Raw genomic sequence first — 55147 nt, forward strand, 5'->3', positions numbered from 1 at the left:
AGGAAGAGTATGCCAGACGAAGCCCATCAACTCAGCGAAACGTTGCTCTTTACGGCCGCTGTGATCGTTCAAGCATCACCAAACGAAAAAGTCACAATTTCCTCGGCATATAATAAGGGAAAGCAGCTAATAGCCGCGCTCGCCTCTGAGGGAACTTCTCAGCGGCCTGGTATCGAGGCCTGCATCCTGCAGCATCGTAAAACGAAACAGGCGGAAGACATCGCCTGCGCTGGTTGGATGCTCGCTGCCATCTCAGCCCGTGTTGACGAGCAGGACCTGCAGAGTTGGGAAGAGCTTAAGACGGCGATCGATGGCGTGGTCGACTTACTTACTCGCGATCGAGCGTCCCGTATTCACTGACTTGGTTCTTGGAGCCGAACTGAGATCGTCACGCTAGGCCACCAACAAACCCACTCAATTCGTCTAGGCGGACCATAGACAGCCGCACGGGACCACGGCAGCCACGTGCCCGACACACGGTCTCATTCTCGAGCTCGTCGACGTATAGAAACTCCCGTTCCGGCGAAACGCAGACTATCGCTCGCGTCAGATAATGGACGTGGCCGCACTTCCTGCAGCGCGCCTCGAGTTTCTGGTTCTCAGCCAGGTCCCCAATACGGATATTCTGCTTCCAGCTTTTCATCACCAAAAATCCTCTGCAGAGGGAATCCGCGTGTAGGAGATCTTCCCACCTACATGTCCGCCGGCCGGCGGCCGCCATGGCCCGAGGTTCACAACGGTTGCCGCGTAGCGAGCGTTGAGTGCATCAATCGCGTTGCTGGCGCTCTCCCAGCGCCGGCGCTTGCGATCGTCATTCAGCAGCAGATCAAGCTGACGCTCATTGGCCGGTGACAGATCGTACAGTGTCACACCAACACGAAAGATCGTCACGCCCCGCGGGTGGTCGCGGCGAACCTGGTTCCAAAGTCCATCGAGCTCCGCAAGGATTGCCTGGTCGTCATTCACGACAGGCAATTGTCGTTTCCCCATCCACGAGCCATCGCGGATCGACAACCACAGCCATATGCCGCTCGCATAGAAACTCTCCCGCCGAAGACGGCGAGATGCCTTAATCAGCAACAGCCTTGAAATCTCGCTTGCCCCGTCGATCGACCTGGATTCGGGCGGAAGGACTCGCCCATGACCGAACATCCCCCGGCTCGAAGCTGGCGCTTGAATGTCATAGCCATGCAGCGCGTACCAAAGCCGCTCGCCTGTGACGTTGCCCCAAAGCTTGCGCATATGCTTCGGCTGAAGATTATAGAGCTGTTCGGTGGAATAGATCGCTGCCCGGTAGAGCCGCTTTGCCATGTTACCGCCGACGCCTGGAATGTCCTCCATTGCGACAGCCAGTAGCGGCGCCGGCAGATCCTCCGGCCGCCAGATCATTAGTCCGTCACCATATCGATCCTTGCCGCGCTTGCCCTCCTTGCAGGCGATTTTAGCAAGCTGTCGATTAGCAGCGAAACCAATGCTGCAGGTGATCGATGAGCCGATGTTATCGGCGATCGCCGCTTTAATGCGAGCTGAGAGCGTATGAGGATCTAAACGGCCGACTTCATCAAGGCGGCATGTCAGTTCATCAATCGACTTCGCGGTGTCGATCGGGATCACGGTTTCGATTTCCGACAAGAGCGCATTATGTGCCCGGCGGTACAGGTCCGGTGCTTGCGGGACCAGGACCAGATCAGGGCAAAGCCGCTTCGCTTCGTTGATCGGCATCACATTTTTGACGCCGTAGGCTTTTGCCTCGCGGCTACATGCGATTACGGACGTTCTGTCAGTTCCCTCAAAGGGGACGACGCCGATCGGCCGGCCGCGCAAGCGGCGATCACACTGCTGATGAACCGACGCAAAGAAACCGTCGAAATCGAGATAGAGCCGTTCGATGGTCTCCGGCTTGCGCATAGCTGCTCCTGTTCTGAGAACAAAAACAGAACACCCGTTGACATGTTTCCGTCAAGAGGAATTTTTTCTTATGCGTATTTATGCGAGAGCGGCGTCAGAAACGAGGATTCCACGTCCCGGCGCTCCGGCTATTCCATTATGACTAGGTTGCAAAATTAACCACTGCAATTCATAGATAATTTCTGCCTGTGGAGACGCGGGCCGGGGCGTGGAATCCTCGCGAGGTTAGGGATAGGAACGGAGTTGACGGCGACCGGGTGACGGGCGCGTATGTCCAGGCTCCGGCTAAAGGCGTCTGTGCCTGACTAACCTCAGGATTTCCAACACCCGGTTTTCGTCAAGACGCTGCCGTGGGGGCGCGTTTTTCTTTTCGTGGATCCACCGGCGGAAACGAACGCATTGGGGTGGATTGATGGGAGATTGGCGATCTTGCAACGGTGGCGGTGTACCGTTGAGCTTGCAGGTGAGGGCAGCGTTGGCGCTTCGCGCCTATAGTCGGGCAGAGCAACGATTCCGGGAGATTCAGCGGCGCAAAGACGCGCTGGACGCCGAAGAACGGGTTATTTTGCATATATGGGCAATGAAGCTATCGAAGGCTTCCATCGGTCTGCATGATCAAGAAGGATTCCAAGCCTCATATCTGTCGCTCGGTGAGCGACGCGCAAAGCTATTCGAGCCTTGGCAGACCGCAAACGCGGACCTGGTATCGGCCTACGAACGGGCGCAGCGCGTGTTGCAGGAGATTGGTTTCGAAACGCCTGATGTGCCGCGATCCGTATCCTCAGGCGATATGGTTACGGAGAAGCCACAGTAATTTACGTGTCCACGCGCGGCGCATTCCATTGGCCGCGCATACAATTTGAGGTCATTATGCTCCATAAACCGCAGACCAAGTCACCGAATGCAATCGACATTCATGTCGGCAGCCGTATCCGCTTGCAGCGCGCGCTCAAGGGTATGAGCCAGACGACGCTGGCCGAAGGGCTCGGCGTCACCTTCCAGCAGGTCCAGAAATACGAGAAGGGCACAAATCGCGTCGGCTCAAGCCGGCTGCAGGCCATCGCCAACATTCTCGGCGTCCCGGTTGCCTGGTTTTTCGAGGAGGGGCCTGATAGTGGCTCTACCAGTCCGCAAGAGCCGGAGACGGGAGCCGGCAGGGAAATCACACAGTTCTTGAATTCCCTCGAGGGGCTGGCTCTTAATCGTGCCTTTGTAAAGATTCAGGACGACAAGATCCGACGGAAGGTCGTAGACCTTGTAAAATCCCTGGCAAAAGACGCTTCCGAGTAACGTCGGAACTACGCCGGCAGTTCCACCACGAGGCTTTCATGGAAGGCGGCGTTGGAGAACCGCGGGCCGGCCGGATTGCAGAGAATGCGGGTGCCGTTCGACCGCAGCATGTCGATGCTGTGATGTAGATGGCCGCCACCAGCACGTCGAAATCGGGGCGAACCGGTTTGAAGGCCTCCGGATAGGGGATGGTCTCCAGATGGAGATCGGACATGATCCAGAGTTTTGCCAAGGACGATCCTTTCCTGGTTTGGCACGACGATCAGGCCGGAGGCGAACGCGCTCACCCATAGCGCCGAAGAGAGCAGGGCCGGGTTGCGGCTTCAGGCCGACAGGCGCTGTTCGCAGAGGGCAGCGACAGATTCCTGCAGAACTTTCACCCGCTCGACTAGCCAGGCCAGTTCTTCTCCGGTGATTTCATAATGCGGTGAATAGCGCGCATCGACGTAGGCGCGATCGAGACGGGTAAAGCAGCGCTTGGCGAACTTGCTATCGCGCGGCCACACGTCGATCAGCTGCGGGGCGATGCGTTCGGCCTGGGATCGCAGGAAAGTCAGCCGGTGGGATTTCGGGCTGTAGAGCGCCAGCACGAGCAAGGTGCAATGGTAGAGTCGTTCGGCGGCCTGGTGCAGTTGAAAGGCGGCGAGATTCAGATTGCCCCGGTCGCGATAGAATGCAGCGCCGGCCTGTAGCTCAACTGCGCTTGGAAACCAGTGGTCGAAATGCCGTCTTGCCTCGACGCGGGCTTCGTCAGGGGCCAAGGACTTGGGGGAGGCGAGGGGATAGCCAGGAGCTTCATAGAGCACGATGCCGTCGCGGGCGATGTCGACGAAGAAGGGGCGGCCCTGGGTGAGCTGGTCGTTGAGATCCTGATAGGTATGGACGATAAAATTGACCGGCGTGGAGAGACGGCGAGTGATGGTGAGTTCCTGCAAGAAGCGCTCCGCCGCCTTCTCCCAGGATTCATGCTGCTCGCCAACGCTCTCGTAATTCACGACGACGAGGAGGTCATAGTCGGAGCGGTAGCCGCTCTTGCGATCCTCGACCCAATCGCCACGCGCATGGGAGCCGAACAGGATGAGCTTGAGGATGCGGCCGCGCTTGCCCTTGTCGGAGAGCTTGGTTTTCAGGGCATCCTCGAACTCATCGAACAGGATTTGCGCCGCGCGTTGCAATTCGCGGCGCTTGCGGTCGGGCAGATGGGCGAGCTGGTCATTCTCCATGGCGAGGCCCTTCAATGCACCGTCGGTTGGGGCAGGGGCAGCATCTTCATGGTGTTGTTTATGATTTTGCGGAGCTTTCGCCAATCGGGAAGATTTTGCTCGTTCACCCGCTCCTGCATAGCCACCAGCAGCCAACCGGCACAGGCTATGTCTTCTGCAGTCCTGTAGATGGTGGAGCGCTCGAAGCAGGCGACAATACGAGGGCGAGCATTGCCATTGTCCTTCGGGATACTGGCGACCAGTTCCAGGGCCTCCTCATAGGCGAGGGCAATGCGCTCACGATCGCCCGGCCCGCTCTGCGTGATCATGCCGATGGTCCAGATCAGTGTTTTACTCAAGGCTTCGGTTTCATCTTCATCATTCATGCCGGATCGAATGCTCCCAAAGTATGCCATTCATTGCGCATGGGCTTTGACCTTGGATTGCGGCAGGGGCGCGCCCATGAACGGCGCAAGGCTTTGGAATACCACTGGCGCGATCTGAAATTGCCGCGCCGTGCCGCGTCCCATCGAATTCTTTCCCATTTCCTCTACGAGAAGCCCGCGTTGCACGATCGGGTCGATCGTCTGAGCAGCAACATTTCTGGCGAGCCCTGTGATGTCAACGAGTTTGGCCAGCGTGATGGGCGAGCCGGTGACATGCAGTTTTTCGATCACAATCACGGTCATGAGAGCGACTTGCTTGAGGCGTGCCGTCGGCGTTTCGCCCTCCAGGGGATTTGCCATGATTTGCCTCGTGATCATGGTCAGAAGGGCAAGTTCAAGCTCCATCTAACGCTCCCTTGAGCTCCGGATCAGCATGATAGGGTCATCGTCAGGATGCTCCTCGTTGGTGATCGATAGTCGCTCGCCACGCCAATCATGCTGAGAAAATGCGATCGGCTGAGTTCCCTAGATGAGAAAGCCAGCCGATCGCAGCGCGTTTCCTTGGGAGGATCGCCGCGAAAATCCGCCGTGTGTTGGCTTCCACTTACTACCTGCGCGGACGGCAGGGATCAACGCTTTTCGCGCACGAAATTCTACTTGAGTGGAAATCAGATAATAACAATTATGGAACTTAAGTGTTTGATTTAAAACATTAATATCAGGTTTTATCAACCTTGCCCCGGCGAATCTGGAATACGTTGTGAAGCCTCACGTGAGCATTGAGGGGCGGCCGGACATCATGTCCGGCCTGCCGAAGCCCGCGACGGTCTAACGCCGCGGCCCCTTTCCATCGGGTCAGAGATGACGCCGACAGAAATCATCGATCTCATTCTGAAAGATCAACGAGAGGGTGCCAATGATCGTCATGGCGAATTGCGGAATGGTGATTGTATCCATAAGGACTTCCTTGGGTTAAGCCGACGAAAATGACGGCACATCTAGCGTCGCTCAAAGCTATGAAAGGTACAAAATTCGGCGCAGACCCGCGCACTCACTCGCCTAAAGAATATACGGTCGCATCGTCTGCTCGCTCCCTGATCCCCTTGAACGACGCATGGCGTAGCTTCCCCTTGTCCGTCCAGGCACGATATTCGATCTCCGCGACGAACAGTGGTTCGGTAAAAATGGCGTTCTTCCATTTCAGATCTACTGCCGGCGCCTTCGTCTTGATGCCGTCTAGCAACTTCCGCAGCTCCTGCGATAACCTGACAGTGAAGCCAGTACCGACGCCGCCAACATAGACCAGGCCGTCTCCCTTCTTCGCCGCTAGCAACAGACGTCCGATCGCACCAGAAACGGCAGACGGCTCAAACCCGACGATGACGAAGCTGTCACTGCGCACGCATTTGATCTTTAGCCAGTCTGGGCGCCGGCCGGAACGGTAGGCCTTTCCGCGATGCTTAGCGACTATGCCCTCGAGGCCATGCGCGCAGGCGACTCGCAAAAAAGCATCTCCGTCCGCATCCATCTCCTCTGAGAGACGGATTGCCCCTGTGCGACCAGTTAGGATCGCTTCGAGAATCCGCCGGCGCTCGCCCTGGCGAAGCCGGCGAAGATCCCTGCCATCGAGATAAAGTAGGTCAAACACAAAGAGGATGATTTGGCCGGTGACGTGAGCTGCGGGCCTGCGCCCAAGCGCCCGCTGCAGCATCCCGAAATCAGAGCGTCCCTGTTCATCCAGCACAACTGCTTCGCCATCGAGGATGGCACTCTGCAGACCGAGTTGACTCGCCTCCGCCGCGATCGCCGGAAAGCGATCCGTCCAATTATAACCGCCGCGCGTGATGATCCGAATATGCTCCGCTTTGATATGGAGAGCGACCCGGTAGCCATCCCACTTTATCTCGAGGCCCCAATCCGGCCCTTTTGGTGGCTTGGCTGCGAGGGTCGCAACACACGGCTCGACGCGAGTGGGCATCGGGTCGGGCGCAGTCGTCTCCGGAGGCTTTCTCGACGAAACTTTGGCCATGCCGCATTAACGCATAAAACTGCGGAAGTGCATGCGATTTCGCGCGTTGCTGGTGAGTGGCGATCGAGCTGGTCGATGGTCGTGCTTAGTGTTCCGCCCGAGCTAACTGCTCATTGTCGAAGGAAAGCGTTTTCACCAGCGCGACGACTTTTCTTTTCACGGCAAGGTTCTCGATTTTAGCAAAAGCTTTATTCAGAGCCAGGCCTTCCGGCGAGCTTATAAAATCCGTGATTTCACGATCCGCCGTCCAGCTGGCTATTGCCGCCGCGCTATCTCCTGCTCCTGAAAAGAAAAAGGATACAGGCACTCCCAGGACTTCGGCGATCCTGGCAAGGCGACTTGCGCCTACCCTATTCATGCCTTTCTCGTATTTCTGAACCTGCTGAAAGGTCACACCAATAGCAGCTCCAAGGCTCTCCTGGCTCATGCCTACGAGTCTGCGCCGAAGCTTAATTTTTGTTCCAACGTCGACATCGATATTATCTGGCGTTTTCACCAACACTGCCATCACGACACCTCTTTCCAATAAAAGGTAAAAAACTGGAAACAGGCTTCCCAGTCACATCCCTAATCTTCCGTCAGCGGAATAAACCACCGGCAACCATCAGGATCCCGAACAGGAAGATTGGCCCTCCCGGCACAATCAGGAGGATCATGAATAGTTTGTTCCACCCTTCCCTTCGATCGAAACTTAATTTTTCATCGTAGGTAGCGAACTCGAGGATGCCCGACGAATTCGTTCGTTCAAAACGCACCCTGTCCAAGGCTTTATGGCGGCGATTGAACTGGACCGCACTCCATATCCACGCTCCGACAATCAACAAGCCGCCGATCAGCAAGCAGATCTCCTACGCATCCGCTTCCTCGCTTTCTTCAGCCAAGGGATCCATGGCCTTTTCAGCGTACTCTTTCAGATACAGGCGCGATGTTTTGTCCGCCATCTTCTCCGAAAGCGTCTGAACCATCAGTTCGATATCTGAATTCAGATCAGGTGCCTCGATCTCGTTGGCAGCGTTCACGCTGTCGAAGATCACTTTATTCAAGGCCGAAATATCAGTGCCAAAAGCTTCACGCACTTCTTGGCGGCGAAGGACAGGAGAGCGAATGACCTGCGTATCCGGAGCATCCTCTCGCGCGATCATTCTATCGCGCACAGCATCCTGGCGCTTCAAGATGCCGGCATACTTGTTCTGATCCAGTTTCTTCTGGTCGACCTCGAGCACGTCATCATCGACGAGGTCGACGTTCTTCTCATGGTGGCGATCGACCAGCTGATCGTCGTCGGAAGTGCGCGAAGACGCCGTCACTTTTCCATTTTGCTGCGGAGGCGGGTCTTTCTGCCGCTTCCTTGGCAATTCGTCCTCAGTTACGCCTGCAGCTCGCTTCTCATCGAGATCCAGCCGTCGGCGAAGTTCGTCAAGAGAGGAAATGTAGACGTGACGAACGCCCTCTTTCATCCCGAACCGTACTTCGTGCGCATGCTGCGGCCTATCGACAGCGCCGAAATCGACGTCACCAGCGGCATTTTTCGCCCTGCGCTCTTTGATATGCCCGGGGGCTTCAATTTTCGGCGGACGTGATGCGTCGAACTTGTCCGTGTCCTCAATCGTCCACTCGACAGATTCCATCCGAGGCTTAGGCACCGATTTGAACTTCCGCACCTTCGAGAACATTCGCTCACCGCCCGAATCCAGCTTCATGATGCGCATAAGAGGCATGCCGGTAACCTGCAGAATGGCCTCTTCCGGCTTCATCATCATCAAGGTGTTCACCGGGAGCAGATCGACTGACACAGGCACTTTCGACACCGAACGATCGCGCCGACCATGTCGATGCGTGTAGGAAGACTGATCTATCCACTCAGTCGTCTTCCCCGCGGCCATCGAAACGGCGGAGGCATCTTCCTGGTTCTGGAAGTTCATATAGAGCTTGATCGTTGACGACCCCATCAAAATTTTCTGGCCGGACCTCTGATACAAGCGCTCGAGCTGCGCCCCGTCCTGCAGGATGAAAACGAACCGAACCCCATTCTTGCGGATCAACGGCGCAAGGGTAAGGACCGTGTCGATTCGTCCCCCATTGCCGAACTCGTCGAGCATCATGAGCACTTCATGCTCGCCGTCGCGCAGCTTGCCCAACTGGACCAGTTTATCGGCCATTTGCTGAATGAAAATCGAGATCAGGCGCTCATAGATCTGGATCGCGTTCCAGTCTGCCTGGACATAAATCACCATCTTGCGTTTGCGGATGATGTCGATCGGAATGGTAGTCGCAGACGTTAGGGCTTCCACGAGAGGATTTTGCAGAAAGTTGAGTTTTGCAACGATCTCGGCCGCGATCCCTTCGCCCAATTTCTCGTGCCTGCCAGCGAACTTCGTCAGCTGCATGCGGGTCTGATCTGTCAAAACGCTTTCGTAATTCTCAAGCAACTGAACGATCGCCTTGCGCTCGTCCGACATGGAATTGAGGATGCGATAAAGCTCGCTGAGCGACTTCCGGGTATCCGGGCATTCGAGCACGAAACCCAACATCGCGGTCAAAAGAATGCGGGCGCTTTCTTCCCAAAAATCCGAGGAATCTGAGCGAAGCCGTTCAGGCAGCAGCATTTGCGTCAGCTTCTGAAGATCTGTGATCCGCTGATTAGGATCACTGCTGATCAAATCAAGGGGATTATAGCCATCAGTCAGCTTGGAACCCGGCGCCAAGAGAAAGACATCATATCCCTTGTCTTTCATGTAGCCCGACGTTTCCTCGAACAGCTCGCCGCTCATATCGAGAACGAACTGCGAGCCCTCAAAACTCATCATCGTCGGGATCACGAAGCTTCGAGACTTGCCCTGCCCTGGCGAACCGATGACCATCACATGCTGATCGCCGTCATTTCGCAGCAACAGCCCCTGCTTCAGGCCAAGGACGATTCCGTGTTTATCCCTAAGCCGGAAATCAGCAGCGTCCTTCAGCGTTGCCAGACGCGCTTTTCCCATAATCATGCGCTGACGTTTTTGCACTGCGGCGCCGATCGGAAAGCCGATCAGAGCTCCTGCAGCTGCCAATCCAGCCAATGCCGCTAAAACAGTTTGCCGAGACGGCCGCTGATACGCTCCTGTGGCATCGATCGCGCCGAAAGGCGCTTGGTACATGGCAGCGAGGTGGTTGCCGTAGTATTCCGCCGCGGCGGCATTGTCGCCGAACTTCGTTGCCACGACAAAAAACACGATGCCATAGGCGATGACGCCGAGATATGCCCCGACGAAAATAAGCGCTGTCGTCGCGATCAAACTGAACATCGAGCGAACATGCAGCAGGTACAAGATCTTGCGTGAAAGCGCTCGGCCTCCCTTCAGCATCCACAGGCAGAGCCATATGAACACGAATGGCGCCGCCAGCACAAAGGCCAAAACCGACAAGCCAATGGTGTTCCGAACGCCGATCAGTGACCAGGTATAGCGAAGCCCATCGAGGAAGGGAGCGCGAGAAATGTAATCGAAATATGACGCTGACCCGAACGATACGACATAGGCGTCATATATAAGGGTGAAAAAGGCCAGCCACAGCAGGACTGCGACAGCGAGTGCCACAGGAAAGGTGAAGAACGAAACTTTCTGAAGACCCGTCCACTTCGGGCGGTCAATCTCCTCGTCCGTGTACACGCTTGCCATTTACATCAACCTCGTCGGCAAAATAGATTTCGCTGACGCCGCGGCCGCCGGCGGCGTCACTCTTCTTCAGCTGCACCACGATCGGGATAATCGATCGGATGTAGCTGATGATGTCAGCGCGCTCCATCCGAACATTGCTGTTCAAGACCAGAGTGGACAGCCTGTTGAACGCGTGATGAGGCGAGTTCGCGTGAATTGTGGACATGGATCCTGGATGACCAGTGTTGATCGCATTCAGGAAGTCAAATGCCTCATCGCCGCGCAACTCGCCCATGAAAATCCGCTCCGGCCGCAAGCGCAGAGCTGTGGCCAAAAGATCGGTCATTGTCACGCGCGCTTCGCCCTGCCCGCCCTTCGACACCAGCAGCGAAACCACATTATCTTGTTGAGGCTCGAGCTCGGCCGTGTCCTGCATGAGAACGAACCGTTCATGCTTCGGTATCGCCGTCAGCATGGTGTTCAGAAATGTGGTCTTGCCCGTCGATGTGCCGCCCGAAATCAGCATACTGCGATGATTGGCTGCGGCCATTTCCAAAAATGCACGCGCCTGTCCTGCCCTCAAGAGCTTGGACAATTCAACATCAACCTCGTCGATATAGTCGTCGCCGGTCACCTTCGTAAACCTGAATGCGCCGGCCTTCTCGTAGTCGTTCAGATCGAAGCGACGGATAAACTGCTTTCTGATCGAAAAGGCATGCCCAGTTGCCGACGTAGGGCTCAGAACGAACTGAACACGTTCGCCATTGACGAGCGTAGCCGACAGCAGAGGGTTTTCCGCATTGATGTTCTGCTTCGTAAGGGATGCAGCCCGAGTAGCCATGTGCTTGATCGTCTCCTGATCGAGCCCCTCGACGACTTGCTTCTCCATAGCCAGCTTGCCTATGCGCTCCAGCCACACCTCGTTGCTGCGCTGGCAAGAAATTTCCACGATGTTCGGATCATCGAGAAACTTCTTGATTGGCTCTATGGCCTCAGAGAGGAAGTGCTGTTCCGCGGAGATAGAAGGCCTCGCGTTCATTTATACACCGGCCCGTTAGGCGCTTGGATAACCGTGGTGCGCTGCTGCTTTTTCCTTTGTAAAAGCCGATTGTACTCTTCCCGCACTGGGTCGGGATACAGATCCGAGAAGTCCAGGTCACGAGTCACGAAAACGGTAATATCGGACCCTTGCGGAATATGGATTGTCGGGCGGATATTTCGAGAATCTTCGAATGCTTCCGATGACAATTGCTGAATACCGGACGCGATCGTTTCCGCCGCGATCTCACGCGCTCGATCCTGTGAGCTATTGCCATTATCTTGCGGGACGCGAGTGACACTGCCGTCGGAGTTTACGATGGTGATGTACTGCGTCTCTTTCTGGCCAAGAGAGGCGATGTATTGAGTCGCTCCCCCGATCATGGTCATCAAGGCAGGCGGGCCGAACCGCTCCCAATATTTGCGATCCACCTTCCCGGTCATGCCGGAACGGCCAAGTCGGTCTGTGCCGTACGACCCCAGTTGAACCGACACACCATCACCACGAATCATGCGGGTCCAGACAATCAACACCCGTTCTTGACCGCGCTCGATGCCTGATTTGTACTCGCCGATCAGCGAGGATCCGGCAGGGATCAGAATCCGACGTCCATCAAACGAATAAACGTCCTCGCGCACGATCCCCTTCACCATGCCGGATAGGTCGGAGTTCAGTGCAGTCTCAAGAGTTCCCCGGATCATAGTTCCCTGCGGAATCCATGCGTCCGTTCGACGGTTCTCGGCGGCTGTCGAGACTTCGACCCCTTGGCTGCCCATAGCTTTGAGGAACGCGCGGTCATTGTCGACAGCGCCACCGCCGCCATTCGCTGAGGGCGCACCGTTGGCTGATGGATCATTACCTCCGAACATGCCGTTATCCGCACTCGCGGAGGCTTGGGCAGATCCATTCGATTGGCCGGACTGGTCGTAGACCATAGCTGTGGAACGGACCCGTTCAAGCAGTTTGGCTTGCCGCGCAAGCTCGATGCACCGTGCATTGTCGGGATTCTTGCCATTCGAGCAATCAACCTGGACAGGTTGGGTCATCGGCATAGCAGCAGGTATAATGGCGGCCGGCGGCGGCGGCGGCGGCGGCGGAGCTTCAGGCACCTGGACCGTGGGAAGCGGCGGAGGAGCTGGTGGCGTGAACGCGTCGTTCCGTGGCGCCTGGACGGGCTGAAACTCTTCGCGTGGCGTCGCGTCGACGATCGCTTCTTTCTCGCCCCCGGACAGCAGGAAATAGAGCACGACGCCAACACCAAATATCGCTGCCAAAACAGCGACTGGACGCATAATGCCTACGCCAGACTTTCGGACTTGGCCGCCGATCGCGGTATCGTTATCGATCGAATGATAGTGCGAATCTGACATGTTACCCCCTGCCGCCGCTGGAGCCGATCCGCTTCGGCCCGACGACCCCCTCAATGGGTGCAGGGGTATCAGCCGGAGCGGTTCTCAGATTGAAGAGGCACGTTTCTTCTTCCGTGCCATAGCGCAGCGTCCATTGCCTCGAGACCGTGTCGATGACGATGTAGTCACCTTCGCGGCGATAGTTCACAAGGCTTTCACGACGCTTCCGGTCAACGATAAAGATCGCTGGAACATCTCCGGTGAACTTCATGAAGGTCTTCAGACCGTCGTCGAACACCCATAACGGCTTGGCAGCGTCGTTGCCTTTGAAGCCGTAGTCGTAATTGACCTTATCACGGCGGATATTCTTGATATTAGGGTTCTGCTGCGCTTCCTGCGCCTGTTTCCAAAGCTCGGCCGTCCCCTTTAGCCCCGCGTCCTCGGGGTACGTGAAACGCAGCTTGAACGTCTGATTTTGCATCGACGTGCTATCATTCACCCGCAGGTCGAACGCATAGGTGCGCTTGCTCGTGACCACCGACAGATTCGTCGGAGCATCCTTCTCCATAGGCTTCAGGGTCAGAGACCGTCGATCTGCCGAGGTCAGGATCTGCCAGGACACTGTGTCACCGGCAACGACCTGGGTGATTTCTTCATCGGCGCCGAACAAGATCGTCGTCACCATCCCGTAGGTTCCAGTAACTAGAAAGACCTGCTCAGCCGAATACGGCAATGTCCGCACGCGCGGATCCAGTCGCCCAGCTCGTGCTACAAGCTCGGCATGCGCGATTGTCGTCGTCAGCAGCAGGCTCAAGATTATAGTCGTCAATCTTTTCATTGAACCAACCCGGACGGCATATTTTCAGGGACTTTCACATACTCGGTCACGACAAAACCAAGCGGGTTGTAGAGCCGAACCCTGTTGCTTGCTTGCAGAGTGATTTGTTTATAGCGGACTGTCGCGGACCAACGGTTCACCACTTCGCCTCCGCGCTGGCGCTCGCGGGTCTCGAAGCGGACCGACATCGTGTTGGCATTCAGCGGATTGACGGAGAGAATTTCCGGCCGGACCTCGCCCGTCGCACCAAGGGTCTTAACCGGACCACGGGGATTTGAAGGGTTCATTAAATCCTCGTAGTCCTTGAACGCCTTGGCGTTGGGCTCGGACCAAAGCGCAATCATATCGAAGTTATCCGACAGATATCGGGGATCATAAGTCTCACGTCGCAGAACGTAATTACCAACGAATGCAGCGCGAACAGCCTGCATCTCCGAAACACTTGAACGATCTTTGTCGAGGGTGGTCACCGTTTCCATGTAGCCGGTGTTTTTATCAACGATCAAAGGGACAACTTCGGTCCGGACGAGAGGAAACAACTGCGCGACGGAAAAGGAAAGGATGCCCGCAATAGTCCATCCTGCAACAGCGAACGCGAACAGGATCAGGCCGATCAACGTCCTTAAGGATTTATTCTTCTCGCCCCACGAGAGATGCTGATTATAAGTGTCCTGCGGACCCGGCACCTCATCACTTGGCCCCGCGATTTGTCGCTTATTAAAAAATGCCACCTTCCGACCTCATATCCCCAATCGACGCAACCTTTTATGGCATGTGAATCAATCACATCCACCCTAAATTCCACTGCAGTGGAAGAAAAGGAATTAATGATGCTTAACGGCAACAACGACTGGTTTAGTTGCTGTTGCGCCGACGGTTCGTAAGCATCCGGCCTAAAGCGCCCGCACCAGCGGCCCCCCCGCGACCAGCAAGCGCTGCGGCCGCAAGCGCCCCTTTTGGTCCGGCCAGCATTCCAAGTGCCGCCGCGCCCGCCTGCGCAGCCCTGCCGTTCCTACCGGCAAGGTTCCCTCTCGCGGCATTGTATATAGTGTCAACACCACCGCCACCCGGGCCAACGGACAAAGCCGAGCCATAGGCGAAGGTCCTTGCAAAATCCGGCACCTGAAAAATGAAGTATGAGATCAGCGCCAAGTAAAGAACCATCGCCAAGACGATTGCCAACGCATTTTCTTTGGTCGCCATGTCGCCGTTGACAGTGTCCATCATGCCGATGAGGAATCCGAACGACAGGCCCGCCATAATATAGGTGAACAACAGCATGAACATGCCATAGGCAATGCCCTTCACCCATGCCTCGAAAACAAATCGAGTAATTCCGAAAAAGTAACAAAGAATCGCTATTGGGCCGATCGCCAGCATGACTGCTGTGATCATTTTAGCAAACAGCGTTACCCCCGTTAGGATCAGCAGCATCGGAAGTAGGCCGAAAACGAGGACGATAAACACCACAACCGCCCCGGTCACATTGGGAAGCCAGCCCGACTCATAGGAGTTGAACAGTTTCATAGCGAAGTCGTAGACCTTGCGGGCCATGCTAGCGACCTGAGAGGCGAGATCTGAGCCGGCAGATTGCCCGCCCATTGCGGAAGATATAGCCGAACCAACCTGCTCTGGTGACTGCAATACAAACTGGCCGATGTTGTCGAAGAATGTTGCCCACGACATGATCAGCGCGTAGGCAAGCGCAACCTTAAAACCAGTGACAGCCATGTCCTGCAGAGAGATGCTTGAAAGACCAAGCGCGCCCCAAAGGAAGTAAAGGATCAGAAAAAGCGCCAAGATAGCCGAGATCAGGTTCCCGTTCTCAGCGAACAGACCCCAGGCCCTCTCAAGAGAGGCCTCATTGATCTTTTCGAAGAACCTCAGCGCATCTCCATAGAAATTGACGGCGTAGCTGACGGGATCCATTCCGCACCCTAAAACTGGTTGACCGGCCTCATCGGACCACAATCATCTGCCACAGCCTCTCCGATAGCGGTTTCGGCTGCTGTCCTTTTTTCCTCGGAAACGTAGGCCGATGATGGCACAGGGCTCTCATCAGCCGAACATTTTGCCAACGTCTCAAATTTGTCGTGGCCCGCGCAGCCACCCAGGGCGGCGCAGGCCACTATCAAGGCGATAGCAATCCTCACTGATTTTGTTCCTCAAAGGCTTGCAGCTGATCACGAACCGACGATCCACTGGCTTGTTCATCACCGCCACGAATGACGCTATCCGGAAGCGGAGCAAAAGTCCGCAAATTCTGTGACGATGTGGCGAGCGCCGCCTTATATTGCTGGTTAAGCATCATGACTTGGTTGTTCAAGGAGCCGACAGCTTCGTTCGCAGTCTGGTTTCCCTGAAGAACCATCTGCGTATTCTGCTCCAATGCTCCCTTGAGATCCGTCGCCTTCCCGATTTCCTGAGTCGCCTGCTGGAAGGAGTTCTGCCGATCCTTTGTCGCCGTGTTCATCGCATCGGTCAGCGCAGTCATCGTCGTCAACGCATTGATCCCCTGCGAGTACGCTTGATTCGCACCAGAGAGATCAATGCCGGCCCCATCAGCGACCATCTTCACCAGATTCAAGCCGTTGATCAACTTGGCAGCAGAATTCTGGAATTGGCCGCCAATACCGCCAAAGACGGCCGAGTTCCCTGACAAAATGCTATTGAAGTCTGGAGCCTGCCCCATGCTGAAACCATTGCCGGTCGCCAGCGATGCAAACTGGTTTGCATCCTGAGTCCGATCGCCGGTAATTGCCTGCAGAGTCTTGGTCGTATTGTCTTTTACGACCGATGTATCCTGCTGAATTTGAGCCGAAAGCTGCTTGATCTGCTCATTGATGGCAATGTTTGCGGCGTCCGTAACGGGGACCTGCGCATATGCCGACGACATCGCCAGAACGCTGAATGCGCCTGCCAAGATGAATTTCTTCATTTGCCTTTCCTCTCTTTCAATTCTACTGCGCTACCGGTCGATTATCGACCACCGTTACAAGTCCTAACGCGGGATCTTCGATGACTGCGAAGGTTGCCGATTCACCCTTCAACCTCGCCATCTCCTGCAAGTCGGTGAGCCAGCCTTGGATCTCGTCTGTTGTTGCGGTCGAGGGGACGGCATAGCAGCGCGTTCCTCCTGTATTGATGACGGTCGACGGGCACCGCACTTCCGCCATCACCAACGCCCCATTGTTTTCATTGGCATTGCCACCGCCACTTCCGCGCAAGGAAGCCGACGATGACATCAATCCAGCCTGCAGACGCTGCAGATACTGCTGGTTAGCTTCGGTCGACTTCTGCACGAATTCGTTCCAGACCTTGCCGCGTTCGGCTTGTGCCTCCGTATTGCGATCGTAGGCCTTCTTCAGTTGCTCACCGCATCCGCTGCTATAGCCAACGGTTTCCGGCTCAGGTGTCGTCCCTGTCGGGGTTTGATCGCCATTCTGCGCCTTATTCCGATTGTAGTAGCCGGTGACCTTCTTCACGTAGTTCTGTGTTTCAGCGATTTGAGGAACGCGCCCTTCGCGTAGAGATTGGCGATGTGGCCCGGCATTATAACCTGCCGCAATCAGGTCGTACCTGTCCCCGAACATGCCTTGCAGCTTCTTGATGTACTTCACCCCGCCGCGAATATTGTCCCGCGTGTCGTAAGGATTGACACCAAGCTCCGCGGCAGTTCCAGGCATCAGCTGCATCACTCCGGTCGCGCCGACGGGCGAACGTGCCGACTGTCTAAAGCGCGACTCCTGCTCCGCGATCGCCATCGCAAAGTTCGGATCTACACCCTGCCGAATCGCCTCTTCTCGAACCATCTGGGCTACTTCTTCCTGGCTATGCGTACGCTTCGACGTTGGTGCCGGTGCGGTATCGCCCGACATCCCTTCGGCACTGCAATCGAGCGGTGAGCCAGATCCCTGCCCCGGAGCGAAACTGTCCGTTGTACCGCCAGAAGCCCCCTTCACTTTCTTCGTATCGGCCTCATAAGTGGTGTACCAGCCCGCCGTCTTCTGCTGGATATTCACCCGAGCATTGTCGATTACAGGAACCTGTGCCAACACGGCCGAGGGGGACAAGGCTGTGCAGATCGCCAAACCTACAGCGACCGCCCGGTTAGGTAGCTTTACGTCTATCATCCCCATCTCCATCCACGTTCCAATCACAGAATTTAGACAGCCAGTTCTTCGGATCGTCGCCATACTCGTCACGCAGCATTTCAACTTCGCGGACAGTTTCCTCGCGGCCCGACAAAACTTTAATAAATTCAGGCATATGAGACATATCTACGCGAGCGATGACGCTATCCTTCGCGTGCTTGATCAGCATAAAGCGCGACTTCGGATCGCCGTTCTTGACCCAGTCAAATTCTGCGCGAGACAAGCCGAAATGGTCCATGTAGGAGCTCTCATCTGCCTTAGGGTTCGCGAAGAAGATGTTGGTTGATGTCTGCTCAATAATCGTCCGGCTCACATTGGACTGAACCACGTCGTCAGCTGACTGTGTACCGAAGATCACAAGCCCGTTGCGCTTACGAATAGTCTTGAAATAATCCTTCATGGTGCGCTTGAACTCGTCATCGTCCAGCAGCTTCCATGCTTCGTCCATCAGATTGATGATGGGCGACTTGCCGTCGTAGATCCCGTCCAGCCTATGGAACATGTACAAAAGCGCCGCTGTGCGAACCGTAGGCTCATCCAGAATCGACGTCATATCGAAACCGATCATCGGTTTCGTAATGTCCAAAGTGTCCTCGGCATTATCGAACAGCCAGGCATACGGCCCTTGATCCACCCATTTATCCAAACGGGCAATCAGGCTCCCCTCAGTTCGCTCGCTACCACCGAGCAATGCTCGAAGCGACGAAAGCCGCCGATACGACCTATCTTTCGTTTTCAGGACGGCCTTGATCGCATTGCGAATAATCGCCTCTTCCTGCGGAGTGAGGCTTTCGCCTTCTTTCGGTGGCTTCAACATGAAGCTCAACAGGCGATACAAGAAAACCCGATTTTCCTCAGTGTCGTCGAGCAACAAAGGATTCCACCCGGACGGCTCACCTGGCTCGAGAGACATATATGTTCCCCCGGCAGCCCGGACCATAATGTCCAAGCCCCGGTCCTTATCGAACACCACAGTCTTCAGCCGCGGACTGACTCGATAGGCCTGCAAGATCATGAAAGCCATGATCACGGTCTTACCCGAGCCGGTAGGGCCGAACACCGTGGTGTGCCCCACGTCACCCTGATGAAAATTGAAGAAAAACGGCGTGCCGGATGTCGTCTCAAAGATCGTCACCGCTGGCCCCCAGTGGTTGCCGTCAGGCTTTCCATAGGGATAAGCATGAAAGCTACTCATGCCGGCGAAATTCAACGTCGAAATCAATGCGCGCCGAGCAATGTACGCCTGATTGCCGGGCAACTGCGCCCAGTAGGCCGGCTCAGCGTTCAGGTCTTCACGGACATATGACGCTCCAAGAGCGCCCAACTCATTGCCCACCAGGGCGACGGCGTCATCGAGCTGCGCCGTTGTCCTCGCTATCGGCATAATCGTTAGGTGATGCTCCGCGAACGCTACACGCTTACGCGCTAATTCGTCGCGCGCGATTTCAAGGTTCGCCTGAACGCTCGACCCGCCCTCGTCAGCCTTGGATAGCTGGCGGTCCAACCTTTCGATCCGACTACGTGCCGCCATGTCGTCGATAAATGACATCGACTGAGTGACGACCATTTCGAATGGCAGCTTGAGGATATAATCGAGCATCCCCGCGCCGGTTTCCGGAGGATACTCCTTCAGGGAAACTATTCCGGCGTAGCGATCATCGACAGCAGTATCGCCCTGCAAATGAATGATGCGGTTTCCGATCGACGTACGTCTGGCCGGGAGCAGCTCATCGATAGGAGTGTTTCCAAGGCGGATCGGTCGTACCCGGCCACCATTGAGCAGCGTATAGAAGAATTCACATTGCTCAGAGAACCAAACTTTGCGCGCGCCGTCTTCAAGAACCATGTCCTCAGAAACGTCGCGATAAATCCTCTTGCCGCTACCAAGGTCGACCTCCACGCGCTGCACATCACGCAGCACCTTCGGGCCATAAGCATCTAGGGACTTCTCGAGCGCGCGGGTGGCTTCCACGAGCTTATCCCGCATGGCACGGAACTGCTCTTTCCGAACCACACTTCCGCCAATGCCCATCACTCGCGATAGTGCGGAGCCCTTCTTAAAAAACGGACGAACGACAAGAGACACATAGGTGTCATTCACGAACATCTCATTTTTCGAAATGCTGGCCTGATAAACATCATCCATCCGCTGCATGAACGGATCCGCATAATTCGAGGGCAAGGACGGCGCGACCTTGTGACGAACAACATGAGTGTAGAGCGAAAAATTCCCGATCGACGAGATGGCGCGGAAAGCAGAATTGCGTTGCCGCTGCAGCATATTGATCGTCTCAATGTCCGCAGTCTCGAAAGAAAAGCCGTTCAGCCGAAGCGTCGTCACAAGGCAATCATTCTTCAACCGGATGATGCCATTTTCGATAGGCACGTAGAACGGAACGTGGGTGGCGATGCTCCGGTCAGCGAAGATCTCCCACCCCTTCGTCAGCGATCCCTTCAAAGCTCGTGCCATCGTATTCATAAATTAAACCCCGTAAGTTCGAATGCCGCCCCCGAGCCTTCGGCCCAAAGGATTTACCCCGCACATGCTCAGGCGCCCGACAATGTCGAAGAACCAGAGGTCAAGCTTGACGGTCAGCACATACAGAATGCCGTGAAGAACAACGAAAGAAGCTGGGAACCAAAGAATGGATCCCAGGATCATGAACACCATGAGCGACACGAAGCATTCCGCCAGAAAATACGTGTACGGAATGCCCATGACCGTCGGAGGCCGCGTTAGAGCCAAAATGACGGGGTGCGACTCTATATAGTCGTCCCCGTCGGACTGGTTGCTTCCAGCCGCCATGGCCTTAAGCGCCGCCACCAGCCAGGAAATCGACAAGCTCTGCCGCCGCGAACATACCGGCAAGGCAGCCTGCTACGCGCAGGAGTGCTCCCCACGACCAGTAACCGAAGGCCGCAGCAAGGAACATCCCGATAAACGCGATGGCGCCGACAGAGCGACCGAACGGACCAACGAAGAACTGAACAAGGCGATCAGCTGCCTGCTGCAGCGCATCAAGGTTCTGAGCCGCGGCCGGTTCAAACTGGCTGACCAACAGGATCATGGTGGATACCGCGAGCATAGCTCCGTTGGTTATCACCTTGCGTCCCCTGGTCGAATACCAAGCGGCACGGCCATAGACGGCAACAGCCTGCATCGTCCCCGCAATCATATTCATTGAATCACCTCTTCCTTTTTGATCTTCAAAGGGCCACTCACGTGAGCCTGCCCACTCTCCTGTTCCACACGCCCGCTAACGTCGACCGTGCTTCCAACTGAAAAAACGAGCATTGGCGACTTCGCGCGATCAGCTCGTCCGGATCGCGCACCCGATCTTTTCGCCGCAGGCACTACACCAGCACTCCGACCGATCTGGAACACTTCGTCAGTCGTGCTCGTATTCGTGTACAACCCGACTACACGGGTGACGTAATCCGCCGTCTCCTCAATGAGCGGAACGGATCGACGAACATCCACCTTCGGCTCGCCCGCATTGTAGGCAGAGGCGATCAGCACCGGGTTCCTGTACTTGTCCACGAGGACGCGAAGAAACCGCGCCCCTGCCCTCACGTTCTGCTCAGGATCCGCAAGATCGGCCGCGCCAAACGCTTCTCCGACCTTGGGCATGACCTGCATCAGCCCAATCGCGCCCGCCGGGCTGACGCTCGTCGGATCAAAGTCGGCGTTTTCCACGCGCATGATCGAGAGCATCAGATTCGGATCGACTCCCTCTTCGGCGGAAATCTTTGTAACGAGTCCGGCATATTCCGGGGGCACGCCAGCGAGCAAATCCGGCCGAGGCTCTCTCCCTGCACCTGCAACAACTCCCGCCCGATCCTCACCAGCCGGCTCGGCAGCTTCCTCGCCCATGACCCCATAGGAGAACACTTCAATCGATGACCGCACGGCCTGCTCTCGACGGCCGGTACCAAGGGGCTCATCCAGAGCATATGCAACGACTACACTTTCCGCCCCATTCAGCGACGACACGCCTTCGCCGGTACCGACGAAAGCATTATCCGGACGGTCCATCCGCTCGCCAAAACGATCCCCGTTAAAGCTGGCCAAATCGAGCGGCGGGATAGACGTTGTCGGCGTGGTCGCAACCATACCGGTAGCTTTTTCAGCAGGCTCAGAGCGTGAGACGCTCACCTTGATCGGCCCGTAAGAAGCCGCAGTCACAGGCTTCGGTCGCACAGCCTTTACCCGGGAATCGTGTGCTGCATCCCCAACATTGGAAACAGCAGCAAAGCTCGTCATGACGAACGCAGTCGTCGCGGCAGCCAGTTTGACTCGCCGCGAGCATGCAATTTTCGACAATGTCACATGCACCAACGAGCTGCGATCCATAGGTTCTGCTACCGAGAGTTCTTACAGCGTAGTAGAATATTTTGAATCGCATTCCAAGCCAAAAATCAACCGGAAATCGTCATTACCCTCGACTTTGTTGTAAAAATGCAGCTGCACACGCAACCCGTTTTCGCAGGTGAATCAATCCCGTACTCGTGACCAAACGTCAGGCTTCCAACGGTACCGAAGCTGTTCCGGATCCCCCAGCACCTTTGCAAGACGAACTGCAGTACCGCCTTTTACAAATACCGAACCGGCATCCGCCCCAGACCTCGCGCCGTAGATTTCGCAAAGATAAATCGGCAGCTGTCTTTGAACGCGTTCCATAGAAATGCATGATGAAACTTGATACTGATAGTCTTGATTGCCGGTTCCGGCCGGGCGTGACTTCTGCTGTACTGGCCCTAATCGTTGACGGCCAAAACTGCCCCCATAATCCAACTGGCATTCCACAATGTTGCTGCCATATGTCTTGCAGGCGTTGAGGCTCAGATATGAGTATGGTGCAACTGGCAATGGGCGCGTGGATTGAACGCCTGCCCCGCATCCCGACAACAGAATTGCCGAGCCAATACCAAAAACAAAGGTCATACGGTTAGTCAAAGGAACAACTCTCCTATTCGTCTTGTTCATAGCCTGAGCGCTTCAGCGCCTCGAGGAAAAGGTCGCGGGCAAGATCGCAGAACGGTGATTCATCGTGGGCCAGATGCAACTGCGTCAGGACAAGTCCGACGCCGGCAATATCATCGACGATGTGCTCGACATTCTCATAAAGGGCGAGTTGTAACAGCTCATCACCCTCATGCCCTTTGATGGCCATCGCATATTCGTTGCGGGCGATATTATGCCAAATCTCGACGAGTCCGGTCCCGCCCTGTCCATCTTCAGCATCGCCTAGGAGCAACAGCGAATATCCGCCATCTCGCAGCCCCCCGTCCTCGATCCACGTTCCTGCATGAAATTCCGTCAAGGCGACTTTGGACGAAAAGATCATCAGACCTTCGTTGTTCACCAGCCTCTTTTGCCCAAGGCGGACGAAGCCATTCATTGCTGCCGTTCGAAGCAGCGGAGCTGGAAGACTGTCGCCGCAATGCTCGCATAGGGATTTCAGCCCCCCATCCTTCACCGCGAACATGCTGTGATAGCGTTTAACAATGAATCTTTCGACATTCTCGATCCGCCCGGCAATGCTCTCTAGCAAAGCGAACGAATCAAGCCGCTGCCATGGCTCTTTGAGAATGGCGCCGTCCAGATCAAACGAAGCGGTATTGGTCATGCTGGATGGGCCAACCACAATTCCACCCGATCGGGTTTGTGCCCCGCATCCGGCGCAATCGACCGAAATGGGCACGACGTACCATTCCTTTGTCAGAAGCGATCGATCTCTCGTCGTCACAGAGGCGCCCCCGCCCGAAACAGCTTCATTCGCCCCCATCCCTCTCCACATGTTCCGGAAATACTTGAAGGGCACCCCGGGTCATTCCGTGTGACGAAAATGTGCGCCAGGTCAGCAATCGTTCACTCATCAGAATCAATGCCGCCAAAGGATCTCCCTTGCCGGCATTCAGCCAAGCGCTGGCCAGATCAAGAATCTCCGGTGAAACGCCTTCGGCGCTGATTTCCCAGACTTCTCCGCGACCAAACTGCTCTTCACTGCCTGATGAGTTTCCGCTGTCCTGCACCATGAAAAGCCGCTATTTTCTTCTACTCGGCTGTAATTATTAGCGGCGCATAATTGAAAACTCAAGAGGTTTACAACGCTGGCTTGCCCTCCGTCGCGAGCACTGGATTTTATACGCTCAGGTCCAACGATGGTTGAGTATCTGGACAATCACCACGGCCATGGCGATGGCCGCCGCAGCGAGGAACCAAGCAATGCCTCGTCGATGCCCCTCCAGCCACGACCAGAACTTTGCTTGTTTGAAGCTAGCTTCATCCGCCGTCGTCTCCATCATCCATGACGGACTCGGCCCCGGCCAATCTTCAGCTTCCTTTGCCTCCATCTTCCACTTGCTGACACGGAACATTTCTTCAACGCGCCGCAAGACTTCCTCATAGCTCAGATCCAGCGCGCCGTCTGTGACCATCTCTTCGTAGACGGCACTGACAAGCTGACCTTCGCGAAAGGGCGTCAGCTCCACACGATAGTCCCTAATGACCGTCCGTGTGGCATGGACCACCCGTTCGATAAGCACGAGGTTTGATTTCAGCAGCAATGTATTTTTGGCATTTGTTCCGGACACTATTCCTCCGTCCTAAAAGGTCTCGCCTCGTCCGCCTGGATGCGTCTGCGACCGACAAGGAACGCGACCCCAAGGGGCCTTCCCCCTTGCCGTCGCAAAGCGCCTGCTCGCCGGCGCGAATGCAGCAAATCGGTCGCACCCAAGGGTGCAACCGCGTTGCGCACCCGCCCCGACAACCGGGCGCTTTTTGCCAACCCCGCATCACCGAAAGGGAAGGCAGGCCCTTGCCTGCCCTTCTTCCTTTTCGGAGCGCTCCCATGAAACCGAACCGCTACACCGGCTTCCTCATTGACCCACTTAATGCCACCATCGGCCCTGTTTCCATCTTCGATCCGGTCGATCAGTATCAGCATCACCCGCAATTGCAGCTCCGGCAACTACTTGGAGCGCGCACTCTTCACACGCTCCATATCGATCTCGCAGGACACCGGCATCTGATCTGGCACGACGCCCAGGATACCGAATCTTACTGGACAGCGATGTTTCAGATCAACCAATCCCAGTTTCTCGCCAGCCGTGCGATCGTCTTCGCAGATGACAACAAGGATGAATTTGACAAAGACGCATCGCCCTTCGGGATCGAGCCCAAGCTTTCCCTGGGCGAGCTCGCGGAGTTGACGACATGCATTCAGCCGATCATCGTCCCGCGTATGCGCGAGGACCAGATGACCGGGTTCGACCTGGCTCTCGTGCGCAAAAGGCCAGCTATAATTTCATAGAAAGCTCATGAAAGAACTGACGCGACTGCCCACTTCATTGCTCATACCGATCAGAGCGGACAGATGCTCAAAGTCGTGACCATGCCAACGCGAACTCCAGCTTCAGCAGGAACCTTCTTCGGCCGGCTGGCATTATTTTTGGTTGCTTTGGTTTTCACGATACTGACGGGCAACTGGCTCTGCAGTTGGCCGGACATCAGCCTCTGGCTTTATATCACCATCGGGTTCCTCTTTGCATTGAGCCCGTTGGCAGTTTCTTCATTCGCCTGGGAAGCAGTTACGACCTTTGTGCCGCGCCCTCGCTCTATGATGAGCCAGTGGGACGAGCGCGAAAGAGACCGACTGGAGCGCAGCGCCACGGCTGTGTGTCTGTCGACGCTACCCCTAACGATGCTTCTATTGAGCATTGACAGGCTCTCTCGGCGAGAGAGCCTGTTCGCAGAGTTGCTGACGTGGCTATTTTGGCTGACTCTGTTAAGCCTCGCCATTTCCGCGCTCGCGGGGCTCATCGGTTACAGCGCAGTCGTCTTGTCAAAGAGACAACACGTTCGCCGAAAACAAATGTGAGCGGCCCAAGGCAATACGAGGTTATCCGAATAAGCTCTTATGGGCTTCAACACGGCTCCGTTCGTTTGCGGCTCTCCGGTCAGCTTCACGACGTAGAGACTGCTGAGCTGCTATATCAGAAGAGACTCGCCTATCCCGCTCTTCATCTTCTTTGATCTGGGACGCAGTTCGATGTTCGCCGGTCGCCCAAAGGAGGGGGCCTAAGAGCAGAGCGAAGGCTGCGATGGTGCTGACCTTGAACCAGGTATGCTCAGCGTACAGGCCAGACGCCCACGACCATAACGATTCGGTCCAGACCTCCGGCAGGAAGAAGTAAAAGAAGGCCAGCGCCAGCCAATAAGCCAAGAACGCTCCGACCAGGAGTGCGGCGGCAGCGACAATGAAAAAGTTCACGACAAGGAATCCCGTCCAGACAGCGCGGAACGGTAGCGTTACGACCCTGATTGCCTTGCTGTAAGCTGCCATTGCTCACTTTTCCTCTTCAGCCGGCCCAATTCAGATGGGGCATTGCTTGCCTTTCGATCCACATAATTCTACCGCAGTGGAAGATAAATAGCCACTTCCTAAAAAATTCCTCGAACCAGTGACTGCGGCCTCAATCAGGCACATGCCTGGTAATTCAATCTTTGTGTTCGTCGACCCGCTTTTATTTTACCACCATATTCTGACGCAGTGGAAGATTGACATACCCGCCATATTCTAGTGGCGTGTAATAATTTGGTGTTTACGGACACCATCATTTGGTGCATTTTCCGACGCAGCTAACGGATCACGATTGCGATGGACACAAAAGCACGGCGGCCGCCCCCCTTCCTCCTTCTCACATTGACGGGCGCACTTTTTGCGGCCCAGGCGGTGGCGCAGGACGCCGCGGCCGCCAAGTTTGTCACTTATTATCAAAGCGCTTTTGCGCAAGGGCGGGACCTGATTCCAGCCCCACAGGCGGGGCTGAACATCGCCTCGATCGCAACCGATCTGAGGCTGGAGACGGTGAAACCAGTTAGCGCGCTGACTGGAAACTCCTTCCTTGATGCCAGCAGTGACGTCGTCAAACTAGTCGGTATTCAAGGTTGCCTGTCGACCGAACAACTGGACTTCATGGGCAACAAGGCGTCCTGCACCATGATCTCGCTCGCCGGAATGACAGCCAGTCTAAAGCAGGCGCAAGCTGACGCCGGCGATGCGTTCCCGTGTCATTTTGTCGGTCAGAATTCGGGCCGCCCCAACGTCCGATTTGCGGAATGTTTCTTCACTGAGAACGACATAGTGCAGTCTCTCTCTGAGACGATGATCAGGAAGGGGGTAGTGTTTGCCGCCCGCGACAGAGCAGGCAGGCCTATCTTCCCTGAATATGCAAAAGCAGAAGACGAAGCGCGCCTTGCTAAAACCGGCATCTGGGCAAACCCATATTTCAAGCATCCCTACGGGGAGCGTTATCGTGCCAATCCAACGAATTGAATGCGGATCCGACTATTCATGCTGATTACGACGATCACAGCTTCTGGCCTGTACGCAGGCATGTACATCATGCCTGGCTTGCTCGCCGAGCAGATGAAAGCACCCCCCTCGCCTCCTCCTGTCATTCAGGTACAGGCCCAACAGGCTCCTCCGCCCCAGACGAAGCAAGCCGCTCCGCAGCAAGAGTTCACTCAGTTTCCGACAACAGCACAATTCGAGACCGGAGACACGTGGGTAGCTAACGGCCGCAGATATCGGCTCTACGGTTTGCAAACATGCCTTCGCGGAACGCAAGTGACGCTTTCTCAGGGCGTAGTAAGAGACTGCGGCGAATTGAACCTGATCATGACTCAGGCGCTCATTCGTGACACCAAGCCCGTCTGCACCACGGTCAAGGATCTAGATCAGAACAATGCCGTCGTCGTGTGCCAGACAACAACTGGGCAGCGCGGATACGATCTGGCAACTTACATCATCGCTCAAGGGTGGGGATTTGCAGCCGTCGACGGTGCGGGTCAGCTGATCGTTCCGGGCTACAGGGTCGCAGAGGAGACGGCCAGAAGCGCACGTGTAGGATTGTGGGCCTATTCCGACCTACCTCATCCAGTCTCTGTTCTGATGGAAAAGGCGCAACAGCAATGAGAACCGCCGCCCTTGCCGTTGGATTGATGTTGGGCCTTTCGAGCGCGGCCTCGGCTCAGAGCCGGTCGGTGGACGTCCCGCGTCAGATCTACGGCAAAGTGCAGGTTGTGGACGGAACGACTCTCGAATTTAAGGATCGGCGTCAGATCGTTCGCCTCGCGGGCTACGAGGCTTCCCGCATTGAACAGATGGCGACGAGCGATGGGATTGAGTGGCCAGCGGGCCAGGTGGCAAGAGCTTGGATGATCCTGCGGACGCTAAAGCGCGACGTCAACTGCGCGCCGATCGCTCGAGACGCCAACAAGAATCTGATTGCTCATTGTTTTGTAGGCGAGACAAATCTGGCGGCAACCGCGATCGCGGAAGGCATCGGATACGCCTTCAACTACAGAAACGAACCACAGGTCCCGGCATATTTCGACATCGAGCGTAAGGCTCGCGGACTTGGCTATGGAGTCTGGTCCAGCAAAGATCTTTTGCCGCCGTGGCTCTACGTGGCTTCTCCTGCAGAGGAAAAGAAAGCTGACGAGCCTCCGGACACTTACCCCGGCCTGCCCCTTCCACCGCCGGTCACCGAATCTCCCCAACCCCCGACAACACCCCAAGGAGGCTAATATGAACTATTTGCTTAAAGCCGCCGTCGCGGCAAGCGCGTTCATTCTGGCGACCGCCCCCATCTCGGCTATGTCCCAGTCGGCGGTACAAGACGGAGCCACCCAAAAGCAGGTTGAAGAACGTGATCCTGACTTTTGCGGCGCAGGCGGCGCGGGTTGCGACCCGGTTGAGGTGCAGGAGTGGAAAGATATCGGCAACAAGTTAGCTGATCTCTCGTCCGCGGATCTCAGTCAATATGCTTACGCCTGCGCCAAGCACCGTGATTGGAAAAAGGACTGCGAGAAGGATCCAACGATCATTCTCAAGCGCCTTGGTATTGAAGGCTATTGAGGGTGGAAGAATGAGCGCATCGTATACTACCGCAGGGATCGCGGCCGCCATCGCGGTCATGGTTGGATTCGGAGCTGGTTATCAGTTCAGCAACATGACCATGAGCGCCAAGATTACTGAGCTTGAGCAGAAGGTCACCCTCCTCGAGACTGCAGCGGCACAGCCGCCGAAGCTCGATATCCCGACTGATGAACAGGCCAGTGCCGCGATACAGAAATCTGGCCGTGCAATGAAAATCTCTGAGTGCAAGCAGCATCCCGTTGCTCCCGGCGTTATTTGCACTGGGACCATCACGACGACGACCGGCTCATTCGCCGGATCGAAAGAAGCCGGAACGCTTTCCTTCGCAAAGATCGACGGCGTTTGGACTCAAACTCACTGATGCATTTGAAGGAGAGGGAAATGAAAGGGACTAATATTTTATCCGCTGCATTATTGTCCGCCGGCGCGCTTTGGGCCGCGACGCCGGCGCAGGCTGAAGATGCGTCGTGGGGCTGCCAGGTCCTGTTGTGCGCAGCGTCCAGCAATCCATCCTGGCACGGCGTTCCCTATTGCGTTCCTCCGATGCAAAAACTGATTTCGGCTATGGCTAAGCCAGGATTTGACTGGCCTATTTGCCATGAGGCAAAAGCTGGATCGCCCGGCCGCGAGGTTTTCGAGGCGTGCCCTGAAGGATCTAAACCCGGTTCGCGCAATACCGGGTACGACAACAATTTCGGCCGGGATGAGCAGGACCAATGCGTGAAAACCGTCAATGTTTGTGAGAACGGAAGGAATCAAAACTTTCGCCGCTTTAGCAGCGACAGTCGAGAAAGCTGCATCCAGACCGTCTACAGCCCTCGTCCACGACGAGCTGACCCATACTTTTTCGACATCCCGAACGATAAAGGGGTAAAGCAGCGCTTCTGGTTCAACCTCAACGATTGACCATTAAAAAGCGGCGTACTCGTATACGAGCTCGCCGTTATAACCCCTGCGAAAGATGACGTTCAGTCATCTTTTTTTTTGCTCTGCGAGCGCTCCGTTGCTTCGCTGGCTTAACTTCCTCTTGGCACACCTCGAATAAATCCTTGATGGATACCCCAAGTTCTCGGGTCATCTTGTCCAGCATCGTCAACTTGATGTCGCGCTTGCCACGGACAACCTCTGACATATAGCCTTCTGTCACACCCAAGTGAGCTGCCAAGTCCTTGTTCTTCCAGCCGCGCTCGGTCTTAATCCGTTCGAGGCCAATCGATAGCATTTCCTGGTGAGTTAGTTCACTTAGGTCCTTCTTGGTCGCCACGTCGATCGTGTTCTCGCCTTTGAACCGAGGCATCTATATTTTCACCTTTTCGACTAGGTGCCAGATGAGAGACCCCGGTCGATTCGCATTATTGTAGGAACCCAGAGTCTTCATAATGGCACGCCTCCTCGCCGCCATTTATTCGCCCTCACGATTTCCGCTGAGATACAAACTAAACCAAGCCTGTTTTGGTCGAAACCTTCCGCGGCCTGATCACTCACGTTTACGTTATCCTCGTTGTCATAATAGACTCGGATCGACGCGCACTTCAAGGCCAGCGACTTCTAGCTATTTGAAGTGATTCAGCTTTTCCCTAGTCACTTTGGGCTATTTGCCCCTAACTCATTAGAGGGATTAATCGATTCAGCAATTAAAAAAGTTAAAATTGTTTATGAATTTTCGCGGACACCCGTCAATTACCAACTGCTGATATACCCCTAAAATTCCATGGGCAACTGCCGATTGGTCCGCAGAGGCAATCGTGCTTGGAATAGGAACTAGACTCACGGCATAAGGGGAACCGGGGCGCACATTAGTTCCGTGGCGGTCGCGATGGTATACCAATTACCTATCACGTGTTGTCGGCAGATTCCTTTTGTGCAAAATTACACCCCAGTCGAATCAACCGAATCGAAATATGGGAGTGAGCCAGCCGTTTTGAGCAAAAGAAAACCCCGCGAAACAGGGGTGTTCCACGGGGTCTGTAGGTCAAAAATGCCCAATAACACTCCTACAGATTTCCCCTCATTTCGTCAACTGCTCCAACCGTCGTTCTGGCGGTCGATAGCGCATGTCTTGCGCTTCCTCGACCGCTTGATCTCACCGACCGCCTTCGTGCGGTCAGTAGTTAACCTGGAGAGGATGGAAATGGCCGCATCGGGCTAAAAAGCGAAAACCGCTCAAACGCGCCAACGTTTGAACGGTTTCTGTAGAAGGAGAGTGGCTACTACTTCGCAATTGTTGAAGCCACTTTCCCAAAATCGCTGATCGCTGTCAACGGAAAATCATACGGTTTTCCGCACCAGTGAACTTTTGCCTACGCGGCCCCAGAATGGGGAAGTGTCGGATGAACGAAGTATTCGCGCCTGAGCGCCACGGCCCCGCTTTGCCTATCGCCAGGGCAAGCGGGATGAGCATGTATTATGGGCAATTGGCCAAATTGCTTGCCTCCATAACGGCAGCAAAGCAGATCCCCGAATTTAACAAGCTACTCTGGACGACCCACGGTCACGGCCATCTGAGCGATGACGAGGCAGACCAGCTCAGCCACGAATCTGCCACTCTCAAAACCTCTCTCGATGAAGCGCGCGAAAAGCGGATGCCGCCGACGCGCAGCTACTTTCCTCAACGGACGAAATCAGGTCGCTCCCGCGAAGACGCGGCATCGGGCTCTCGATGCTCGGTCAGATGGGCGCGCAAACGACGCCTGGGCGATATGGCCGCCCTTCCCCCGCATGTCCGAGACAGGTTCACCGAGGGCGAGCGCGCCGTGCTCTATATCGTCGCTTCGGATTATCGCCACCACAATGCATGCAGCTCGAGCGTCAAAGAGATCGGAGATCGAGCCGGCGTCGGTGTTACGACAGTGCGGAATACACTCCGCAAAGCTCGTCACCTTGGATTGCTGCTTATTCAGGAAAGACCGCAGTGGCGGGCGAAGAACCTCACCAATGTCATCAAGATTGTTTGTGCTCAGTGGCTTGGCTGGATTCGAAAATTCCGCCCCAACCTCGGACTTAAATTTTATCCGATAGGGTTCAAAAAACCGGAGTCCTCAGGAACCTTCGGTACTAAAAAGATAAACGGACAGCCTTCTTACAGCCGATCGGATGGCCCTCCGGGCCGCTTTCAGCGGTTTGCTAGCCGCAAACCACCGACCGGCTGACGGCTGAAAGCGTCAAACAACAACCCAAACTACCCGCGGAACCGTCGAAAGGGGCTTTTGAGAAAAGCCTGAGGGGACCGGCTGCGCAAATCAAGCAGAACCTGAGGGCGCGGATGGATTTAGCGAATTGACCATGATGCCCGCGCCAAGCGGCCCCTTGTGGGCGCGGCGCGGGCAAAAGGAAACCGCGCGGCCCGCCGGCAAGATGCGGCCGTCTTTATACGATCGCCGTCAGGACTGACCATCCCTCCCGATACGGATCCAGCCAGCCGACCCCGCATCCGATAATGACGCCGGTTTTTTCGTAATCCGGGAGAAATCGCCTGAAATCGGTGTCCTTGCGCTCCTGCCCCATCTTACCTGGTGAGGAGAGCCACGCCTGATGCGATCGCTGGATGACGTCAGCGACGACGGCGCTCGGGACGACATAACATGTTGGGTGATCGGTCAGATTCTTCCCGAAGTCCACGAACGCATAGAACAGGTTCGGCGATTGGATGTTCTCGTGTTTCCTGCTCATGTGCCAGCCGCCATCAGAGCCTTTGTCCTGGCGCGTCTTCACCTGAATTGCGCAGAGGCGATCGCCAATATCGTCGGTGACGACAATGTCACAGTTAGGCACACCTGCCGGCGCGAGTGCCGCAATCATTTCTCGCCGCAAGAGCTGACACATAACGTAATGTTCGCCCGCGGCTCCCACGATCGACGATTTTGAAGCCATTTTTTCCCCTCCCCTCAATTCCACAACGAGAGCATGCGTTAGGGCGCGATCGCGGGCAAGACCAGACGGAACCGCTTGCCGGGGGCAGTCGATCCCGGTTTCCGCCCTCCGGGCGGCGCTATGCTAAACCTCCTGCGGCTGCCCTTTTAACCGGTCAAGCGGTGCGCGAACTGGCGCCAGCCGCTGTGCGGCCTTCGCCTGGTATGCTCATTGTTTATTTTGGGGAACGGGCGCTGCCCATTCCCGCTCTCCTGCCGTCTTCCGGATTGCGATTAGATTCTACCCCCGCTAGAATCACCTGAAGCCTTCATCTCAACGGAGACCCCGATGGCGCTGCCGATCTCTCGTCACTACAGCTTTGAACTCAAGAGCCTGCTTATCAACACGACAATTCTTGTTGTGGTCTTTGCCGTTTTCAAAGTCCTGATCGACGACACACTGACACTCGGCTATGCGCTTGCCGTTCCGGTTTTCATCTACATCACCGCGACGATCGAGGGCGCTCGCGTTCGAAAGGGTGGATTTCGTGACATTAGGTCCTGGATCGAAACCATCGTTGCTGCCGCCATTGCCGTTTGCGTCGGGTATCTCGGCTATCGCATCTGGCTCATGGGCTACTGAACGAAGAATCTTATGCGCATCGTCCTTCGCAACACACCCTCTTACGAACTCGGAAATATCACCGAGCGGGAAAGCAGGGCGTTGCGGGCCTGGTACGGTCATTCGAGCACCGATGAGGATGAGCGCATCGCCCTGGCCGTGATCAAACGCGCTCGAACCATGGATGGCTGGATCGAGTGCGATTGCCTCTCGAGCAATTTCCGCCCCCTGCTTGCACCGATCCAGCAGGAGAAAACGTTCACGTTGCGACGACTCGTGGCAAAGATCGGAGATCCTCACCAGCAGGAAGACCGGCCTAACCACGTCGATACATGTCCGTTCCATGTCGACAAAGATGCGACCCCCGCCCTTTTCGACCGCGGATACAATCTACGCCCCGTTCCCAATAGCGATCGGACGTATATCGACGCTCTACCCGCGATACCAGACAGACTGGCCGACCTCGAAGGTCCTGAGGAAACCCGTACAGTCGAGCGGAACGACAGGCCATCAAAACTGGGCGCCGTACTTTGGCGATTGATCGACAAGGCCAGCGTCAATGTTGTGCCGCCTTTGCAAGACCGGCCGGAATATGGGCTCGCCGGCCAGATCAACAAGCTGCGCCACGTCGCTCGTGAGCTGAAAGTTCTTCGCACCTGGTCGCTCGGAGCACTTATGTCGACATGGGCGGCCGACTACTGGAATGCCGAAAGTCGTTGGCAGCAGCTGCTCGACAAATCCCGCTCAGATTGGCCTGCGACTCTGCGCCGAACTGGTTTCATGCTCCTCTACTCACCGAGCGTGTCGGCCAAAGCCATCTCGCCGGCGTCGGACTCCCGTAAGATCGACATCCATTCCAAGGTCCGCCAGCCACTCAGAGGCGACCCGGCAAACCGAGGCCCCTTCCTCACCATCCTTAATGTCGATTTCCAAGAGAATGACGAGGGTCCGATCCGCGCAATTCAGGCCTACGCACAACCGGTCTATAATGGCGACACACTATTCCCCGTCGAATCCGGATTTGAACGTGACGTTTCGCACCTCCTGTTCTGGCTTCAGCAAACGCTTTTCGAAGCAGCTCCACAGCTGCGCATCAAGATAATCAAACCCCTTTTTGCCTTAGATACACCGCTTGGCCCCTGTCGCCCCGACTTTGTGCTCGAGACAGTTCATGGAAATTATGAGCCGATGAACCTCATCGTCGAGGCGTTCGGCATGGAAACGGAAGAGTATAAACAGGCGAAAGAGAAGACGATTCCGCGCATGCGCCACATCGGGCCGATATTCGAAATCCGCCCGGCCGACCTCGCTCCCGCTCGGGCCGAGGAAACCGGGCAGAGGTTGCAATATTGGGTGCTCGATCATTCCCGGCGTTCGTCACGCAGTCACCAGCAGGCACCATCGGATCAAAATGCGACTTCACACCGCACTTGAGTATTTTAAGGATAACAAGTTTCGCTCGCTCGAGCCCTGGCGGCCAGAGGAGCCGGCGGAACTCGCTCGCTATATCGAAGAACGCGCACCTCAGACCGTAGAGTTTTCCTTCAGTTTCATCGATCCGGACAAGACCGACGAAACTCTTCAGGTCTTCATCGACTTCTCAAATCACCTGTGGGACGCCGAGATCGCGCCCTTACCGCACGACTTCTTTTGGGTCTCCTGGTCTCAGAAGATTCTACAGGAGACCGTCAATTTCGCGGCCTTTTGCGAGCGAGTGAAAAGCGCAGTGGATGGCAAGGTCATTGCCCTGTCCATGCAGGTGATGTTCGAAACGAAAAACAAGACCGGCCTGGTCTTCGTCAATCAATCCGGTCACAAGGTCATCGGCGATCACAAGCGCGTCTTGGTCGGCAACGTCAACTCTGATGCCGGCGCGCTTATGACCGATAATGGGTTCGGTGTGGTCGCCGCCCTTATCGGTGCGCTTTCGACCAGACAAGCAATCCGTCGTGACGAACCTGCTCCCGATCGTCTCAATAAGCAGCGAGAAAGGAAAGGAAGGCCGCCTATTCGCTCCATGATCGTTATCGACGTGCGCGCCAATCACATGAGCAAATCAGACCATGACGGATCATCTGGTCAGACAGTCATTCCACATTGGCGACGCGGCCACACGCGCACTCTTGCGGACGGGCGAATCATCCCAGTCGAGCCGTGTTGGGTAAACGTAGACGGGGACCTGCCGCCGCCGCCTAGGGCAGTTCGAGTTAATATCTAGCCTCTCCTGGAGGGTTGAAAATTTCACTGCGTTAGAATTTTTCTCCTACAACCTGTTGACAGATACCGGGTTGTCCGCGCACCTATAAGCTGAAGCTATTTCTCAGGTTATAGATGAAACGACTGTTTCGCCGCCCCGCTGTTTCCCTGATCGTTATCCTCACGGGCATTACGGTTGCCCAGGTCAAGGTCGCGTCGAGCGAAGACTTCGATCGCGTACAAGCTGGCCCGATCAAATATCGGATCCCAAAGGAATATCGCACGAGCAATCAGTCGGGCGACAGCATCTTCATTCAGTTCCACGTGGCCGATTGGGGGCCACTTGATCGCGATCGATCGGGTTGGAAGGATAACGTCAATGTCCTCATCACACCGCAGCCCCAGGACATAGCAGGGCAATACGATGCCCTCTGGGACGGGACGCCGAGCGGCGCGCCGACGAAATCAAAAACGATCGAGCGGACCTATCGCATCGAGCCTGACTTCACGGTTCAGGAGATGGGATCGACCTACGATATCGTCATTCCTGACCAGGACGGTGCAACGATGCCACTCGGTCTCATGCAATGCACCCGCCCCAATCCCCCGGTCTTTCCCAACGCTAGTTGCGCCTTGCTTTTCGACCGGGACGGCCAGCGCTGGACTGTCACCTTCGGCCGTCAATTCCTCCACCGCTACGCCGAATTCCGCGGGCGGGCCACTACCCTTTTTGACAGTTTTCGAGAGGTCCCTCGATAATGCGCTCTAGAAACGGCTCTACGCGCAACTTCCTTGGCATCGCAACCATTGGATTAACGGTTCTTGCCTCGATCGCGTTGGTTTCGGCCGCAAGCGATGATTTCGACATCGTCCAAGCAGGTTCTGTGACCTACCGCGTCCCAAAGGCGTTCCGTGCAGAAGGCGACTCAAAGGGTGATCTCTTCCTGCAAGCGCGGCTGTCGGACTGGGGACCGCTTGAGCGGGATCGACCCGGTTGGACGGATAACGTCAACATTCTGATCGAGCCTCTGCGATCGCCCATTAGCGCCGTCTACGATAGTCAATGGGACGGGTCGCCAAGCGGAAAACTTACCAAGTGGAAACAGATAGAGCGAACGTACCGCATTGAGCCCGAGTTTACGGTTCAGGAAATGGGGTCGTCTTTCGATATTATCATCCCAGATCAAGACCGATCTACAATGCCTCTTGGGGTCCTTGAATGCACAAGACCCAATCCGCCCGTCTTCCCTAATGCGAGTTGCAGCCTCCGATTTGATCGTGACGGCCAAAGATGGACGATAACTTTCGGGCGACAATACCTCCAGCGCTACGGAGAGTTTCGCGCGCGGTCTACTGATCTCATTGATAACTTTCGCGAGGTAAAACCCTAATGCCATCATTAACTCAGGACCAATTTGACGAATTATCTGAAATTGCAAACAGCGGACAAAGTGGCGCTCGGGTCGCTTACTATACGAAGCTCGCCGAATTTGGCGTCACCTATGGAAACCTAGCCCTAGGCGTGGTCCTTGAGGACCAAATTAGCGGCAGAGTCGCAAACGCTTATTTCATGACGGTTGCTGAGCAGGAGGGCATTTCTGTTTCCCCTCAACAGTGGGCTGCTATCGGAAATGGACTAATGCTTGCCGATCTCGCCGCCCGAGCCGCTTCAGCCATAACTCAGCCGGATGGCACAACTACCTATCCTGACTTAGGGTATGTGCCGATAAGAAACTATCACCAGCAGGTATTCGGAAATCTTGGCGGCACTGTCCCCGAAGGGGAAGGCGTCTCCATCAACGGTTGGACAGCCTATGCGCCAGTCGAAACCTTCGGCCCCGAAACCTGGGACAACATGCTCGTAGAGGCTGGCCTGCAGCAGGGAACGTACGGCGCATGGCTGTATAGCAAGATGTGGTTTCATGCCACGTTCGAGAGCGATGCTCTTGCGGACCAATGGCAATCCGTCATTCGGTCGGAATCGTTCCAACAACTTCTTGCCGACGGTTCGCCGGCACTCTTCCCCGATCAGATCGCCAGCTCTTATCTTATTCTTGGCACCCACTCCGGAGACCACCTGTCGATTGACAATGCAATCTCCCCTGAGACGCAGGTTCTTCTCATGGGGCTGGGCGGCGCCGATACGATCGCCGTTAATGGTCACAGCGACTATTTCGATGGTGGGGCGGGGGATGATGCATTTCTCTTCACCGCCATGGATGGGGATTTCATCCACGGCGGGACGGGAAGCGATACAGCGGATTTCTCCGCACTAGCTCAGAGCCTCCAGGTTCAGGCAGAAGCCGGCTCAACCTCCGTCTATTCAGGATACGACTGGGGCTCGCTGCGCTCGATCGAGAACGTCATTGGGACGAGCCAGAATGACGGCTTTGCCTTCTATGGATCGCTCGCAGCCCAGGAAATCGACAGCATCGACGCCGGCGCCGGCACTGACACCATCTACTTAAGTGATGCGGTCGAACAACTTCATGTCGATCTGGAAGACGGTCGAGTCCTCGGTATCCGCGAAATAGCGGTTATCAACGTCGAGAATGTCGTCGGCGGCGAAGCAGGCGATACCCTTCTGGGGTCGAGCGCAGCAAACAATATTCAAGGCGGCTCAGGAGACGATCAGATCGAGGGGCGCGCCGGTAACGATAGCCTCTGGGGGCAGGCAGGGAATGACATTCTTGTCGGGGGGATCGGGGCTGATAGCCTCTATGCCGGCGATGGCGACGACACCCTGCGCGGCGATGAAGGCAACGATAATCTTTACGCCGATGCAGGCGCCGACCACCTTTCTGGTGGTGACGGAGATGATTATCTCTCCGGTGATGATGGCGATGATCATCTTTGGGGCGAGAATGGGAAGGACCGCCTCTACGGCGGTGCTGGTGACGATTTCCTGTTTGGAGGAGAAGGCAACGACACGCTAACTGGTGGTGTTGGTTTCAACACGGTCTCCGGCGGACTCGGCGAAGACTGGTTCTATGTCTATGGCAGCGGAAACCAGACATTGATCACCGACTTCGTACTCGGGATCGATCATCTTACGAATGGTTCTGGCCGAACCTCATATGCAGATACAAGTGAGGGCCTTCGCCTGAATTATGCCGATGGAGCGACTGCGATCTTGGCTGGCCTTACGACGTCCACCCCTGACTGGACGCTCTACGTATGAGCCCCGGATAGGCGCTTGTCGTAGCCAATGCGCCATTCGTTCGCTTTCTCCTTGAACTCGAACGCGCGAGAATCGCGCACTATACCCAGTTTCGCATCGAAATCCGCTTGGAGAGCGCCACGCTCACGCAGCCAATACGCATATAGCGCCGCATCATGCGTTGGCGCCGGACCAAAAGGATCTACTGCGCGGGAGCCACTCATTGCCGTCATCAAACCCAAACTCCTTAGTTGCGTCGCTTTTCTGGCACTGCGCCTGCGGTGAATATTTGAGCTCATTTGTCGTCGAACGGCATTTCCCACGCGAAAATGAACAAATCCACCAGCCGACGCTCGGTACGGTATCCTCGATGATACATGTCGATAATATCGATCGCTAGGTTCGCGGCGCGGCCCGTACCCTTGATAATCCGGCGATGGCTGCAAATTCGGTCGAATGCACGCTGCAACATACGTCGCTCTTCAGGAGCGATTGATATGGCTTCTTCGGCGTGCTCTTCCAACATGCAAAAATGCTACAAATTTTCTCTTGCTGGACCCTTAAAAATTTCACTGCACTAGAATTATTCGACAACTGCCGCGTGAGAAGCTATTCTGAATGGGTCGTTTCATTCGGGCTAAAACAGGTGGCGCAGTGAGCAATTACATTCACCCAAATCGCATCGCTTTTGGCATCCCGGTCGGGATCTTCTACTTCATCCTCACCGCGTCCTTCATCCCGTTCATCCTCGCCCCTGACGCCGCGATCGGCGTGTGGGTTGTGCTCTTCCTGTTTCTCTATGCCTGCGTCCGTCACGGCATGGACGTGCATCCACGGGACATAGCTCGCTTCGACGACGAGATCGCACACGGCATTCCGCCCCTCTGATCAAATTTCGACAAACTCGACCACGCCGACAAAGGCCAAACGGACGATAGATGCAGGTTCATCCCGACTACGCAGAACATTCGGATCATAGATCTCAAAGGGCCGAAATCCTTGGGAAAACGACAAACCAGAACCAGCTTTTCCCGATCAAGGTGATGGGAAACCGTCTTTTTAAGATCGAAGACGATTTCCTCTATGCATGCATTACCTATGGCGATGGCTTGCAGCAGAAAGCTTTCCCCGGATTCACCTGGACGAAGGGCGTCGGATACGCGTTTCTGACGTTCTTCGTGCAGAAAGCTTTTGGCGTCCACCGGTTCCCGTTCTTTCCGGATCGGGTTTTTGAAGACCAGCCTTCGCCTGGGAATCAGAAGATCATCATTGAGGCAGCGAGAATTCTCACGCCCGCCAGGATCAATGCCATCAGCGATGAGCTGGTGAGTGTCTATCAGCACACGCAAAATTTATTGAAAGATAAGGGGCTTAACGAGGTCCACTTAAAGCGGATGATCAATGTCATCCAAGACCGGCCGACGGCGCAAGACAGCTACGGCCAGACCGTTATGAGACTGAAAAATGCGGCCCGGGCAACCGGTCAGGCCACCGTCCAGTTCGAAATGGACATCCTCAATTCATGGGGTGACGACGGAGGCTATCCGCACTTTCCGATCATGCTGCGGCAGACGATTCCTGCAGCTGAAGTCCTCTATTTCAGCAATATGATCGCCACCCGTGATCCTTCGGCTTACATGCACAGGGATGCTGTAGAGCCCGGAGAATGGGTGGTTATCAATCGATCGCCAACCGGGCTTGTCAACGTCTCGCCGGACGACATCCATTTTGATGAAGAGATTTATCAGGAGGTTCCCGGCTGGACGAAGCCGGCTTACGAGCGGTTCCTGAAAACTCACAGCCCGTTTCCGTTCAGAAGAGCGGCGCGGATCGGCGAACGCTATGCCCACCGAACCGCCGGCTGGCGTCTTACGCCCAAGGGCCGGTTGCTGCAGGCTCTGCTTCGCATTTTCAGCTGAGATTACACGTCACGTTTGGCCTGAAAGAAGGGCAAGCCGCTGCGCGGCCGCGTGCTATGCCTGTGGCACCGAGCCGGCTTCGCCGTCTCGGCCCATACGGGTGACGCCCGCTCTTGCGGAGGCTGGCTGATCGAGCATCGCGGGCAGCAGAGCGCGCGGACAAATAGAGCGAGAGGAAATCCAGGCCCGATTGAACGGGCCTGAGAGGGAGAGAGAGGCTTTCCCCGGTCCCGTGAACCGGAGAAAGCACGATGACCAGCAAAGCTCGCAAACCCGCGTCCGCCGTTCGCCGTCCGGATAAGGACGTCTATCAGCGCATCACTGACAAAATCGTGGAGCAACTCGAGGCCGGCGTTCGACCCTGGCACCAGCCGTGGGGCGCGAATGGCTGCGCCACCCGGCCGCTCCGCCACAACGGCGTTCCATATCGCGGCATCAACACCGTCCTCCTCTGGATGGAGGCCGCCGCGAACGGCTACAGTTCGCCTTTCTGGATGACTTATAAACAGTCACAGGAAATCGGCGGCCAGGTCCGCAAGGGCGAAAAATCCACCCTCGTCGTCTATGCCGGCGCCATCGAAAAGACCGAAGAGGGAGCTAACGGCGAAGAGATCGAGCAGCGGATCCCCTTCCTCAAAGGCTACTGCGTCTTTAATTGCGACCAGATCGACGGGTTGCCCGAAAATTTCAGGCCGATGATCGAGCCTGTCGAGCCCAAGGAACGCATCGCCCATGCCGACGCCTTCTTTGCGAACACCGGCGCCGACGTTCGGGTTGGCGGCAACAAAGCCTTCTACATGATCTCTGAAGATTTCATCGGAATGCCGCCCTTCGAGTCATTCGAATCGGCGGAATCCTTCGTGTCCGTGCTCGCGCATGAGACGGCCCACTGGACTCGCCATTCCACTCGCCTCGATCGCGACTTCGGGCGCAAGACCTGGGGCGACGAGGGATACGCGATGGAGGAGATGGTCGCGGAAATTTCAGCATCGATGATTTGCGCGGATCTCGGCCTCGAGGACAAGCCGCGCGAGGATCACGCCGCTTATATCGGCAGTTGGCTCAAGGTCCTTAAAAATGAGAAGCGTGCAATCTTCCAGGCGGCCGCCCACGCCGAGCGAGCCGTCACCTTCCTGCACAGCTTGCAGCCGGACTCCTCCTCCGAAGTCGATATGCCGCTCGCCGCGGCCGCCTGATCCCCTCCCCTATCTCTACCGACCACGAAAGGTTACGACCATGGCTGACCATGTCTGGACCCAGATCACCATCGGCGGCGAGCTCGATCGCGAAGGCGTCGACGCGCTCATCGAGGCCCTCTTCGACGATTTCCACGGCTACGATGCCTCGCCCGATGACGTTCTTATCGAGGCCATCCGCAACAACGGGCAATTCATCTTCCAGGGCCAATGCTCCGGAGACCCGGAAGTCACAGTGGCCGTCTGCAGGGCGCACGGCCTCACCTATTCATTCTGCTTCGACTCCCATGCGGAGTGGAACGCCGGCGGCAAATATTGGACCCCGGGCCTTGCGACGCCCGAGGAATTCTCCTGCGCATCCTCTTTCCACCCTGTTCTGCATCTGAAGGAAATCCGCGAGCGCCTGGCCGACGGCTCTTTAGGCAAGCATCTGGACGATCTGGAAATCTGGACTGGCGCCAAAGGCTTCCCGCCCCTGAAGTTGCGCGCGACGGCAGGAGGCGCCCATGCGGCTTCGTCCTGATCAACGACGCCGGCTGCAGGCGGCCCTTGCCGGCCGCCCGCTCGCCGTTTCCTTCGGATCGGGGGTCGATTCGACGGCCATGCTGGTGGCGCTCCGCCTTGCTGGACTTCGACCCAACATCATCACTTTCGCCGACACTGGGGCCGAAAAGCCCGAAACGCTCGCCCACCTCGAGCTCATGAACGCGATACTCATGGAATGGGGCTGGCCACCGATCATCATCTGCCGCAAGACCCCGCTCGCCTCGACGGGCTACACCGACCTCTATGGCAATTGCATCGCCAACGAGACGCTGCCCTCGCTTGCCTTCGGCATGAAGTCCTGCAGCATCAAATGGAAGCAGAAGCCGCAGGACCAGGTCCTGAAAGGTTCGAGATCCGGCCCCAATGCCGCAGCGCCTCACCCCGTCTGGATCGAGGCGCAGCGGACAGGCCAACGCATCGTGAAGCTGATCGGTTATGATTGCGGTCCTGCCGACATCCGCCGATCGCGCAACCTTGCCAGCGCCGACGCAGATTTCGACTACGCCTATCCGCTGCAGATCCTCGGCTGGACGCGCTCCGACTGCGTCCGGATAATCACCGGGGTCCTCGGCGCCGGCATGGTCCCGATCAAATCAGCCTGCTTTTTCTGCCCTGCGTCTAAGCAGTGGGAGCTCTACTGGCTTGCCGCTCATCATCCGGATCTGCTCGAGCGCGCCCTTCTCCTCGAGCGCAACGCCCTCACCGGAAAACACAGCCGGTTCGACGCAATCGAATTCGGCGCGACGTGGGACGATCTGGTGCAAAACGCCGATCGCTTCCCAAGCTCGTCCACGACCGTCGGTCTTGGACGCAGTTTCGCATGGAACCAGTGGGCAAGGGTCAACGAGGTGGTCGATCACGCCTTCCGTGTCAAACGGGACGACGCCGATCGCGATCGCTTCCTTGCTCTCGCAGATAATTTGCGATCGTCGGACAATGCCCTCGATGGTCGGTCCCATCCCGCCGCGTGACGACCCGATCCGACTTGCCCATTTTAGCTAAAATCTCTAAAATGTGGACAAGTCTTATCAGGAGAGCGTCACCATGCGCAGCTTTACCCTCACCGATCTTAGCAACAAATCCGGCGAGGTCGTGGAGGCCGCCTATTCCGGCCCAGTCGACATCACCCGCCGTGGCAAGAGAAAGTTCGTCTTCATGACTGCAGAACAATACGACCATCTTCGCAGGGCAAACGACCCTCGCAGGGTCTATGCCGCAGGTGAAACACCGCCAGAAATAGCCGCTCTCTTCGAAGCCGAAGCCGATCGTCTTGCGAAGGGAGAAGGATATGAGGACTGAACGGGACGAACTGCTTAAGGTCGGAACCGTTGTCGAGTACCCTTATCTCTGGAAATGGCAGGCCGAACTGGGTGAAACCGAGGGCCGCAAGGACCGGCCTATCTGCGTTTTGTTCGCTACCGTGAACCCCAGGGACGGTCTAACCCACATGGCTCTCATCGCGATCTCGAGCCAACCTCCCCGCCACGGACAGCAAGCCATCGAAATTCCCGAAATGGAATGCCGGCGGGCAGGTCTCTCCGATTGGAAGAGGGGTTGGGTGACGGTAAGCGAGTATAATTACGACATCGCCGAGAAATCCTTCTATTTCGACACCACACAGGATCCGGTCGGTCGTTTCGGAAAGCGCTTCATGCAGCGCCTCGCCACCGCGGCCGCGCCGCTCTTCAGGCAGGGCGGCGCCAGAGTGGATCGCAGATAGAACCTTCGCGAAATGGCTGAACGTTCCATCTACGCACAGATCGACGAGATCAAGGATTTGCTCGAGCAACGCCGGCGCGATCACCTTCGATCGCGGGGACGCGACGAGAGCGCCATGGCTGAGCATGTCCTGCGTCTGGAATGCGTCCTCAAAACACTCGAATGGGTGCGCGACAACCAGGACGGTCTCAAATCCTACGCGAAGATCCGCCGCCAAGAGGGGAAGACGCAAGAAACCGGCTAACGAAAGAGGCAGTGGAAGGGGCAAGCCCGTTTGAGCCGGGCTTGCAAAGCGGAGAGAGAGTCCTCCCGCCCGGCGTCTCAAAAGGAGCCGTTCCATGATCCCCTTCCCCTCCCCTCCGGCCGGCATTGCCCCCGGCCGCCTCCTGATTCTCGCCTGTTCGGCCACCAAGAAGGTCGAGCCCGCCTATATGCCGGCCATTTATCGATATGACGGCCCTCTTTGGCAGACGCTGCGCGTAACCGATCCCCGAGGCAGCATGGCACGGGTCGCATTTCTGTCGGCGCATTATGGTTTTCGCGATTCGGCCGTCCCGATCGAAAATTATAATGCCCGCCTCACCGATGACCTGGCGAAGCGGATGATCGCCGGCGGCATGGGGACCAGGTGGCCCCGGCCGCCATCGCCCCGCCGTCCGGATACATATGGAATGCACCCGGGCTGCGAAATCGCATCGCTGTCCCGATACGGTGGCGCCCCCTTCCACGACATCGCTTTCGTCGGCGGACACCTCTATATCGAGGTCATGCGCGCCTTTCTTCCGGGGTTCATCCGACTGAAAGGTGTGGTGGAGAACCCGACGGTAACCGAGATCAATGGGCCGATCGGCGTGATGCGCCGAGACCTCAGAGGGTGGCTCCAGCGTGGTGCCCCAAGCAGCGCTTCCTAGAGTAAGAGGCAGGGGAGCCCGGATGACCGGGCTCCAAAAGAGGAGAGAGTTCTCCCGCCCGGCTCTTCAGGAGCCATGCAATGACCAAGCCCACCATCGCCATGATCGGTCTCAACAAGCTGACCCGCAGCCCGCTCAATGTTCGCAAAACGGCGGCGAGCGAAGAGGCGGACAACGAGCTCTATGCCAGCATCAAAGCCGACGGCATCAAGCAGAACCTTCTCGTTCACAAATCCGGAAACGGATATCACGTTCACGCCGGCGGCCGACGCCTCGCGGTCCTCGAGCGCCTAGCCGCCGAAGGCCATATCAGCGCAGACGTGGAAATCCCCTGCATCGTCGAAACCAAAAAGCAGGCGGAAGAAACCTCCCTCATCGAAAACTTTGTCAGGGCCGGCATGCACCCGGCCGACGAATTCGAGGCCTTCGACGCCCTCGAAAAGAAGGGCTGGAGCCGCGAGGAGATCGCCAACCGTTTCGGCGTCACCCTGAATTTCGTGGATCGCCGCATGAAGCTCGCCCGCGTCTCTCCGGTCATCATCGAAGCGTTCCGCGCCGACAAGATGACCCTGGAAGCCGTCCAGGCATTCTCCATCACCGACGACCACGGACGGCAGAACGAGGTGTGGGAGGAGCTCTCCAGTCGTTCCTATGGATTTTACACTCAAAACATCAAGGCAGCCCTGACGCAGCGCACCTACCATGGCAGCTCCAAGCTCGCCCGTTTCGTCGGTATTGACGCGTATCAGACTGCGGGCGGGGCGATCCTGCGGGATCTGTTTTCCGACAACGATAGCGTCCATTTTTGCGACAGCGGTCTGCTCGAAAAGCTTGCTCTCGAAAAGCTGCAGACCAAAGTGGACGAACTGGCCAACGAGTGGAAGTGGGCCGATGCTCAGCTCGAGGTCGCATATGACACTCTGCGGCCGTTTGGCCGTGTCTACCCCGAGCCCGTCGAGCCGGACCCTGCCCAGGTCGCGGAATTCGAGCAGCTCGAAGCACGACTCGAGGCCCTGTCCAACCAGTACGATGAGGAAACCTGGACGGAGGAGCTGCAGGCAGAAGAAGACGCCGCGGCCGCACGCGTCGAAGAGCTCCGGTTGCTCTTCGCCAACGACCAGGTCTTCACAGCCGAGCAGAAGGCGATCGCCGGCGTCATCGTCACTCTCGACCATAGCGGTCAGTTCCGGATCGAGGCCGGCCTTGTCCGTCCAGAGGACCTGCCGAAGAAGGTCCCGAGCACCGACGGAGACGAAAGCCCGGCAAATGACGGTCCGGTGATCCGGCTCCCGGTATCGTCCTCGACCATCCGTTCCGATGATCCGAATCCGGCCGCCGAGGCACGGAAAGAACAGGGGATCTCCGCTTCGCTGGCAGATGATCTGCGAGCAACGCGCCACCAGATCCTGAAGGCGCATCTGGCGGCCGACTTCGCCACCGCGTTCGACGTGATGCTCTATTCCATGTGCACCCGCGTTCTGGGCGAAAATGGCTATAAGACAACGCCCATCGATGTGTCGATCAAGCACGCCGAGACCTATCAGAGCCGCGAGGCCATCGTCGATACGGTCGCGGCGCGGATGCTGCAGGCAACCCGGGACGGTCTGAACGTCGAATGGCGGTCTCTCACGAGCCCGCAGGATTTCGAGGCGATGTGCTCCCTGCCGGAAAGCGACAAGCAGGCGCTCTTTGCCTGGTGTGTCGGCCACGGGGTCATTCAGCAGCTCGCCACCGACAACAAGCCCAACCCCGTCGTCGAAGCAATCGGCCATCGCATGGCCGTCGACACAGGTGCGTGCTGGAGGCCGACTGCTGAAAATTACTGGAGCCGGACCAAGAAGGACCATGCGATCAAGCTCGCACGCGACCTGATCGGTAATCGGTGGGCCGATGACAAGGCGAAGGACAAAAAGCCCGTCATCGCGGCGGCGATGGAACAGGCTTTCAGCGAGGATCCTCGCGCATCAGCCGGCCTCACGCCAGAGACGGCCGCCAAGACCTCCGTCTGGTTGCCCGACGGCATGGCCTTCTCCGGGGTCATCACCGAGCAAGCAGCTGACGCGGACTTCTCCTACGACGAGGAGGGGCCGGATGGCGACGATGATGAAACCGTCGACGTGTCTGAAGGTGCCACCGACCAGGACGCCGCCCTGCAGGAAGCCGATCAGGAGATCGATGAAGACGATATCCCGGCCTTCCTGAAGGACAACGCCGCCTGACGGCTTCGATCGAGGAGACAGAAACCCACGGCCCGGCTCATCGCCGGGCCGTTTACACATCAACGCTCAGGAGATGTTCCCATGCGACTGACGTTTCCCCATCCCCAACTGCGCAAGCTGCTCGCAGAAGCCGAAATACGATGGAGCCAAGGGCTTCGCCTCAGATGGGGCATCAAGGATCCCGCAGGCTTCTGGCTGATCGGTGACCAGGGCGTCTACCTCATGCACAACGGTCGTTTTGTCGAGGGAGAACAAAGGGTCGTCTATGCCATCGAATGTGATCCTACCATCATGCCCTTCGAGCAATGGTCATCCGCCAAGCGCATTTCTTTCGGTTGCGTCCGCGGTTGCGAGTTCATTGACGAGGAAATCGTTCGAGACGCTGTTGACGTGGGCAGTTCGCTCATTGTCGAATTCGCCTCGACCACCATGACGGTGGGTCTGCAAACCCATCCCGCCATCTTTGATTCCAAATAAATCAGCCGCTGGAGACGCGACCTATGGGCAGCAACAAGTACGGAACCTGGGACGACAAGAAGGCCGCCAAGATCGAGGCCAGATATAAAGCCGCCATGGATCGAGCCAGGGCAAGGCTCGACAAGGCCGAAGATCGCAATCGGCGGCTGATGGAAGAGGCGAATAGGCGGTTCAGAGCGGACCAAGGGGCCGCACGCAAAGCATACGACGATGCCATCGAGGCCATCGTCAAACTTCACGATCGTCCAGATATCCAATCATAGGAGAACGACATGAGCCGCCATCCTGTCACCGTCACCAAAGGCGACAAAGCCGATCCAAACGCCGTCATAGGCTATGATCCGCCGCTTCGGACCTTCTTCCTGCAGGCCTTCCCCGATCCCGAGACGGAAGAAAACGAACTTTGGCTCGGAATGCAGCTCGAGGAATTCCCGAGCCTCGAAAGCATTGTCGTCGAAGCCCGTGCGCAAGGCTACGATCTTTCCGGCATGTCGAAGGACACCGTGGTTTCGCTCATCAAGGAATCGAGCACGCCCACCCCTCCCGGCATTGCCGAGCAACTCGGTCTGGTGCGGTAGACCATCAGACCGAAAACCTGACGTGGGCCGCCTTTGGTCAAAGGGCGGCCCTTGTGTCCGTGACGAGTTTTCCAGCCCGCGTGGCAGGCACGCCGGCGCTCGTCGTGGAGCACGACCATGACGCACTATGCAACTTATATCGAACAGGCCCTTGCCAGCGAAGGCGGTCATCTCCAAATCGGCCGCGGCGGCTTTTCCCTGCACTTCGGTTTAAGCACCCTCAGCGGCTACGACTGCGAGACCATCAAAGCAGAAGCCATCGACGCAGGTCTTCCGGTTTACGATAGCCGAATGGTCGATTTCGGCGTTGTCGCCAATCTCGCCTGCAGTGGCCCGATGATTGCCGTCGGCCGCGCAGCAGACCCCAAGCCCTGGAACTCGCTATCCTTCGTTCCGCTCTATCATGTCATGGACGCTTATCGGCAGGCTGGAGCCGAAGTCTATCACATGCCCCCTCGTCCCGTCGAAACCGGCCTCGATGGCTGACAGGAGGCGGCGATGAACTCCTATACTCAGGCCAAGCTTGCGCTCTCGAGCATGGAAGAGGCCTGCCGCGTCAACTGCCGGCACCTCAAAATCATCGATCGTCAAATTCGTTCAGAAGCTGAGAGCATGACGATCAAGAACCGCAACAAAGTCCGCCAGTTCGGTCGGCATGCTTCCACATGGACCAATGCCGACGAACGTCACTACCGCGACTGCATGGACGCCGTCTTCGAAAGCCGACGCACCGAGGTGGATGCTCTTCGGCGCAAGATCGAGCGCCAGACAGCCGCGATCAACAGATTGCGGGCCCGCCTTGGCATCAACGAGCCAGCACCGGTCATCCCCGATATGATCGGCGGATGAACTAACGACGGCCCCGGAACGGCAACTTCAAGATCGGAGATCTTCCCATGAATCAGCAAGGTTTCAGCGTCGAACATATTTTTGCGCTCGATCGGCAGCATCTGCCGCCAGAACGATACCTCCCGTGGCGGGAGACGCGCAGCGGCCTCTCCGTCGTCGTCGAACCAAAGCCCCATTGGGCTATGGATCTCCTCGCCTTCAGCCTGTCGGAACGCCGCTACTGCTATTATGCGGACTGGTGCCATAACGGTCCCAACGCCCGCTTCTTCGACCATATCGAAAAATCCGGAGCTGATGTCTTGGAAAAGGCGCACACCATGATCGCTGATGAGCTTTCTCAAGGTCTGTGGGATCGCGCAGCTTAAGCAAAGAATGCCGCTGCACATATCGGGCGCCCAGGTGGCGCCCTTTTTCTTTTCATCTGAAGAGCCAGAGGCGGGCCGGAAAGAGAGTGGACCGGCCGAGCCGAAAGAGAGAGTTCGAGAGCCGGTCTTCCCTTCCGTCCCAGGAGACCGCCCATGGCAGCCCTCGCCCTTTCCGCCCGTATGGTGGAAACAGAAACTTCTTTGGATGACGCCCTGTCGCGCTACGAAACCAACCTTCGTCAGTTCCGCGTTCTATCCGCCCAGCTGCGAAACCGAAACAGAGCCGCCGTCTTCGATGCTCTCGCCGGCGCCGGCGTCTCCTTCGTGATCGTCAACTTCGATCGCGACGACGACGAAGGTCCCATCGGGGACCTCGCAGTCATTGCCGCCGATCGCGCAGCGCACCTTCCAGAAAATCCCATCACGCTTCCGATCGCGCTCTGGAGCCTCGAACAGCCCGTAACTCTCGACCTTTCATTCCCGCACGCGATCGAGCGCCTTGCCATGGACTACATCGAGCAGAGCTACGGTTCTTCTTCCGGCGACTTCACCAACCTGGACAGCATCATCTTCAACGTTGCAGCTCGCTCGCTTGCGCTTGCTCCCCGGGGCAGAGGAGCGGCCGGCGCTACTGCCAATCCGTCAAGAGAGTGAGAGGCAGGCCGGGAAGGGCAAGCCTTCCTGCGGCCAAAGAGAGCCGCCGGGAGGATTCCGCAACCCTCGGAGGCCTCCATGAACGTTTCCTTCCGCCCCTCTTCCGCAATAATCGTCCCGCGCGCCGCACCGCTGCTCGAAGCTGCCCGCGCGCTCCTCCCCCTCATAGAGACTGGTAAACCAATTTCGACGGACATGCTGCGCACCGCCGTCGAAAACGCCTATGGCGACAGCGATACGAATGGCGCCTGGGTCTGGAAGGACGCCTATGAAGCCCTGGAATGCGCCCAGATCCTTTTCATGATCAAATATGGCGCTCGCATCCGTCGCCAGTCTGCAGATCCGCTCAGCGAACTGAAGATGCTGGAAAAAATAGCGGCGCTTGTTCCGTCCCAGACGCGGCGCTCAGAAGAATCGCAGCGCCTTCAGCAGTTTTCCACCCCTCTCCCGCTGGCTTTTGTCGCCGCTCACGCAGCCGCCCTCTCCGCCGGCGACCTGGTTCTCGAACCATCCGCCGGCACGGGGATCCTCGCCTGCTTCGCGAGGATTGCCGGCGCGCAACTTCTTCTCAATGAAATTGCGGAAGACCGCGCCCACCTCTTGGCCGAACTCTTCGACCAAGAGGTCACGCGCCACGACGCCGCCACCATCCATGACCGGCTGGCGCCATCCCTCTCCCCGTCCGCCATTCTCATGAACCCGCCTTTTTCGGCCGCACCGAATGTCGAGGGCCGGTTCCGGGCCGCGACCATGCAGCATGTCCGCTCTGCGTTGGCTCGCCTCGCAGAAGGCGGCCGCCTGGTCATGATCTCCGGCGCCAATTTCGCACCTGCTTCCAGTCAATGGGGCGATTTCTTCCGCTCCATCGAAGACCGGGCCACGATCCGCTTCAGTTCACCGATAGCGGGCAGGATCTACGCCAGCCACGGCACCACCTTCGAAACGCGCCTGACGGTGATCGACAAGATGACCGGGGACGAAACCGCCGCCTCGCTTCACGCCGAGCCCGCCCAGTCTTGCGCCGAGCTGCTGGCCCGTGTCGTCACCGAGGTTCCGGCCCGGCGTCTTTCGGTATCCTCGTCGGTCTCTATCCGACCGGTAAACCCCGCCAGCGCGATTGCATCGCTGCGCGACAAGGCGCGGGCGCAGGCGCGTGCTGCAGCCTCCGAAGCTGCGCGCCATCCCCTCGATAAGGCCGAGACCGTGGAGCTCGACTATGCGCCGCGCGTCCACGAGGCTGATGAGCACGCTCAGCCTGCAGGCCTCTACGAGCCATATCGCGTTCAGGCGATCGCAATCCCCGAGGCCGTCCCCCATCCGACGGCGTTGGTGCAGTCGGCCGCGATGGCGTCCATCGCCCCTCCCCTTCCGACCTACCGGCCGACCTTGCCGAAATCGCTTATCTCAGCCGGCGTTCTCTCGGATGCTCAGCTGGAAAGCGTCATCTATGCCGGCGAGGCCCATGGTGCCCATCTCTCCGGAACCTATACCGTCAACGACACCTACGATCAGCTGAAGGCCGCGCCCGAAGACGCATCCGGCTCCTTCTGCCTCCGCCGCGGCTGGTATCTCGGTGATGGGACCGGTTGCGGCAAAGGTCGCCAGGTCGCCGGCATTATCATGGACAATTTCCTCAAAGGTCGCCAACGGGCAGTCTGGGTTTCAAAATCCGACAAGCTGATCGAAGACGCAGTTCGCGACTGGACTGCGCTCGGTGGCGCTGCGTCCGATATCGTGCCATTGGGCCGCTTCCGCCAAGGCGCTCCCATCAAGCTCGAGCGAGGAATTCTCTTCATCACCTACGCCACCTTGCGCACTTCCGAGCGCCAGGACGGCGACGGAACGCTGAAGGCGAGCCGGCTGACGCAGATCGTGGAGTGGTTGGGTCCCGATTTCGACGGGGTCATCGCCTTCGACGAAGCTCACGCAATGGCAAATGCAGCCGGCGACAAAGGTGAGCGCGGCGAAAAGAAGCCATCGGAGCAGGGCCTTTCAGGGCTCCGGCTGCAGAATGCCGCTCCGGACGCCCGCGTTGTTTATGTCTCCGCGACGGGTGCGACGACCGTCGGCAATCTGGCTTACGCCAGTCGCCTTGGTCTGTGGGGAACCGGCGATTTTCCCTTCGTCAACCGGGCCGACTTCGTCGCCGCCATGGAATCTGGCGGTATCGCGGCGATGGAGGTCATATCCCGCGACCTCAAAGCTCTCGGCCTCTACATCGCCCGGTCCATCTCGTTCGAGGGCGTCGAATACGAAATGCTCGTCCATGAGCTCACGGACGCGCAGCGCCGCATCTATGACGATTACGCCGGCGCATTTCAGATCATCCACCAGAACCTGGAACAGGCGCTTCTCGCGTCGGGCATCACCTCCGATGAAGGCACCCTCAACAGGCAGGCCAAGTCCGCCGCTCGCAGCGCCTTCGAAAGCAACAAGCAGAGGTTCTTCAATCACCTCATCACGGCGATGAAGTGCCCCTCTCTTATCCGTGCGATCGAGGGCGACATGGCGGCCGGTCACTCGGCCGTCATCCAGATCGTGTCGACGAGCGAGGCCCTGCTCGATCGGCGCCTCTCCGAGATCCCCGCCTCCGAGTGGTCCGACCTTACGCTGGACATCACTCCCCGCGAATATGTCATCGACTATCTCGCCCATTCCTTCCCGACGCAGCTCTTCGAGCCTTACACGGACGACGACGGAAATCTCCGGTCACGTCCTGCTCTCGACGCCAACGGCAATCCGATTCAATGCCGCGAAGCACTGGAACGGCGCGACAGCCTGATCGAGCATCTTTGCGCGCTTCCTGCGGTACACGGCGCTCTTGATCAGATCCTCTGGCACTTCGGCAAGGATCGCGTCGCGGAAGTCACCGGTCGCACACGCCGCATCGTGCGGACCCACGACGGCCGTCTGGCCGTCGAACGCCGTCCAGGGTCCGCCAATCTCGGCGAAGCCCACGCATTCATGGACGACACCAAACGCATCCTCGTCTTCTCGGACGCCGGCGGCACAGGCCGATCCTATCACGCGGAGCTGACAGTCAGAAATCAGCGCCTGCGCGTTCATTATCTGCTCGAGCCGGGCTGGCGTGCCGATAACGCCATTCAAGGACTTGGCCGGACGCACAGGACCAATCAGAAGCAGCCTCCGCTCTTCCGGCCATGCGCAACCAACGTGAAGGGCGAAAAACGCTTCCTCTCCACGATCGCCCGCAGGCTGGACACTCTCGGAGCCATCACCAAGGGCCAGCGCCAAACCGGCGGACAAGGCATGTTCCGGGCGGAAGACAACCTTGAGAGCCCCTATGCGCGGGCCGCTCTGCGCCAATTCTACTCGAATCTCGTGCGGGGAAAGGTCGACGCCTGCTCGCTCACAGAGTTCACCGATCTGACAGCCCTGAATATCGTCGATTCGGCCGGCTCCCTGCTCGATGAACTGCCGCCCATCTCGCAGTTCCTCAATCGTTGCCTCGCGCTGACGATCGACATGCAGAACGCCATTTTCGAAACGTTCGAAATGTTGCTCGACAAAATAATCGACGACGCAACGCGCGCCGGCACCCTCGACGTCGGGCTGGAAATCCTGACGGCCGAGCGCTTCGACGTCGTCGAACGCCGCGTCATCCACCAACACGCAGCCAGCGGCGCAACGACTCTGGCGCTGACGATCAATGAAACTACCCGCAATGCGCCGCTTTCGCTCGAGACTGTTCGTCAGATCGTCGGTTGCGACCGTTCGGCCGCCCTGTTGGTCAACGCCAAATCCGGCCGCGCTGCTTTAATGCAGCCGGCGCCGAGCGTCATGGACGAGGACGGCACTCCGATCCGGCGTGTGCAGATCACCCGGCCGATGCACCGTGAACGGCTGTTCGAATCCGAGCTTGAGCTGACGCAATGGCATCCGGCTTCAGATACGGACTTCGAACTGGCCTGGACCAACGAGCTCGCCCAGATACCCGAGTTCTCCACGCGGCGGATTACGCTGATCTCAGGCCTGCTCTTGCCGATCTGGAAACGGCTCCCCGACGAAAATTGCCGCGTCTATCGTCTGGAGGCCCATGATGGCGAGCGCATCCTTGGGCGCCTGGTCACGGCCGACCAACTCTCCACGGTGTTCCGGTCGCTTGGCCTCGATATTGCCGTGGATATGAGCCCGGCCGATATGCTCGAGACAGTCATGGTCCGCGGTTCGACGGTGGACATCGAAGGCGGACTCGCCCTGAAACGCTCCCGCGTCATGGGCGAATACCGCCTCGAGATCACCGGTCATACGCCGTCGGCGCTTCCCGCGCTCAAGGCGATCGGCTGCTTCACCGAGATCATTTCCTGGACGACCAGGCTCTTTGCTCCCGCTGGCAATCCCGATGTGCTCGAGAAACTGATCCAGCGTCATCGGATGATTGATCATTCGGAGGCCGCGTGATGGACGCGATCGCAACAACGTCGCACATCGACATGCTGATTGCCGACGGCTCGCCCGTCGCGATCGGCGTATCAGGCGGAAAAGACAGCCAGGCATCGGCACTGGCGACCTTCTCCCACCTGGACAGGATCGGTCATACCGGCCCGCGATTACTCGTTCATGCCGATCTCGGATCCGTCGAATGGGATGCCTCGCCTCGCATCTGCCGTGAATTGGCATCCTATCTCGGCGTCGAACTTGCTGTCGTTCGCCGCAAGTCCGGCGGCCTCATGGAACGATGGGAAGCTCGCTGGCAATCCAGCCTCGAGCGCTACCAGTCTCTCTCGACCGTCACCCTCGTTCCGTGCTGGTCGACGCCCGCCATGCGCTTTTGCACTTCCGAGCAGAAGACCCATGTCATCATAGCCGAGCTAAAGCGTCGGTTCCCCGGGCAGCGCATCATCAACGTCACTGGCGTTCGACGTGATGAAAGCGCAGCCCGAGCGAAGGCGACCATTGCCAATGCGGACCTTAATGGCCGCATCTGGACATGGCGCCCCATCGTCGAATGGAGCGAGGCGGAAGTCTTTGCGGCCATCGATCGGAGCGGACTGCTGCCGCATCCTGCATACCGGCACTTCGGCATGTCTCGCGTCTCGTGCCGTTTCTGCATCATGTCCAGTCTGAAGGATCTCATTGCGGCGT

At 57.2% G+C, this 55147-nt stretch carries 63 protein-coding genes (1 of these 63 cut by a window edge); 36 read left to right on the plus strand and 27 right to left on the minus strand.

Annotated elements, in window-relative coordinates; all coding sequences use genetic code 11:
- The first annotated feature begins 9 nt into the window (after positions 1–9).
- Positions 10–360, plus strand: a complete 351-nt coding sequence (locus tag CFBP4996_RS26155; protein ID WP_137396095.1) for a hypothetical protein — start codon at positions 10–12, stop codon at positions 358–360.
- A 282-nt stretch (positions 361–642) separates the two neighbouring features.
- Here the strand turns inward: CFBP4996_RS26155 and CFBP4996_RS26160 are convergent, their stop codons facing one another.
- The gene (locus tag CFBP4996_RS26160; RefSeq protein ID WP_137396097.1) at positions 643–1908 is read right to left on the minus strand and encodes a Y-family DNA polymerase; all 1266 of its coding nucleotides are present in this window, start codon (positions 1906–1908) and stop codon (positions 643–645) included.
- A 475-nt stretch (positions 1909–2383) separates the two neighbouring features.
- On the opposite strand from CFBP4996_RS26160, the gene CFBP4996_RS26165 reads away from it, so the two are divergent.
- Positions 2384–2722 carry a hypothetical protein gene (locus CFBP4996_RS26165; RefSeq protein WP_137396098.1) on the plus strand — a complete coding sequence of 113 codons (339 nt, stop codon included), beginning with the start codon at positions 2384–2386 and terminating at the stop codon, positions 2720–2722.
- Positions 2723–2778: 56 nt separating this feature from the next.
- A complete protein-coding gene (locus tag CFBP4996_RS26170; protein ID WP_137396099.1) occupies positions 2779–3198 on the plus strand; it encodes a helix-turn-helix domain-containing protein in 420 nt (139 codons plus the stop codon).
- 323 nt (positions 3199–3521) lie between these two features.
- On the opposite strand, the gene CFBP4996_RS26175 is transcribed toward CFBP4996_RS26170, so the two are convergent.
- The 22 genes from CFBP4996_RS26175 to CFBP4996_RS26280 form a co-directional block, all read right to left on the minus strand.
- Complete coding sequence (locus CFBP4996_RS26175) at positions 3522–4421, minus strand: HEPN domain-containing protein (protein WP_137396100.1); 900 nt, start codon at positions 4419–4421, stop codon at positions 3522–3524.
- Positions 4422–4432: 11 nt separating this feature from the next.
- Positions 4433–4786, minus strand: coding sequence for a hypothetical protein (locus CFBP4996_RS26180; RefSeq protein WP_137396101.1), 354 nt, complete (start codon positions 4784–4786; stop codon positions 4433–4435).
- Positions 4787–4816: 30 nt separating this feature from the next.
- Complete coding sequence (locus CFBP4996_RS26185) at positions 4817–5191, minus strand: hypothetical protein (RefSeq protein WP_137396102.1); 375 nt, start codon at positions 5189–5191, stop codon at positions 4817–4819.
- 646 nt (positions 5192–5837) lie between these two features.
- On the minus strand, positions 5838–6815 hold the full coding sequence (gene ligD / locus CFBP4996_RS26190) for a non-homologous end-joining DNA ligase (RefSeq protein ID WP_137396103.1): 978 nt from the start codon (positions 6813–6815) through the stop codon (positions 5838–5840).
- An 85-nt stretch (positions 6816–6900) separates the two neighbouring features.
- Positions 6901–7323 carry a helix-turn-helix domain-containing protein gene (locus tag CFBP4996_RS26195; RefSeq protein ID WP_137396104.1) on the minus strand — a complete coding sequence of 141 codons (423 nt, stop codon included), beginning with the start codon at positions 7321–7323 and terminating at the stop codon, positions 6901–6903.
- Positions 7324–7393: 70 nt separating this feature from the next.
- On the minus strand, positions 7394–7654 hold the full coding sequence (locus CFBP4996_RS26200) for a hypothetical protein (protein ID WP_137396105.1): 261 nt from the start codon (positions 7652–7654) through the stop codon (positions 7394–7396).
- Between the two features lie 9 nt (positions 7655–7663).
- Positions 7664–10474, minus strand: coding sequence for a type IV secretory system conjugative DNA transfer family protein (locus CFBP4996_RS26205; RefSeq protein WP_137396106.1), 2811 nt, complete (start codon positions 10472–10474; stop codon positions 7664–7666).
- Positions 10443–11492: a P-type DNA transfer ATPase VirB11 gene (gene virB11 / locus CFBP4996_RS26210; protein WP_137396107.1), complete on the minus strand. Its 1050-nt coding sequence runs from the start codon at positions 11490–11492 to the stop codon at positions 10443–10445. Before virB11 ends, CFBP4996_RS26205 begins: the two co-directional genes overlap by 32 nt.
- Complete coding sequence (gene virB10, locus CFBP4996_RS26215) at positions 11489–12862, minus strand: type IV secretion system protein VirB10 (protein WP_137396108.1); 1374 nt, start codon at positions 12860–12862, stop codon at positions 11489–11491. Before virB10 ends, virB11 begins: the two co-directional genes overlap by 4 nt.
- A 1-nt stretch (position 12863) precedes the next feature.
- Positions 12864–13655 (minus strand): TrbG/VirB9 family P-type conjugative transfer protein, encoded by a 792-nt coding sequence (locus tag CFBP4996_RS26220; RefSeq protein ID WP_233283460.1) that lies wholly within the window; start codon positions 13653–13655, stop codon positions 12864–12866.
- A gap of 20 nt (positions 13656–13675) precedes the next feature.
- A complete protein-coding gene (locus CFBP4996_RS26225; RefSeq protein WP_137396110.1) occupies positions 13676–14410 on the minus strand; it encodes a VirB8 family type IV secretion system protein in 735 nt (244 codons plus the stop codon).
- Between the two features lie 124 nt (positions 14411–14534).
- Positions 14535–15608, minus strand: coding sequence for a TrbL/VirB6 family protein (locus CFBP4996_RS26230; protein ID WP_137396111.1), 1074 nt, complete (start codon positions 15606–15608; stop codon positions 14535–14537).
- A gap of 220 nt (positions 15609–15828) precedes the next feature.
- On the minus strand, positions 15829–16617 hold the full coding sequence (locus CFBP4996_RS26235) for a TrbJ/VirB5 family protein (RefSeq protein WP_137396113.1): 789 nt from the start codon (positions 16615–16617) through the stop codon (positions 15829–15831).
- Between the two features lie 22 nt (positions 16618–16639).
- Positions 16640–17812, minus strand: a complete 1173-nt coding sequence (locus CFBP4996_RS26240; RefSeq protein WP_137396114.1) for a lytic transglycosylase domain-containing protein — start codon at positions 17810–17812, stop codon at positions 16640–16642.
- Positions 17790–20312, minus strand: coding sequence for a VirB4 family type IV secretion/conjugal transfer ATPase (locus tag CFBP4996_RS26245; RefSeq protein WP_137396115.1), 2523 nt, complete (start codon positions 20310–20312; stop codon positions 17790–17792). Before CFBP4996_RS26245 ends, CFBP4996_RS26240 begins: the two co-directional genes overlap by 23 nt.
- 3 nt (positions 20313–20315) lie before the next feature.
- Complete coding sequence (locus tag CFBP4996_RS26250) at positions 20316–20675, minus strand: VirB3 family type IV secretion system protein (RefSeq protein ID WP_233283461.1); 360 nt, start codon at positions 20673–20675, stop codon at positions 20316–20318.
- Positions 20644–21015, minus strand: a complete 372-nt coding sequence (locus CFBP4996_RS26255) for a TrbC/VirB2 family protein (protein ID WP_137396116.1) — start codon at positions 21013–21015, stop codon at positions 20644–20646. The genes CFBP4996_RS26250 and CFBP4996_RS26255 overlap by 32 nt, the downstream gene beginning before the upstream one ends.
- Positions 21012–22187, minus strand: coding sequence for a lytic transglycosylase domain-containing protein (locus CFBP4996_RS26260; protein WP_233283462.1), 1176 nt, complete (start codon positions 22185–22187; stop codon positions 21012–21014). Before CFBP4996_RS26260 ends, CFBP4996_RS26255 begins: the two co-directional genes overlap by 4 nt.
- 141 nt (positions 22188–22328) lie before the next feature.
- Positions 22329–22820, minus strand: a complete 492-nt coding sequence (locus CFBP4996_RS26265) for a hypothetical protein (RefSeq protein WP_137396117.1) — start codon at positions 22818–22820, stop codon at positions 22329–22331.
- On the minus strand, positions 22804–23463 hold the full coding sequence (locus tag CFBP4996_RS26270; protein ID WP_233283463.1) for a hypothetical protein: 660 nt from the start codon (positions 23461–23463) through the stop codon (positions 22804–22806). The genes CFBP4996_RS26265 and CFBP4996_RS26270 overlap by 17 nt, the downstream gene beginning before the upstream one ends.
- A gap of 145 nt (positions 23464–23608) precedes the next feature.
- Positions 23609–23872, minus strand: a complete 264-nt coding sequence (locus CFBP4996_RS26275; protein ID WP_137396119.1) for a hypothetical protein — start codon at positions 23870–23872, stop codon at positions 23609–23611.
- Between the two features lie 114 nt (positions 23873–23986).
- Positions 23987–24430, minus strand: coding sequence for a hypothetical protein (locus tag CFBP4996_RS26280; protein WP_137396120.1), 444 nt, complete (start codon positions 24428–24430; stop codon positions 23987–23989).
- Positions 24431–24687: 257 nt separating this feature from the next.
- Between CFBP4996_RS26280 and CFBP4996_RS26285 the strand changes: the two genes are divergently transcribed.
- Together CFBP4996_RS26285 and CFBP4996_RS26290 are read left to right on the plus strand one after the other, a co-directional pair.
- Entirely contained in the window at positions 24688–25149 is a 462-nt protein-coding gene (locus CFBP4996_RS26285) for a hypothetical protein (RefSeq protein ID WP_137396121.1), read from the plus strand.
- Positions 25150–25212: 63 nt separating this feature from the next.
- Positions 25213–25716, plus strand: a complete 504-nt coding sequence (locus CFBP4996_RS26290; protein ID WP_137396122.1) for a hypothetical protein — start codon at positions 25213–25215, stop codon at positions 25714–25716.
- A 21-nt stretch (positions 25717–25737) separates the two neighbouring features.
- Here CFBP4996_RS26290 and CFBP4996_RS26295 read toward each other — a convergent pair whose 3' ends face one another.
- Positions 25738–26181: a hypothetical protein gene (locus CFBP4996_RS26295; protein ID WP_137396123.1), complete on the minus strand. Its 444-nt coding sequence runs from the start codon at positions 26179–26181 to the stop codon at positions 25738–25740.
- Between the two features lie 315 nt (positions 26182–26496).
- Between CFBP4996_RS26295 and CFBP4996_RS26300 the strand changes: the two genes are divergently transcribed.
- Genes CFBP4996_RS26300 through CFBP4996_RS26325 form a run of 6 tightly spaced genes read left to right on the plus strand, consistent with a single transcriptional unit; the run spans position 26497 to position 29688 of the window.
- Positions 26497–27174, plus strand: a complete 678-nt coding sequence (locus tag CFBP4996_RS26300) for a thermonuclease family protein (protein WP_137396124.1) — start codon at positions 26497–26499, stop codon at positions 27172–27174.
- A gap of 18 nt (positions 27175–27192) precedes the next feature.
- On the plus strand, positions 27193–27816 hold the full coding sequence (locus CFBP4996_RS26305) for a thermonuclease family protein (protein ID WP_137396125.1): 624 nt from the start codon (positions 27193–27195) through the stop codon (positions 27814–27816).
- Entirely contained in the window at positions 27813–28430 is a 618-nt protein-coding gene (locus CFBP4996_RS26310; RefSeq protein ID WP_137396126.1) for a thermonuclease family protein, read from the plus strand. Before CFBP4996_RS26305 ends, CFBP4996_RS26310 begins: the two co-directional genes overlap by 4 nt.
- Position 28431: 1 nt before the next feature.
- Complete coding sequence (locus CFBP4996_RS26315) at positions 28432–28761, plus strand: hypothetical protein (protein WP_137396127.1); 330 nt, start codon at positions 28432–28434, stop codon at positions 28759–28761.
- 10 nt (positions 28762–28771) lie between these two features.
- The gene (locus tag CFBP4996_RS26320; RefSeq protein ID WP_137396128.1) at positions 28772–29143 is read left to right on the plus strand and encodes a hypothetical protein; all 372 of its coding nucleotides are present in this window, start codon (positions 28772–28774) and stop codon (positions 29141–29143) included.
- A 20-nt stretch (positions 29144–29163) separates the two neighbouring features.
- On the plus strand, positions 29164–29688 hold the full coding sequence (locus CFBP4996_RS26325; RefSeq protein WP_137396129.1) for a hypothetical protein: 525 nt from the start codon (positions 29164–29166) through the stop codon (positions 29686–29688).
- A gap of 37 nt (positions 29689–29725) precedes the next feature.
- Here CFBP4996_RS26325 and CFBP4996_RS26330 read toward each other — a convergent pair whose 3' ends face one another.
- On the minus strand, positions 29726–30079 hold the full coding sequence (locus tag CFBP4996_RS26330; protein ID WP_137396130.1) for a helix-turn-helix domain-containing protein: 354 nt from the start codon (positions 30077–30079) through the stop codon (positions 29726–29728).
- Between the two features lie 1033 nt (positions 30080–31112).
- Between CFBP4996_RS26330 and CFBP4996_RS26335 the strand changes: the two genes are divergently transcribed.
- The gene (locus CFBP4996_RS26335) at positions 31113–31931 is read left to right on the plus strand and encodes a hypothetical protein (protein WP_137396131.1); all 819 of its coding nucleotides are present in this window, start codon (positions 31113–31115) and stop codon (positions 31929–31931) included.
- 217 nt (positions 31932–32148) lie between these two features.
- Here the strand turns inward: CFBP4996_RS26335 and CFBP4996_RS26340 are convergent, their stop codons facing one another.
- A complete protein-coding gene (locus CFBP4996_RS26340) occupies positions 32149–32652 on the minus strand; it encodes a hypothetical protein (RefSeq protein ID WP_137396132.1) in 504 nt (167 codons plus the stop codon).
- A gap of 327 nt (positions 32653–32979) precedes the next feature.
- Here CFBP4996_RS26340 and CFBP4996_RS26345 point away from each other — a divergent pair, with 327 nt between their 5' ends.
- The 5 genes from CFBP4996_RS26345 to CFBP4996_RS26365 all read left to right on the plus strand — a co-directional run bounded on the left by CFBP4996_RS26345 (position 32980) and on the right by CFBP4996_RS26365 (position 38629).
- Positions 32980–33273, plus strand: coding sequence for a hypothetical protein (locus CFBP4996_RS26345; protein ID WP_137396133.1), 294 nt, complete (start codon positions 32980–32982; stop codon positions 33271–33273).
- A 12-nt stretch (positions 33274–33285) separates the two neighbouring features.
- Complete coding sequence (locus tag CFBP4996_RS26350) at positions 33286–34686, plus strand: DUF8535 domain-containing protein (protein ID WP_137396134.1); 1401 nt, start codon at positions 33286–33288, stop codon at positions 34684–34686.
- On the plus strand, positions 34664–35470 hold the full coding sequence (locus CFBP4996_RS26355; RefSeq protein WP_137396135.1) for an AcrVA2 family anti-CRISPR protein: 807 nt from the start codon (positions 34664–34666) through the stop codon (positions 35468–35470). Before CFBP4996_RS26350 ends, CFBP4996_RS26355 begins: the two co-directional genes overlap by 23 nt.
- Before the next feature lie 113 nt (positions 35471–35583).
- Positions 35584–36207, plus strand: a complete 624-nt coding sequence (locus CFBP4996_RS26360; RefSeq protein WP_137396136.1) for a hypothetical protein — start codon at positions 35584–35586, stop codon at positions 36205–36207.
- Between the two features lie 631 nt (positions 36208–36838).
- Positions 36839–38629 carry a calcium-binding protein gene (locus CFBP4996_RS26365; protein WP_137396137.1) on the plus strand — a complete coding sequence of 597 codons (1791 nt, stop codon included), beginning with the start codon at positions 36839–36841 and terminating at the stop codon, positions 38627–38629.
- Between the two features lie 274 nt (positions 38630–38903).
- Here the strand turns inward: CFBP4996_RS26365 and CFBP4996_RS26370 are convergent, their stop codons facing one another.
- Complete coding sequence (locus CFBP4996_RS26370) at positions 38904–39134, minus strand: hypothetical protein (protein ID WP_137396138.1); 231 nt, start codon at positions 39132–39134, stop codon at positions 38904–38906.
- A 92-nt stretch (positions 39135–39226) separates the two neighbouring features.
- Here CFBP4996_RS26370 and CFBP4996_RS26375 point away from each other — a divergent pair, with 92 nt between their 5' ends.
- From CFBP4996_RS26375 to CFBP4996_RS26465, 19 genes are all read left to right on the plus strand, one after another.
- Positions 39227–39496, plus strand: coding sequence for a hypothetical protein (locus tag CFBP4996_RS26375; protein WP_137396139.1), 270 nt, complete (start codon positions 39227–39229; stop codon positions 39494–39496).
- 50 nt (positions 39497–39546) lie between these two features.
- Positions 39547–40527 carry a hypothetical protein gene (locus tag CFBP4996_RS26380; protein WP_137396140.1) on the plus strand — a complete coding sequence of 327 codons (981 nt, stop codon included), beginning with the start codon at positions 39547–39549 and terminating at the stop codon, positions 40525–40527.
- Between the two features lie 251 nt (positions 40528–40778).
- Entirely contained in the window at positions 40779–41723 is a 945-nt protein-coding gene (locus CFBP4996_RS26385; RefSeq protein WP_137396141.1) for an ArdC family protein, read from the plus strand.
- Between the two features lie 40 nt (positions 41724–41763).
- Entirely contained in the window at positions 41764–42246 is a 483-nt protein-coding gene (locus CFBP4996_RS26390; protein WP_137396142.1) for a hypothetical protein, read from the plus strand.
- The gene (locus tag CFBP4996_RS26395; protein ID WP_137396143.1) at positions 42230–43240 is read left to right on the plus strand and encodes an adenine nucleotide alpha hydrolase family protein; all 1011 of its coding nucleotides are present in this window, start codon (positions 42230–42232) and stop codon (positions 43238–43240) included. Before CFBP4996_RS26390 ends, CFBP4996_RS26395 begins: the two co-directional genes overlap by 17 nt.
- 73 nt (positions 43241–43313) lie before the next feature.
- Positions 43314–43568 carry a type II toxin-antitoxin system prevent-host-death family antitoxin gene (locus CFBP4996_RS26400; RefSeq protein ID WP_137396144.1) on the plus strand — a complete coding sequence of 85 codons (255 nt, stop codon included), beginning with the start codon at positions 43314–43316 and terminating at the stop codon, positions 43566–43568.
- Positions 43558–43989: a hypothetical protein gene (locus CFBP4996_RS26405; RefSeq protein ID WP_137396145.1), complete on the plus strand. Its 432-nt coding sequence runs from the start codon at positions 43558–43560 to the stop codon at positions 43987–43989. Before CFBP4996_RS26400 ends, CFBP4996_RS26405 begins: the two co-directional genes overlap by 11 nt.
- 12 nt (positions 43990–44001) lie before the next feature.
- Positions 44002–44232, plus strand: a complete 231-nt coding sequence (locus CFBP4996_RS26410) for a hypothetical protein (RefSeq protein WP_137396146.1) — start codon at positions 44002–44004, stop codon at positions 44230–44232.
- A 94-nt stretch (positions 44233–44326) separates the two neighbouring features.
- Entirely contained in the window at positions 44327–44899 is a 573-nt protein-coding gene (locus CFBP4996_RS26415) for a hypothetical protein (RefSeq protein WP_137396147.1), read from the plus strand.
- 80 nt (positions 44900–44979) lie between these two features.
- Entirely contained in the window at positions 44980–47118 is a 2139-nt protein-coding gene (locus CFBP4996_RS26420) for a ParB/RepB/Spo0J family partition protein (protein ID WP_137396148.1), read from the plus strand.
- Between the two features lie 81 nt (positions 47119–47199).
- Positions 47200–47595, plus strand: a complete 396-nt coding sequence (locus CFBP4996_RS26425; RefSeq protein ID WP_137396149.1) for a DUF3085 domain-containing protein — start codon at positions 47200–47202, stop codon at positions 47593–47595.
- Positions 47596–47618: 23 nt separating this feature from the next.
- A complete protein-coding gene (locus CFBP4996_RS26430) occupies positions 47619–47858 on the plus strand; it encodes a hypothetical protein (RefSeq protein WP_137396150.1) in 240 nt (79 codons plus the stop codon).
- Positions 47859–47867: 9 nt separating this feature from the next.
- Positions 47868–48173 (plus strand): hypothetical protein, encoded by a 306-nt coding sequence (locus tag CFBP4996_RS26435; RefSeq protein WP_137396151.1) that lies wholly within the window; start codon positions 47868–47870, stop codon positions 48171–48173.
- Between the two features lie 117 nt (positions 48174–48290).
- Positions 48291–48659 carry a hypothetical protein gene (locus CFBP4996_RS26440; RefSeq protein WP_137396152.1) on the plus strand — a complete coding sequence of 123 codons (369 nt, stop codon included), beginning with the start codon at positions 48291–48293 and terminating at the stop codon, positions 48657–48659.
- Positions 48660–48671: 12 nt separating this feature from the next.
- Positions 48672–49022 (plus strand): hypothetical protein, encoded by a 351-nt coding sequence (locus CFBP4996_RS26445; RefSeq protein WP_137396153.1) that lies wholly within the window; start codon positions 48672–48674, stop codon positions 49020–49022.
- A 47-nt stretch (positions 49023–49069) separates the two neighbouring features.
- Positions 49070–49387 carry a hypothetical protein gene (locus CFBP4996_RS26450; protein WP_137396154.1) on the plus strand — a complete coding sequence of 106 codons (318 nt, stop codon included), beginning with the start codon at positions 49070–49072 and terminating at the stop codon, positions 49385–49387.
- Between the two features lie 153 nt (positions 49388–49540).
- Positions 49541–50041 carry a DUF6878 family protein gene (locus tag CFBP4996_RS26455; RefSeq protein WP_137396155.1) on the plus strand — a complete coding sequence of 167 codons (501 nt, stop codon included), beginning with the start codon at positions 49541–49543 and terminating at the stop codon, positions 50039–50041.
- Between the two features lie 78 nt (positions 50042–50119).
- Positions 50120–54463, plus strand: a complete 4344-nt coding sequence (locus tag CFBP4996_RS26460; RefSeq protein ID WP_137396156.1) for a strawberry notch family protein — start codon at positions 50120–50122, stop codon at positions 54461–54463.
- Positions 54463–55147, plus strand: partial view of a phosphoadenosine phosphosulfate reductase domain-containing protein gene (locus CFBP4996_RS26465; RefSeq protein WP_137396157.1) — the 5' portion only. Its footprint extends 389 nt past the window's final position; the window shows 685 of its 1074 coding nt (coding positions 1–685); the start codon lies at positions 54463–54465; the stop codon falls past the right edge of the window. Before CFBP4996_RS26460 ends, CFBP4996_RS26465 begins: the two co-directional genes overlap by 1 nt.

Origin of the sequence: Agrobacterium leguminum, assembly GCF_005144435.2 — a bacterium.
In the GTDB taxonomy this organism is placed as follows: domain Bacteria; phylum Pseudomonadota; class Alphaproteobacteria; order Rhizobiales; family Rhizobiaceae; genus Agrobacterium; species Agrobacterium leguminum.

What these genes read in the sequence shown, in the direction of transcription:
- CFBP4996_RS26155 (WP_137396095.1), top strand. Translation starts at nt 10, where the DNA reads ATGCCAGACGAAGCCCATCAACTCAGCGAAACGTTGCTCTTTACGGCC.
- CFBP4996_RS26160 (WP_137396097.1), bottom strand. Translation starts at nt 1,908, where the DNA reads ATGCGCAAGCCGGAGACCATCGAACGGCTCTATCTCGATTTCGACGGT.
- CFBP4996_RS26170 (WP_137396099.1), top strand. Translation starts at nt 2,779, where the DNA reads ATGCTCCATAAACCGCAGACCAAGTCACCGAATGCAATCGACATTCAT.
- CFBP4996_RS26175 (WP_137396100.1), bottom strand. Translation starts at nt 4,421, where the DNA reads ATGGAGAATGACCAGCTCGCCCATCTGCCCGACCGCAAGCGCCGCGAA.
- CFBP4996_RS26180 (WP_137396101.1), bottom strand. Translation starts at nt 4,786, where the DNA reads ATGAATGATGAAGATGAAACCGAAGCCTTGAGTAAAACACTGATCTGG.
- CFBP4996_RS26185 (WP_137396102.1), bottom strand. Translation starts at nt 5,191, where the DNA reads ATGGAGCTTGAACTTGCCCTTCTGACCATGATCACGAGGCAAATCATG.
- ligD (WP_137396103.1), bottom strand. Translation starts at nt 6,815, where the DNA reads ATGGCCAAAGTTTCGTCGAGAAAGCCTCCGGAGACGACTGCGCCCGAC.
- CFBP4996_RS26195 (WP_137396104.1), bottom strand. Translation starts at nt 7,323, where the DNA reads ATGGCAGTGTTGGTGAAAACGCCAGATAATATCGATGTCGACGTTGGA.
- CFBP4996_RS26205 (WP_137396106.1), bottom strand. Translation starts at nt 10,474, where the DNA reads ATGGCAAGCGTGTACACGGACGAGGAGATTGACCGCCCGAAGTGGACG.
- virB11 (WP_137396107.1), bottom strand. Translation starts at nt 11,492, where the DNA reads ATGAACGCGAGGCCTTCTATCTCCGCGGAACAGCACTTCCTCTCTGAG.
- virB10 (WP_137396108.1), bottom strand. Translation starts at nt 12,862, where the DNA reads ATGTCAGATTCGCACTATCATTCGATCGATAACGATACCGCGATCGGC.
- CFBP4996_RS26230 (WP_137396111.1), bottom strand. Translation starts at nt 15,608, where the DNA reads ATGGATCCCGTCAGCTACGCCGTCAATTTCTATGGAGATGCGCTGAGG.
- CFBP4996_RS26235 (WP_137396113.1), bottom strand. Translation starts at nt 16,617, where the DNA reads ATGAAGAAATTCATCTTGGCAGGCGCATTCAGCGTTCTGGCGATGTCG.
- CFBP4996_RS26240 (WP_137396114.1), bottom strand. Translation starts at nt 17,812, where the DNA reads ATGATAGACGTAAAGCTACCTAACCGGGCGGTCGCTGTAGGTTTGGCG.
- CFBP4996_RS26245 (WP_137396115.1), bottom strand. Translation starts at nt 20,312, where the DNA reads ATGAATACGATGGCACGAGCTTTGAAGGGATCGCTGACGAAGGGGTGG.
- CFBP4996_RS26255 (WP_137396116.1), bottom strand. Translation starts at nt 21,015, where the DNA reads ATGAATATGATTGCGGGGACGATGCAGGCTGTTGCCGTCTATGGCCGT.
- CFBP4996_RS26260 (WP_233283462.1), bottom strand. Translation starts at nt 22,187, where the DNA reads ATGGATCGCAGCTCGTTGGTGCATGTGACATTGTCGAAAATTGCATGC.
- CFBP4996_RS26265 (WP_137396117.1), bottom strand. Translation starts at nt 22,820, where the DNA reads ATGAACAAGACGAATAGGAGAGTTGTTCCTTTGACTAACCGTATGACC.
- CFBP4996_RS26270 (WP_233283463.1), bottom strand. Translation starts at nt 23,463, where the DNA reads ATGACCAATACCGCTTCGTTTGATCTGGACGGCGCCATTCTCAAAGAG.
- CFBP4996_RS26275 (WP_137396119.1), bottom strand. Translation starts at nt 23,872, where the DNA reads ATGGTGCAGGACAGCGGAAACTCATCAGGCAGTGAAGAGCAGTTTGGT.
- CFBP4996_RS26285 (WP_137396121.1), top strand. Translation starts at nt 24,688, where the DNA reads ATGAAACCGAACCGCTACACCGGCTTCCTCATTGACCCACTTAATGCC.
- CFBP4996_RS26290 (WP_137396122.1), top strand. Translation starts at nt 25,213, where the DNA reads ATGCTCAAAGTCGTGACCATGCCAACGCGAACTCCAGCTTCAGCAGGA.
- CFBP4996_RS26295 (WP_137396123.1), bottom strand. Translation starts at nt 26,181, where the DNA reads ATGGCAGCTTACAGCAAGGCAATCAGGGTCGTAACGCTACCGTTCCGC.
- CFBP4996_RS26300 (WP_137396124.1), top strand. Translation starts at nt 26,497, where the DNA reads ATGGACACAAAAGCACGGCGGCCGCCCCCCTTCCTCCTTCTCACATTG.
- CFBP4996_RS26305 (WP_137396125.1), top strand. Translation starts at nt 27,193, where the DNA reads ATGCTGATTACGACGATCACAGCTTCTGGCCTGTACGCAGGCATGTAC.
- CFBP4996_RS26310 (WP_137396126.1), top strand. Translation starts at nt 27,813, where the DNA reads ATGAGAACCGCCGCCCTTGCCGTTGGATTGATGTTGGGCCTTTCGAGC.
- CFBP4996_RS26315 (WP_137396127.1), top strand. Translation starts at nt 28,432, where the DNA reads ATGAACTATTTGCTTAAAGCCGCCGTCGCGGCAAGCGCGTTCATTCTG.
- CFBP4996_RS26320 (WP_137396128.1), top strand. Translation starts at nt 28,772, where the DNA reads ATGAGCGCATCGTATACTACCGCAGGGATCGCGGCCGCCATCGCGGTC.
- CFBP4996_RS26325 (WP_137396129.1), top strand. Translation starts at nt 29,164, where the DNA reads ATGAAAGGGACTAATATTTTATCCGCTGCATTATTGTCCGCCGGCGCG.
- CFBP4996_RS26330 (WP_137396130.1), bottom strand. Translation starts at nt 30,079, where the DNA reads ATGCCTCGGTTCAAAGGCGAGAACACGATCGACGTGGCGACCAAGAAG.
- CFBP4996_RS26335 (WP_137396131.1), top strand. Translation starts at nt 31,113, where the DNA reads ATGAACGAAGTATTCGCGCCTGAGCGCCACGGCCCCGCTTTGCCTATC.
- CFBP4996_RS26340 (WP_137396132.1), bottom strand. Translation starts at nt 32,652, where the DNA reads ATGGCTTCAAAATCGTCGATCGTGGGAGCCGCGGGCGAACATTACGTT.
- CFBP4996_RS26345 (WP_137396133.1), top strand. Translation starts at nt 32,980, where the DNA reads ATGGCGCTGCCGATCTCTCGTCACTACAGCTTTGAACTCAAGAGCCTG.
- CFBP4996_RS26350 (WP_137396134.1), top strand. Translation starts at nt 33,286, where the DNA reads ATGCGCATCGTCCTTCGCAACACACCCTCTTACGAACTCGGAAATATC.
- CFBP4996_RS26355 (WP_137396135.1), top strand. Translation starts at nt 34,664, where the DNA reads ATGCGACTTCACACCGCACTTGAGTATTTTAAGGATAACAAGTTTCGC.
- CFBP4996_RS26360 (WP_137396136.1), top strand. Translation starts at nt 35,584, where the DNA reads ATGAAACGACTGTTTCGCCGCCCCGCTGTTTCCCTGATCGTTATCCTC.
- CFBP4996_RS26365 (WP_137396137.1), top strand. Translation starts at nt 36,839, where the DNA reads ATGCCATCATTAACTCAGGACCAATTTGACGAATTATCTGAAATTGCA.
- CFBP4996_RS26370 (WP_137396138.1), bottom strand. Translation starts at nt 39,134, where the DNA reads ATGTTGGAAGAGCACGCCGAAGAAGCCATATCAATCGCTCCTGAAGAG.
- CFBP4996_RS26375 (WP_137396139.1), top strand. Translation starts at nt 39,227, where the DNA reads ATGGGTCGTTTCATTCGGGCTAAAACAGGTGGCGCAGTGAGCAATTAC.
- CFBP4996_RS26380 (WP_137396140.1), top strand. Translation starts at nt 39,547, where the DNA reads ATGCAGGTTCATCCCGACTACGCAGAACATTCGGATCATAGATCTCAA.
- CFBP4996_RS26385 (WP_137396141.1), top strand. Translation starts at nt 40,779, where the DNA reads ATGACCAGCAAAGCTCGCAAACCCGCGTCCGCCGTTCGCCGTCCGGAT.
- CFBP4996_RS26390 (WP_137396142.1), top strand. Translation starts at nt 41,764, where the DNA reads ATGGCTGACCATGTCTGGACCCAGATCACCATCGGCGGCGAGCTCGAT.
- CFBP4996_RS26395 (WP_137396143.1), top strand. Translation starts at nt 42,230, where the DNA reads ATGCGGCTTCGTCCTGATCAACGACGCCGGCTGCAGGCGGCCCTTGCC.
- CFBP4996_RS26400 (WP_137396144.1), top strand. Translation starts at nt 43,314, where the DNA reads ATGCGCAGCTTTACCCTCACCGATCTTAGCAACAAATCCGGCGAGGTC.
- CFBP4996_RS26405 (WP_137396145.1), top strand. Translation starts at nt 43,558, where the DNA reads ATGAGGACTGAACGGGACGAACTGCTTAAGGTCGGAACCGTTGTCGAG.
- CFBP4996_RS26410 (WP_137396146.1), top strand. Translation starts at nt 44,002, where the DNA reads ATGGCTGAACGTTCCATCTACGCACAGATCGACGAGATCAAGGATTTG.
- CFBP4996_RS26415 (WP_137396147.1), top strand. Translation starts at nt 44,327, where the DNA reads ATGATCCCCTTCCCCTCCCCTCCGGCCGGCATTGCCCCCGGCCGCCTC.
- CFBP4996_RS26420 (WP_137396148.1), top strand. Translation starts at nt 44,980, where the DNA reads ATGACCAAGCCCACCATCGCCATGATCGGTCTCAACAAGCTGACCCGC.
- CFBP4996_RS26425 (WP_137396149.1), top strand. Translation starts at nt 47,200, where the DNA reads ATGCGACTGACGTTTCCCCATCCCCAACTGCGCAAGCTGCTCGCAGAA.
- CFBP4996_RS26430 (WP_137396150.1), top strand. Translation starts at nt 47,619, where the DNA reads ATGGGCAGCAACAAGTACGGAACCTGGGACGACAAGAAGGCCGCCAAG.
- CFBP4996_RS26435 (WP_137396151.1), top strand. Translation starts at nt 47,868, where the DNA reads ATGAGCCGCCATCCTGTCACCGTCACCAAAGGCGACAAAGCCGATCCA.
- CFBP4996_RS26440 (WP_137396152.1), top strand. Translation starts at nt 48,291, where the DNA reads ATGACGCACTATGCAACTTATATCGAACAGGCCCTTGCCAGCGAAGGC.
- CFBP4996_RS26445 (WP_137396153.1), top strand. Translation starts at nt 48,672, where the DNA reads ATGAACTCCTATACTCAGGCCAAGCTTGCGCTCTCGAGCATGGAAGAG.
- CFBP4996_RS26450 (WP_137396154.1), top strand. Translation starts at nt 49,070, where the DNA reads ATGAATCAGCAAGGTTTCAGCGTCGAACATATTTTTGCGCTCGATCGG.
- CFBP4996_RS26455 (WP_137396155.1), top strand. Translation starts at nt 49,541, where the DNA reads ATGGCAGCCCTCGCCCTTTCCGCCCGTATGGTGGAAACAGAAACTTCT.
- CFBP4996_RS26460 (WP_137396156.1), top strand. Translation starts at nt 50,120, where the DNA reads ATGAACGTTTCCTTCCGCCCCTCTTCCGCAATAATCGTCCCGCGCGCC.